Source organism: Pseudomonas sp. MIACH (assembly GCF_001269925.1).
Lineage (GTDB): Bacteria > Pseudomonadota > Gammaproteobacteria > Pseudomonadales > Pseudomonadaceae > Aquipseudomonas.
In genome coordinates, this window is record NZ_LHVO01000060.1 from 1 (window position 1) to 56,235 (window position 56,235).

Annotated in this window: 50 protein-coding genes (1 of these 50 only partly in view); 16 read left to right on the top strand and 34 right to left on the bottom strand. The window is 60.8% G+C overall.

From position 1 onward, the window contains the following. Positions 1-174: 174 nt before the first annotated feature. The 3 genes from AD670_RS25480 to AD670_RS25490 are packed head-to-tail and all read right to left on the bottom strand — an operon-like array spanning position 175 to position 4,258. The gene (locus AD670_RS25480) at positions 175-2,385 is read right to left on the bottom strand and encodes a GMC family oxidoreductase (RefSeq protein ID WP_053138915.1); all 2,211 of its coding nucleotides are present in this window, start codon (positions 2,383-2,385) and stop codon (positions 175-177) included. Continuing rightward, positions 2,382-2,894: a sorbitol dehydrogenase gene (locus AD670_RS25485; protein ID WP_053138917.1), complete on the bottom strand. Its 513-nt coding sequence runs from the start codon at positions 2,892-2,894 to the stop codon at positions 2,382-2,384. Before AD670_RS25485 ends, AD670_RS25480 begins: the two co-directional genes overlap by 4 nt. Beyond that, entirely contained in the window at positions 2,891-4,258 is a 1,368-nt protein-coding gene (locus AD670_RS25490; RefSeq protein ID WP_053138920.1) for a hypothetical protein, read from the bottom strand. Before AD670_RS25490 ends, AD670_RS25485 begins: the two co-directional genes overlap by 4 nt. 262 nt (positions 4,259-4,520) lie before the next feature. Between AD670_RS25490 and AD670_RS25495 the strand changes: the two genes are divergently transcribed. Both AD670_RS25495 and AD670_RS25500 read left to right on the top strand, forming a co-directional pair. Next, positions 4,521-6,533, top strand: a complete 2,013-nt coding sequence (locus AD670_RS25495) for an McrB family protein (protein ID WP_053138923.1) — start codon at positions 4,521-4,523, stop codon at positions 6,531-6,533. Further along, complete coding sequence (locus AD670_RS25500) at positions 6,530-7,861, top strand: McrC family protein (RefSeq protein ID WP_053138926.1); 1,332 nt, start codon at positions 6,530-6,532, stop codon at positions 7,859-7,861. The genes AD670_RS25495 and AD670_RS25500 overlap by 4 nt, the downstream gene beginning before the upstream one ends. On the opposite strand, the gene AD670_RS25505 is transcribed toward AD670_RS25500, so the two are convergent. Further along, entirely contained in the window at positions 7,825-8,352 is a 528-nt protein-coding gene (locus tag AD670_RS25505; protein WP_053138929.1) for a sterol desaturase family protein, read from the bottom strand. The two genes, AD670_RS25500 and AD670_RS25505, sit on opposite strands and share 37 nt — an antisense overlap. 116 nt (positions 8,353-8,468) lie before the next feature. Beyond that, a complete protein-coding gene (locus AD670_RS25510; protein WP_053138932.1) occupies positions 8,469-9,383 on the bottom strand; it encodes a LysR family transcriptional regulator in 915 nt (304 codons plus the stop codon). 105 nt (positions 9,384-9,488) lie between these two features. Between AD670_RS25510 and AD670_RS25515 the strand changes: the two genes are divergently transcribed. Both AD670_RS25515 and AD670_RS25520 read left to right on the top strand, forming a co-directional pair. After that, positions 9,489-10,301, top strand: coding sequence for a phytanoyl-CoA dioxygenase family protein (locus tag AD670_RS25515; RefSeq protein WP_053138937.1), 813 nt, complete (start codon positions 9,489-9,491; stop codon positions 10,299-10,301). A gap of 79 nt (positions 10,302-10,380) precedes the next feature. After that, entirely contained in the window at positions 10,381-11,349 is a 969-nt protein-coding gene (locus AD670_RS25520) for an ABC transporter substrate-binding protein (protein WP_053138940.1), read from the top strand. 113 nt (positions 11,350-11,462) lie between these two features. On the opposite strand, the gene AD670_RS25525 is transcribed toward AD670_RS25520, so the two are convergent. From AD670_RS25525 to glnH, 5 genes are read right to left on the bottom strand one after another with little or no spacing between them, the layout of a single operon-like run. After that, entirely contained in the window at positions 11,463-12,368 is a 906-nt protein-coding gene (locus AD670_RS25525) for a MurR/RpiR family transcriptional regulator (RefSeq protein WP_027605664.1), read from the bottom strand. A gap of 40 nt (positions 12,369-12,408) precedes the next feature. After that, a complete protein-coding gene (locus AD670_RS25530; RefSeq protein WP_053138943.1) occupies positions 12,409-13,470 on the bottom strand; it encodes a C45 family peptidase in 1,062 nt (353 codons plus the stop codon). A gap of 9 nt (positions 13,471-13,479) precedes the next feature. Beyond that, on the bottom strand, positions 13,480-14,202 hold the full coding sequence (gene glnQ, locus AD670_RS25535; RefSeq protein WP_053138946.1) for a glutamine ABC transporter ATP-binding protein GlnQ: 723 nt from the start codon (positions 14,200-14,202) through the stop codon (positions 13,480-13,482). After that, positions 14,199-14,855, bottom strand: coding sequence for a glutamine ABC transporter permease GlnP (glnP, locus tag AD670_RS25540; RefSeq protein WP_053138949.1), 657 nt, complete (start codon positions 14,853-14,855; stop codon positions 14,199-14,201). Before glnP ends, glnQ begins: the two co-directional genes overlap by 4 nt. 30 nt (positions 14,856-14,885) lie before the next feature. Then, on the bottom strand, positions 14,886-15,629 hold the full coding sequence (glnH, locus tag AD670_RS25545; RefSeq protein ID WP_027605668.1) for a glutamine ABC transporter substrate-binding protein GlnH: 744 nt from the start codon (positions 15,627-15,629) through the stop codon (positions 14,886-14,888). A gap of 360 nt (positions 15,630-15,989) precedes the next feature. Here glnH and AD670_RS25550 point away from each other — a divergent pair, with 360 nt between their 5' ends. Together AD670_RS25550 and AD670_RS25555 are read left to right on the top strand one after the other, a co-directional pair. Further along, positions 15,990-17,318: an aspartate aminotransferase family protein gene (locus tag AD670_RS25550; RefSeq protein ID WP_053138953.1), complete on the top strand. Its 1,329-nt coding sequence runs from the start codon at positions 15,990-15,992 to the stop codon at positions 17,316-17,318. Between the two features lie 11 nt (positions 17,319-17,329). Then, on the top strand, positions 17,330-17,893 hold the full coding sequence (locus AD670_RS25555) for a carboxymuconolactone decarboxylase family protein (protein ID WP_053138955.1): 564 nt from the start codon (positions 17,330-17,332) through the stop codon (positions 17,891-17,893). Positions 17,894-17,911: 18 nt separating this feature from the next. On the opposite strand, the gene AD670_RS25560 is transcribed toward AD670_RS25555, so the two are convergent. Genes AD670_RS25560 through AD670_RS25575 form a run of 4 tightly spaced genes read right to left on the bottom strand, consistent with a single transcriptional unit; the run spans position 17,912 to position 22,572 of the window. After that, positions 17,912-18,421 carry a response regulator gene (locus tag AD670_RS25560; protein WP_053138957.1) on the bottom strand — a complete coding sequence of 170 codons (510 nt, stop codon included), beginning with the start codon at positions 18,419-18,421 and terminating at the stop codon, positions 17,912-17,914. Next, positions 18,418-20,733 carry an ATP-binding protein gene (locus AD670_RS25565; protein ID WP_053138960.1) on the bottom strand — a complete coding sequence of 772 codons (2,316 nt, stop codon included), beginning with the start codon at positions 20,731-20,733 and terminating at the stop codon, positions 18,418-18,420. The genes AD670_RS25560 and AD670_RS25565 overlap by 4 nt, the downstream gene beginning before the upstream one ends. A gap of 10 nt (positions 20,734-20,743) precedes the next feature. Then, positions 20,744-21,397 (bottom strand): response regulator transcription factor, encoded by a 654-nt coding sequence (locus AD670_RS25570; RefSeq protein ID WP_053138962.1) that lies wholly within the window; start codon positions 21,395-21,397, stop codon positions 20,744-20,746. Next, the gene (locus tag AD670_RS25575) at positions 21,394-22,572 is read right to left on the bottom strand and encodes a sensor histidine kinase (RefSeq protein WP_053138964.1); all 1,179 of its coding nucleotides are present in this window, start codon (positions 22,570-22,572) and stop codon (positions 21,394-21,396) included. Before AD670_RS25575 ends, AD670_RS25570 begins: the two co-directional genes overlap by 4 nt. 164 nt (positions 22,573-22,736) lie before the next feature. Between AD670_RS25575 and AD670_RS25580 the strand changes: the two genes are divergently transcribed. After that, entirely contained in the window at positions 22,737-23,255 is a 519-nt protein-coding gene (locus AD670_RS25580; RefSeq protein ID WP_053138965.1) for an SgcJ/EcaC family oxidoreductase, read from the top strand. Between the two features lie 490 nt (positions 23,256-23,745). Here the strand turns inward: AD670_RS25580 and AD670_RS25585 are convergent, their stop codons facing one another. Both AD670_RS25585 and AD670_RS25590 read right to left on the bottom strand, forming a co-directional pair. Beyond that, entirely contained in the window at positions 23,746-25,833 is a 2,088-nt protein-coding gene (locus tag AD670_RS25585) for a TonB-dependent receptor (protein ID WP_156338312.1), read from the bottom strand. Between the two features lie 82 nt (positions 25,834-25,915). Then, a complete protein-coding gene (locus AD670_RS25590; protein ID WP_053138967.1) occupies positions 25,916-26,305 on the bottom strand; it encodes a DUF2946 family protein in 390 nt (129 codons plus the stop codon). Positions 26,306-26,580: 275 nt separating this feature from the next. Here AD670_RS25590 and AD670_RS25595 point away from each other — a divergent pair, with 275 nt between their 5' ends. Then, positions 26,581-27,912 (top strand): ABC transporter substrate-binding protein, encoded by a 1,332-nt coding sequence (locus tag AD670_RS25595; protein ID WP_053138969.1) that lies wholly within the window; start codon positions 26,581-26,583, stop codon positions 27,910-27,912. A gap of 3 nt (positions 27,913-27,915) precedes the next feature. On the opposite strand, the gene AD670_RS25600 is transcribed toward AD670_RS25595, so the two are convergent. The 5 genes from AD670_RS25600 to AD670_RS25620 are packed head-to-tail and all read right to left on the bottom strand — an operon-like array spanning position 27,916 to position 35,460. Beyond that, positions 27,916-29,538 (bottom strand): ABC transporter ATP-binding protein, encoded by a 1,623-nt coding sequence (locus tag AD670_RS25600; protein ID WP_053138970.1) that lies wholly within the window; start codon positions 29,536-29,538, stop codon positions 27,916-27,918. After that, the gene (locus AD670_RS25605; RefSeq protein WP_053138971.1) at positions 29,535-30,419 is read right to left on the bottom strand and encodes an ABC transporter permease; all 885 of its coding nucleotides are present in this window, start codon (positions 30,417-30,419) and stop codon (positions 29,535-29,537) included. The genes AD670_RS25600 and AD670_RS25605 overlap by 4 nt, the downstream gene beginning before the upstream one ends. Before the next feature lie 3 nt (positions 30,420-30,422). Continuing rightward, the gene (locus AD670_RS25610) at positions 30,423-31,373 is read right to left on the bottom strand and encodes an ABC transporter permease (protein ID WP_053138972.1); all 951 of its coding nucleotides are present in this window, start codon (positions 31,371-31,373) and stop codon (positions 30,423-30,425) included. Then, the gene (locus AD670_RS25615; RefSeq protein WP_053139136.1) at positions 31,370-32,983 is read right to left on the bottom strand and encodes an ABC transporter substrate-binding protein; all 1,614 of its coding nucleotides are present in this window, start codon (positions 32,981-32,983) and stop codon (positions 31,370-31,372) included. The genes AD670_RS25610 and AD670_RS25615 overlap by 4 nt, the downstream gene beginning before the upstream one ends. Positions 32,984-33,027: 44 nt before the next feature. After that, positions 33,028-35,460, bottom strand: a complete 2,433-nt coding sequence (locus AD670_RS25620) for a TonB-dependent siderophore receptor (RefSeq protein ID WP_082341048.1) — start codon at positions 35,458-35,460, stop codon at positions 33,028-33,030. Between the two features lie 533 nt (positions 35,461-35,993). On the opposite strand from AD670_RS25620, the gene AD670_RS25625 reads away from it, so the two are divergent. Then, positions 35,994-37,349, top strand: coding sequence for an aromatic acid/H+ symport family MFS transporter (locus tag AD670_RS25625; protein WP_053138974.1), 1,356 nt, complete (start codon positions 35,994-35,996; stop codon positions 37,347-37,349). An 80-nt stretch (positions 37,350-37,429) separates the two neighbouring features. On the opposite strand, the gene AD670_RS25630 is transcribed toward AD670_RS25625, so the two are convergent. Then, positions 37,430-38,470, bottom strand: a complete 1,041-nt coding sequence (locus AD670_RS25630) for a zinc-dependent alcohol dehydrogenase family protein (protein WP_053138976.1) — start codon at positions 38,468-38,470, stop codon at positions 37,430-37,432. Between the two features lie 188 nt (positions 38,471-38,658). Between AD670_RS25630 and AD670_RS25635 the strand changes: the two genes are divergently transcribed. Together AD670_RS25635 and AD670_RS25640 are read left to right on the top strand one after the other, a co-directional pair. Continuing rightward, positions 38,659-39,141 (top strand): Lrp/AsnC family transcriptional regulator, encoded by a 483-nt coding sequence (locus AD670_RS25635; RefSeq protein WP_053138978.1) that lies wholly within the window; start codon positions 38,659-38,661, stop codon positions 39,139-39,141. Positions 39,142-39,268: 127 nt separating this feature from the next. Beyond that, complete coding sequence (locus AD670_RS25640; RefSeq protein ID WP_053138980.1) at positions 39,269-40,462, top strand: GGDEF domain-containing protein; 1,194 nt, start codon at positions 39,269-39,271, stop codon at positions 40,460-40,462. A gap of 151 nt (positions 40,463-40,613) precedes the next feature. Here AD670_RS25640 and AD670_RS31240 read toward each other — a convergent pair whose 3' ends face one another. Next, positions 40,614-41,192, bottom strand: a complete 579-nt coding sequence (locus AD670_RS31240) for a DUF1349 domain-containing protein (RefSeq protein ID WP_218187640.1) — start codon at positions 41,190-41,192, stop codon at positions 40,614-40,616. Between the two features lie 271 nt (positions 41,193-41,463). Then, positions 41,464-42,312, bottom strand: a complete 849-nt coding sequence (locus AD670_RS25645) for an SDR family oxidoreductase (protein WP_053138982.1) — start codon at positions 42,310-42,312, stop codon at positions 41,464-41,466. A gap of 88 nt (positions 42,313-42,400) precedes the next feature. Here AD670_RS25645 and AD670_RS25650 point away from each other — a divergent pair, with 88 nt between their 5' ends. After that, positions 42,401-42,811 carry a helix-turn-helix domain-containing protein gene (locus AD670_RS25650; protein WP_053138985.1) on the top strand — a complete coding sequence of 137 codons (411 nt, stop codon included), beginning with the start codon at positions 42,401-42,403 and terminating at the stop codon, positions 42,809-42,811. Positions 42,812-42,907: 96 nt separating this feature from the next. Here the strand turns inward: AD670_RS25650 and AD670_RS25655 are convergent, their stop codons facing one another. After that, a complete protein-coding gene (locus AD670_RS25655; protein ID WP_172681526.1) occupies positions 42,908-43,618 on the bottom strand; it encodes a hypothetical protein in 711 nt (236 codons plus the stop codon). A gap of 178 nt (positions 43,619-43,796) precedes the next feature. Continuing rightward, a complete protein-coding gene (locus AD670_RS25660) occupies positions 43,797-44,975 on the bottom strand; it encodes an aldo/keto reductase (protein ID WP_053138987.1) in 1,179 nt (392 codons plus the stop codon). Between the two features lie 188 nt (positions 44,976-45,163). Here AD670_RS25660 and AD670_RS25665 point away from each other — a divergent pair, with 188 nt between their 5' ends. After that, the gene (locus AD670_RS25665) at positions 45,164-46,144 is read left to right on the top strand and encodes an AraC family transcriptional regulator (RefSeq protein WP_053138989.1); all 981 of its coding nucleotides are present in this window, start codon (positions 45,164-45,166) and stop codon (positions 46,142-46,144) included. A 7-nt stretch (positions 46,145-46,151) separates the two neighbouring features. On the opposite strand, the gene AD670_RS25670 is transcribed toward AD670_RS25665, so the two are convergent. After that, positions 46,152-46,661, bottom strand: a complete 510-nt coding sequence (locus AD670_RS25670; RefSeq protein WP_053138991.1) for an Lrp/AsnC family transcriptional regulator — start codon at positions 46,659-46,661, stop codon at positions 46,152-46,154. 198 nt (positions 46,662-46,859) lie between these two features. On the opposite strand from AD670_RS25670, the gene AD670_RS25675 reads away from it, so the two are divergent. From AD670_RS25675 to AD670_RS25685, 3 genes are all read left to right on the top strand, one after another. Continuing rightward, positions 46,860-47,876, top strand: a complete 1,017-nt coding sequence (locus AD670_RS25675; protein WP_027603421.1) for a 1-aminocyclopropane-1-carboxylate deaminase — start codon at positions 46,860-46,862, stop codon at positions 47,874-47,876. 127 nt (positions 47,877-48,003) lie between these two features. Beyond that, a complete protein-coding gene (locus AD670_RS25680; RefSeq protein WP_053138993.1) occupies positions 48,004-48,468 on the top strand; it encodes a hypothetical protein in 465 nt (154 codons plus the stop codon). Between the two features lie 47 nt (positions 48,469-48,515). Next, entirely contained in the window at positions 48,516-48,938 is a 423-nt protein-coding gene (locus tag AD670_RS25685) for a hypothetical protein (protein ID WP_082341050.1), read from the top strand. 46 nt (positions 48,939-48,984) lie between these two features. Here the strand turns inward: AD670_RS25685 and AD670_RS25690 are convergent, their stop codons facing one another. The 7 genes from AD670_RS25690 to AD670_RS25720 form a co-directional block, all read right to left on the bottom strand. Continuing rightward, positions 48,985-50,139, bottom strand: coding sequence for a M20 family metallopeptidase (locus AD670_RS25690; RefSeq protein WP_053138996.1), 1,155 nt, complete (start codon positions 50,137-50,139; stop codon positions 48,985-48,987). After that, on the bottom strand, positions 50,136-51,560 hold the full coding sequence (locus tag AD670_RS25695; RefSeq protein ID WP_053138998.1) for a M20 family metallopeptidase: 1,425 nt from the start codon (positions 51,558-51,560) through the stop codon (positions 50,136-50,138). Before AD670_RS25695 ends, AD670_RS25690 begins: the two co-directional genes overlap by 4 nt. Continuing rightward, positions 51,557-52,546 carry an ABC transporter ATP-binding protein gene (locus AD670_RS25700; RefSeq protein ID WP_053139000.1) on the bottom strand — a complete coding sequence of 330 codons (990 nt, stop codon included), beginning with the start codon at positions 52,544-52,546 and terminating at the stop codon, positions 51,557-51,559. Before AD670_RS25700 ends, AD670_RS25695 begins: the two co-directional genes overlap by 4 nt. Then, entirely contained in the window at positions 52,543-53,553 is a 1,011-nt protein-coding gene (locus AD670_RS25705) for an ABC transporter ATP-binding protein (RefSeq protein ID WP_053139001.1), read from the bottom strand. Before AD670_RS25705 ends, AD670_RS25700 begins: the two co-directional genes overlap by 4 nt. Before the next feature lie 32 nt (positions 53,554-53,585). Further along, positions 53,586-54,488 carry an ABC transporter permease gene (locus tag AD670_RS25710; RefSeq protein ID WP_053139004.1) on the bottom strand — a complete coding sequence of 301 codons (903 nt, stop codon included), beginning with the start codon at positions 54,486-54,488 and terminating at the stop codon, positions 53,586-53,588. A gap of 9 nt (positions 54,489-54,497) precedes the next feature. Further along, positions 54,498-55,415, bottom strand: coding sequence for an ABC transporter permease (locus AD670_RS25715; RefSeq protein WP_024077467.1), 918 nt, complete (start codon positions 55,413-55,415; stop codon positions 54,498-54,500). An 81-nt stretch (positions 55,416-55,496) separates the two neighbouring features. Then, positions 55,497-56,235, bottom strand: partial view of an ABC transporter substrate-binding protein gene (locus tag AD670_RS25720; RefSeq protein ID WP_053139006.1) — the 3' end only. It continues 782 nt past the right edge of the window; the window shows 739 of its 1,521 coding nt (coding positions 783-1,521); the start codon falls outside the window, past its right edge; it ends in the stop codon at positions 55,497-55,499.

Consider the following 56,235-nt stretch of genomic DNA (forward strand, 5'->3'; position numbering starts at 1 on the left):
CCAAAACATAGGCCCGGACCTGCCTGGCACACTTGCAGCGCTCTTATTGGGGCTGCTGCGCAGCCCAACGCGGGACAAGCCCGCTCGCCACAACAGCCCTATCTGCCGGGCGTTCAGCGTTGAGCCGAAGTTGTGCAGATACCTATGCTGAGATGGCGGCGGCCCTTTGAAGGCTCACACGGTACCGAACCCCACCTGCACCGTCAGCGCCCCCTGGTTATCCCCCAAACCAATGCCATAGCGCCCCTCCAGATCATCGTTGATGCACAGTTGCAGCTCGCCGGTCTGTCCCGCCGGAATTTGCGCCAGGTCACCCACCAGAAACGGTGTCCCGCTGCTGCTCACACGGCCAATCAGCGCCCCCTCATTCGCCCCCGGCAAGGTGTAGCCTGCCTTGGCGATCAACCCTGGGCTGCCATTACCATCGACCATGCCGCCCACCGGGCTGGCCAGCCACTGACCGCTGACATAACGCACCAGGCGCGGGCTCGGGCCGCTGATCTGCACGCCGGTGCCTTGCCATGGCTGGTTGGCCTGCACCTGTAGCGTCGCGGCTTTAAGCTCGTTGCACAGGGTGTCGCCGGCCTGGATCGACAGCGCGGCGATGGTCAGGCTCGGGTTGGAGGTGCCGGTGGTGGGGAACACGCCATCGCCCACCAGGAACAGATTCTTGTGGTCCCAACTGCGTTGGGTCTTGTCCACCACCGAGGTCTTCGGGTCGTCCCCCATGCGGTAGGTGCCCATCAAATGCCCGGCACCCTGGAACGAATAGGATTGCCCTTGGTAGGTGAACACCCCAGGCGGGATGTCGGCAGTCAGTTCGGTGGCCCCGAGCAGTTCGGTGATGATATGGCTGGCCAGGATCTGCGCCTGTTTGAAGCCCTCCTTGGTGTAGTCGGACAGGTCGTAGTGGATTTCCGGGCGGGGTATGCCCAGGCGGTCCTTGTACTGGCTGGACGGCACGATGTAGCAGTTGGCGTTATTGGGATCTTCCTCCACTTGCTCCACCAGGAAACCTATCCGAAATTGCCGCGTGAGCAGGTTGTTCAGCTGTTGCACCAGCGCCGTGCCGAACAGCACCTGGGGCGCGCCCGGGGCGTTTGGCAGCGGGTTGGTCTTGCTCACGTTGGTGCCATCAATCAGGTCGGCGACGGTGGTGTAGGGATCGCCGATCGGCCAGTTGAAGCCCTCGTTGCCGATCTCGATCCGCCAGGCCGCGCGCTGGCTGCGGAACGCGCCGTCGCGCAGGCTTTCGATGCCGGAGGTGGACACCGGGCCGCGATACGGGAACACCGTCTTGCCTTCGGGCATCAGGCCCCAGGCCAGGTAGATCGGATGGTCCGCCAGGCTGCGCCCGACTTGGCCGCTGCTGTTGGCCACGCCGTTGGGCCAGGCGCTGCTGGTGGAGTTGAGCAGCAACTTGGGCGTCTCGATGGCATGGGCGGCGATCACGTAACGTTGCCCCACGGCAACGCCGGTGCCGGTCGGTGGTCCATCGCCGAGCTGATACTGGATGAACTCGATACCGCTGATGCTGTTGTCCGCCGCCACAGTGACCTTGCTCGCCACGGTCTTGTACAGCACCCGCACATTGCCGGTGTTGAGCGCGTTGTTCATGGTCACCGTGGCATCGTACTTGGCCTGGATCGGGCAGATCGGCGTGCAGTTGGTGTTACCCGCGCACACTCGTCGCCCGGCATACGGTTGCGAGTTGCGTCCGGCCGGCGTCGGGCTGACCACCAGGGGCAGGCCCTGGAACGCCTGGCCCTGCACCGCGCTGACGAAGCTGCCATCGACCAGCGACAGCGGGATGCTGGTCATCGGGTATTCGTAGTTGGCCGGGAAGGTAATGCCCAGGTACGCCTGGTCGGCCACGTTCGCCGCCACTCCGATTTCCGCCTCGGCACGGCAATACGCGCTTTGCAGGTCGTTGTAGCTGATCGGCCAGTCCACCCCCACGCCATACAGCGTCTTCATCTTGAAGTCATTCGGCAACATACGCAGGCAGGTGGCGACCCAATGCCAGGTGGTGCCGCCGCCCACGCGCTCATAGGTACTGGTGAACGGCAGCGGGCCTTTTTGCACCAGGTAGCTGATATCGGGGTTGTTCCAGCCGTTGATCAGGTCGGCGATGGTCGCGCGCGGTGCGTTCTGTTCAGCCGGGCTGCGCGCCGGGCTCAGGGTGCTCACCGGCGGGTAGGGCGATTCGGGCGTCTTCAGTGTGGCGGTGTAGAAACGCTCCAGGTACTGGTTGCGATTGGGCGGGATCTCCGGGCCGGACTCCAGCACCAGCACTTGCACCCCGGCCAGGCCCAGTTGATAGGCAATGATGCTGCCTGCAAGGCCCGCACCGACAATCACCACATCTGCTTGTTCGCTACTCATGACGACGCTCCTGGCTGAGTGCTGGCGGTGACCCCGGTGAAGTCTTCCAGGCTGGGCGGCGGGCTGTTCCAGTAGCCAAAGAAGAACTCGCTGTAGCCCATGGGGTGGGCCTGGGCGATACTCCACGCCCAGCTCTGGGTGTAGGCCTCGTCACTGACCACGGTTTGCTCGCCGACCGGAAATGCACCCTGGGTATACGGCTGGTACCACACGCCCAGCAGCCAGAGCTTCATGATCGCGCGTGCCACCTGGGCGGTTTGCGTCGGTGCCGGTTGGCCGTTCTGCATCAGGATCGCTGTGCCGATTTGCTGCGGTGTCGCCTGCTCGGCCGCCAGCGTGGCGTATTGCGCGAGCAGGGCGCTGAGCACGCTTTGGCCGACACGCGGACCGATGAACGCGAGAAAGGTCGTGGGCAGGCCGATGGGGTCCACCGACGGCGCCAGCAGTTCCTGATTGATGCCGGTGAGCACCACGCTCAGGCCGGTGAAATTGTCCAGGTCGGTACTCATGGCTGACTCCTTGTCACACCGGTGGATTGGGCGCGCTCGAGCAGGTAGGTGAAGTCCGCGAAGCTGGTGCGCGGCGACTGGGTCACGTGGGTGGCGGCATTGCCGTGACAGGCAATGCAACTGGACGACGCCTGGGGCACGGTGCCCTGGATATAGGTCTCCAGCGTGGCATTGGCGAGGAACGACGGTGCCGGGTTACCCAAAGGCTTGGTTGCGGAGATCTGGCACGGCGGTTGGCCGCTGAGTGTCGGCCACTGGGTGCTGATCAACTGGTAGTTGGCCCATACGCTGTCGGGGTTAACCGTGCGCAGCAGGGTCTGGTAGGTGGTGTTGAGGGCCTTGGTTTCATTGGTCAACGGTATCTCGCGCACGATCTGCGAGGGCGTGGCCTTCACCGCCGGGTTCCACGGCCTGGGCGGCGGCTGATTGACCTCGGCCTGGCTGCTGGCGTTGTAGAACAGGTACGGGCCTTTGCGCTCGGCGGGCGGCGTGGTTTTTTCCGGCACATTGTCGACGTGCTCAAAGGTCGACCACACCCACTGCGGCGCGCTGGTGGTCTTGTGCACGATATGCAGGCCCACCAGCCCGACCGGCTCGGCCACGCAGGACTCGGCCACCACCGGCCCTTTGCTCGGGTCGCTGTTGCCTGGCGTATACACCAGCGCGTCAACGCTATGGAAGCTGCCGGGCTTGTCGTTGCCGTCCAGCACTTTCCATGATGCCTTGACCATCAGCGAGCCCACCTCACTGGTGTTCGGGTTACCGCAACTGAACGCCACTGCATTGGTCGGGCTGGCGGCAAAAAACGCCTGTTGGCCCTGGATGCTGTAGAGACCGTTGTTGACGATGCCGTCGAACATCGATTGGTTGACCACGATTTCATTGCGCGTGTACACGCCGCTCTGGTCCACCAGTGGGCCGCTTTCAAACGGCTGGATAAACTCGTCGAGCACATCCGGAACCTTGCCCATCTGTTGCAGCAAGCGCCCGGAGCCCTTGCCTTCACAGGCTTTCGGTACGCTGGCGGGGGCGTGAAAAGGCAGCGGCTTCTGCCCTTGGGCCAGGAATATCTGATAGCTCTCCTTATAGCTTTCCCACACGGTGGCCGCGTCCTGCTGGCCGATCTGCACACCGCTATTGGGTTGACCCGTATCCAGGGCCGGCCAGTTCAACGCAATGAACGTCTGCCACGACATTTCATCGAAGTTGGCTTGCAGGCTGTCGAGAGAGAAGGGCGGGGTCGCCGTGACATCGAAGGGTATTTGCGTAGACAACGTGGGGGCCGCGACGACCAGGGGGCTCAGCAACGCGCCAAACAGCGCACAGCCGAACCCGGGCCGGGGGCGATGGGTTTCCATTCTCATCGGTATCTCCTAGGCATCAGGCGCCAGGAGACAGTGGGTCCGTCATGGACTCTTAAATGCGCCTCCTGGCACGGGCTAGAGCGTAGATAAGGTTGGCGACGCAGGTGTATGGGCGGCTAGATTTGTTCGTAATAAAAATAATCGCCAAGCACGCTGTGGAGCAGACGCTCGACTTTCTGTAAACATTTTGACCTCGCTACTATCCAAGCCTTAAGCGCTGGTGGCAGTATGAAATCACTTTCAAGGGAAGGAATTTCAGCACGTGGTACCCACCAACTTCACCCGTGACCAATTCGCATGCCTGAGCGAATGGCACGAAAAGGTATTCGACAAGACCGATACCACCCATCGCGACGCTTACAGCCAACTGCGCAACGCCTATGACATCACCAAGCGGTGGGCTGAGACTTTACAGGAACGTCTCTTCCCCCAAGGCTCCACTAAAACCATTCGCCGACCCATAGACCAGTGGAACAGAAAGTTCGTGGCCTACAACTGGTCGCGTATCTATCCGTACGCGGATGCTCCCCTGGAACTGGCCTACACCGTAGGCATCGACGCCGTTGACGGTTTCTTCGTCAAGATCGATCTGGTCGACGCCAAACTCGACGATGCCTCCCTGCGCAGGCGCTACGACGAAATCCGTGGGCCTTACCACGACTCGCCGATTGTTGCGCTCATGTCGGCCGAAGAAGGCCTGGCGATAGGCCTCTCGGGAATCATCGAGTGGAGCGCACACGCCATCAACCATTTCCCAATCGGGTACAACCAAGTGGCCGAACAACTGGGTTTGATTACAACGCCGAACGCGGCGCAACTGTTGCAACATTTTCAGTGCTGCAAGGATTTCAGAGAACGGCAGCCAAAGTGGAGCAGCGAAATGACGCAGTTGTTTGTGCGTCTTGCCATCGCAGTTCATGGGTTGGGTTTTGACTGGTGGGCCACGAAAGCCACCAACACGCAGTTGGTATTCGGCGGGAAAGAAAAAAGCGCCATTCGGGGATCGACGATGGGTGCATTGTTTGTGCGCTTTGATTGTGTCGAAGTCCGATGGTTGGCGTTTGACGGCCTGGATGCCGTGCCGCTGAACCAGAAGTTGAGCCCTGAACTGGTGGCATTGGTTGAAGCGGCCAATGCGCAGAAACAGGGCGTTTCGGCAAAACGAGGCCAGCGTTCCAGCCGCATTGGCTATTGGCCGGATCAGTACGGCATCGAAGAGGTTGTCGACATGGAAGAGGACGTATTGCTGGGTGGCGGTGCGCTGTCTGAGGCCAATATCATCACCCGCAATCAAATCTACTTCGGCCCGCCCGGCACGGGCAAAACCTGGACCTTGCAACGTCTGCTCGAGGTCGACTACCCCTCGCAACGCTTCGAATTCGTCACCTTCCACCAGTCATACGGCTACGAAGAATTTGTCGAAGGGCTGCGTCCGGTGATTTTCAACAGCACCGGTGATCACGCGGGTGCGGTCACCACCGGCGACGTTCGTTATGAGATTAAGCCGGGTGCTTTCTTGCGCCTGTGCGAGCGGGCCAGGAAGGACCCTGCGCATCAGTACGCGATGGTGATCGACGAAATCAACCGAGGCAACATCAGCAAGATTTTCGGCGAACTGATCACCTTGATCGAACTCGACAAGCGTGAAGGTGAGGTCAATTCGGTGACACTGACGCTGCCCTACTCAGGCAACCCGTTCAGCGTGCCTTTGAACGTCGACGTGATCGGCACGATGAACACCGCCGACCGTTCGTTGGCGCTGGTCGATACCGCATTGCGCCGCCGCTTCGAGTTCATCGAACTGATGCCGGATCCCCGTGTATTGAAGGGTGTCACGGTGTTCAAGGGCGATCACCAGATTGACCTGGAACAGCTGTTGACCGCCCTGAACATGCGCATCGAAGCGTTGTATGACCGTGAGCACACCATCGGGCATGCCTATTTCACGCCATTGAAAGGCGTGCCCTCGGAGCAGCGTTTCGGGGCGTTGGCCACGCTCTTCAAAACCCGGATCATCCCGCTGCTGGAGGAGTACTTTTTCGACGATTGGCAGAAAATCAGGCTGGTATTGGGCGACAACCAAAAGAAAGCGCCTGAACTCCAGTTTGTACGCGCCGTTGAATCGAGCAGAGGTGCCACGAACCTGTTTGGTTCGAGTGAAGAGTGGGACGAGTATGCGCTGCGGCCACGCTATACCCTGAATGCTGACACCTTCAACACACCGCAAGCGTACATCGGTATCTATTCGACGCTATCCAAGCCTGTCGCTGAATGAGTGCCGTACAGATCTTTGAGTACGGCAGGCTGGTCGAGTCTGGCGACGGGGTGAGCGCAACGGTAATCCCCAGGCGCGTATTTGCCTGGCTGGAGGAGCAATGCCTGAAAGCCGACGAGCACGCACCTACCTGGCTCAGGCTGACCAGTCGCCGAGGGCAGCGCGTAATCCAGGTGACCAGTTACGTGGGGGTACTGCGTGCGCCTTGCGGTTTCCAGATCGAGATCCTGCCCAAGATCGGACGCGAAACGTCAGCGTCCCTGGCGCGCCGGAAGCTGATCGAGATGCTCAAGTGCCTACGCGGTTTTCGTCACCTCAAAACGCTGAATGCCGATCTTCAGGCTGACCGAATGCCGCTACTCGAGGTGTTCCTGCAACAGTTTCTGGAGACGGTCAGGCATGTCGTCAGGAAAGGGCTGCGAAGTGATTACACCGCCCGGCAAGCCAACTTATCCAGCCTGCGCGGCAAGCTGGTGATGGCGCGTCACCTCTCGGAGAATCTGGTGCGGCGCGACCGGTTCTTTACCGAGCACGATGAGTTCACTCCGGACCGTGCTGAAAATCGCTTGATTCATGCGGCTCTGCGCAAAGCACTGGGTATGTGCAGCGCACCCGCCAATCAGCGTTTGGCGCGCGAGTTGTGTTTTGTTTTCGCTGATGTGCCCCTGCCCACCGATGTGGCGCAGGACTTCAAACGCATCCGGCTGGACCGGGGCATGGCGTACTACGAACCGGCCCTTGAGTGGACGCGACTCATCTTGCAGGGCAACAGCCCCGTACCGGGCACCGGCCAGCATCATGTGCCGTCGTTGTTGTTTCCAATGGAGGCGGTCTTTGAAGCCTATGTGGCGAAGCATCTGGCGCGCCAGTTGGAGGACGGCTTTGGCCTGAAAACCCAGGTCTGCCGCGAGCACCTGGTGGTGCACAAGGACGAGAACTGGTTCCGCCTGAAGCCCGACCTGCTGGTTCAGGAGGGTACGCAGCCGCGAATGGTGCTCGACACTAAATGGAAATTATTGGACAGCACCAAAGGCAACCGTTTCGAGAAGTACAAGCTCAGTCAGGCCGACTTCTACCAGCTCCATGCGTACGCCCACCTCTACTTGAAGGGCGCAGGGCACGCCGTACTGATCTATCCATGGACAGAGTCGTTCCGCGAACCCTTGCCCGTTTTCGATTTCAAGAGCGCCGAGGGCTTGAAACTCTGGATCCTGCCGTTTTGCCTTGAGCGCAGTAAATTGCTGCTCCCCGAGGTATCCCCCCTGGGGAGGTTTATCAGCACTGAGGGGGCTCAGGCTGGCTCTGCATCCGCCTCAACCCGAATATAAGTGCGAAACACATGGTCCCACAGCGGCGAAGAAACCCCGAAGTTCTTCTCGATGCCTTTGCGGTGATGCAGATCGTGATTGGCCACCAGCCCCGGAATAAAAGCGTAGGCCCAATGCTGCGGGCGGTGCATCACGTAGTGCAGCGAGATGTAGACGAAATAGCCGGCTACGGCGCCGATAAAGGCCGAGGTGAGGCCGGTGAACCAGGCGAGCAGCAACAGCAGGGCAAAGGTCGAGCTGGTTTTCCAGCTGGACACGCCGATGTAGGCCAGCACGTCGATATGGTGGGTCCAATGCTCGCGGCGATACAGCGAGTGGAACAGGAAACGGTGCGCCGAATACTCCACCAACGTCCAGGCCAGCAAGCCTGCAAGGGCGAGGGCCAGGTCAAACGGTGCGAGGTAAAGGGCCAGGACGACGAACAGCGGAACGGTAAAAAAATCGAGGTAATAAGCGACTGACGACATCAGCCATTTATTGGAAGCAGCCATGTGCGGAATATCCCTGTAGTGCTCAATGGATGGGCGCGCGATTTTCAGCTGTTGCGCTGTTACACACAACTGTTCACAGCGGGTACAGGTGGCAGGATGAGTGTTGCGTCACATCGTCAAAACGTCGCAAACGGTTGTCGCTGTGAGAACCATGCCAACGCGTGTGCCTTGAATGCCTCGGCGGGCGGAGTCAGCGGGTAGCGCTGATCGTAGGCCAGCACGATACGTTGCGCAGGCAACTGCTGTTTGATCGGCCGGCACACCAGCGGCTGGCCGTCGTAGCTGTGGTCGCCGAAGGGGCGGGTGTAGGTGAGCGCCACGCCGAAACCATTGGCGACCAGGCTGCGCTGGAATTCGAAACTATGGGTGGGCTGCACGCTGGCGGGCACCAGGCCAAAAGCGTTGAACAGGTCGAGGATATGCTGCCAGCTGTGGATCTGGTCCATCACCACCAGGTTGCAGGCACTGAGCGCGACCATGTCCACCTGCTTTTCTGCTGCGAGCGGATGATCTGCCGCCAGCAGGGCGTGAGCGGTCAGTTGGCAGAGTTCGACGCGCTCCATGTTGGCCGGCAAGCCCAGGTCGTAGGTCAAGGCCAGTTCCAGGGTCCCTTCACCAAGCCGTTTGCCCAAGTATTCAAACCCGCCTTCGCGCATATCCACCCTGACCCGTGGCGAGGCCTGCTGCAGGCGCTTGAGGATTTGCGGCAAGCAATACGGCGCGAGGTCCGCGTAACAGCCCAGCACCAGGTCCCCGGCAAAGTCATCGGCTTGGCTGCCGATGTCCGCGAACGTTCGCGCCTCGGCGAGCACGCGCTTGGCCTGGGCCATGACGGTGCGCCCGAACGGCGTCAATGACACGCCCAGCCCGCGCTGGCGAACGAACAGCGGTTGCCCGTAGAGGCCTTCCAGCTCGGTGATCGCCGTGGAGATGGACGGTTGGGAAACGTGCAACTCTTCAGCCGCCAGGGTGAGGTTGCCGTGCTTGGCCGCCGCCAGGGCATAGCGCAATTGTCGCAAAGTGAAGTTCATAGGTTTTTCTTGGGTGATACATCAAGACTTATTATTTTATCTTATTTGGTCGTCATGGAATATTGGCCCTGCATAACTTTCATCTTGTTAAGGGAGTACCCGGCCATGACCCACAGCTCATACACCGTTGACCAAAAAGACATCGACGCCTTCCAGCGCGATGGCGCGGTGTGCCTGCGAGGCATCTTCAGCGATTGGACCGCGCAGATCGCTGCGGGCATCGAGCGCAACCTCGCGGAGCCTGGCGTGTACGCAAGCCGCTACATCGAGCAGGGCGGGCAGTCCGGCGGTTTTTTCGACGACTATTGCAACTGGCAACGCATCCCCGAATTTCGCGCGATCATCGAGCAGTCGCCCGCCGCCGCGATTGCCGCGCAGGTGATGCAGTCGCGCACCGCGCAGTTTTTTCATGACCATGTGCTGGTCAAGGAACCCGGCACGCAAAAAGCCACGCCTTGGCACCAGGACATCCCGTACTACTTCGTCGAGGGCAGCCAGTCCGTGAGTTTTTGGATTCCCGTGGACCCGGTGCGCGAATCAACCCTGCGGCTGCTGCCCGGTTCCCATCGCTGGGATAAAGGCATCCGGCCGGTGCGCTGGGCCGACCAGAGCGACTTCTACCAAGGCTCGGATGACTACCGCGACGCACCGGACCCGGACGCGGAGGAGGGCATGCCGGTGTTGGAATGGGAAATGCAACCGGGTGACGCGGTGCTGTTCGACTTTCGCACGGTGCATGGTGCCCGGGGCAATGGCTCCGCGCAGCGTCGACGGGTACTTTCGTTGCGCTGGGTCGGGGATGATGTGCGCTACCTCGAACGTCCGGGGCGTACGTCCCCACCTTACCCAGGTCACGCCATGCAAACCGGCCAGCGCTTGCGCGAAGACTGGTTTCCAACGATCCATACAGCTGGCTGACGCATAACTTTTAGAGCGTAATTTCGCTGACATCTGCCCATCCCTGATCTGACCCTTTCACTGCATAGGTGCATCAATGATGAAGCTGAGTAAAAACCTGATGGCATGGCTGCTTTCTTGCGGGCTGTTAGCGGGCAGCGCCACGACCCAGGCTGCCGGATGGTGCGAATCCGGCAAACCGGTGAAGTTCGCCGGCCTGAACTGGGAAAGCGCGATGCTGCTGACCGATGTGCTGCAAACCCTGCTCAAGGATGGCTATGGCTGCGCGGTCGACACCTTGCCGGGTAACTCCATCACCATGGAGAGCGCGTTGGGCAGCAACGACATCCAGGTGCTGGCCGAGGAGTGGATCGGGCGCAGTGAGGTGTGGAACAAGGCGGCGGCCAGCGGCAAGGTGGTGGGCGTCGGCGCCCCCATCGTGGGTGCCACCGAAGGCTGGTACGTGCCGCGTTACCTGGTGGAGGGGGATGCCAAGCGCGGGCTGAAAGCCAAGGCCCCCGAGCTGAAGAAGATTGCCGATCTGGCGCAGTACGCCCAACTGTTCAAGGACCCGGAAGAGCCCGGCAAGGGCCGCTTCTACAACTGCCCGGCGGGCTGGACGTGCGAGCTGGAAAACAGCGAGATGCTCAAGAGCTATGGTCTTGAAGCCAGCTACACCAACTTTCGCCCAGGCACCGGCCCGGCGTTGGATGCGGCGGTGTTGTCGAGCTACAAGCGCGGTGAACCGATCCTGTTCTACTACTGGACACCGACGCCGCTGATGGGGCAGGTCGACCTGGTCAAGCTGGAAGAAAAACCGGGCGTGGACAAGAAGATCAGCATTCAGGTCGGCTTGTCCAAAGCGTTTCACGAACAGGCACCGGAGCTGGTTGCGGTGCTGGAAAAGGTCAACCTGCCGATTGACCTGCTCAACCAGAACCTGGCGCGGATGACCAAGGAGCACATCGACTCTCCCAAGCTGGCCAAGCTGTTCTTCCAGCAGCACCCGGAGATCTGGCATGGCTGGGTGAGTGAAGCGGCGGCGAAGAAGATCGAAGCGACGTTGTAGGTCGTTCCAGGGCAAGGATGCCTTGCTTCACGAGTAAAAGAGATTAATCAGCACGTCCGCGGCGATTAACGCCACGGCGAGGATAAACAGTACTCGAAGGCTCATGAGCGCGCTTACAGCGATGCGTTAAGTTCGTCGATCAGCGTCTCTCGGTACTTCAGCGCCGATATCGACAGCTCACCGAGCTTGCTGGCAACCGCGCTTAACAAACCCTGCGCGAGCAACATAAAGGCACACATGCTGTTGCTGAAGAACAAGCTGTGATTGGGGACATAGAAGCTGTGCAAGGCCACCTTCGCCAGTGGCGAGCTGGCAGAGTCGGTCAGTGCGATGACCTTGATCCCATGGCGAGCGGCGACCTCGGCAGTCGCGAGGACGCTGGGGGTGTAGGGAAAGCAGCTGGACACCACCAGTACGTCACCCTTGTCCAGTTGTGCGAGGGCATCCGCCACACCTTGGCGACTGGAATCCAGGGCCGCCACATCCGGACGCAACATCCCCAAGCCGTAGGACATGAACAGCGCCAGTGAATTGAACTGGCGCATGCCATGGATCCGAACCCGGCGGGCACTGGCCAGCAGTTCCACCGTCTGTACAAACACATCGGGATCGACCTGCTCGATCATGCTGGCGATGTTGGCGTTTTCCTGGCGGCCCAGGCGCGTCAGCTGATTGAGGATGTCCTTGTCTTCATGATTGATGACCAGCCGTGAGGCCTGATCACTATAGAAATGCTTGCCCTCGGTAATCTCTCGGCGAAACACATCCTGCAATTTGCTGAAACCGCCATAACCCAGCCGTTGCGCGAGCCGGGACAGGGTCGAGGCGTTGACATCCAGTTGCTGTGCCAGCTCGCTGATCGAACACACTGCCGTGCGTTGGGGGGATTCGATCAGCGCCATCAGCACGCGCCTGGAGCTGCTGCCCAAGGCAATATCGACCTCACGCCGCTCGATGGCCGCGAGCAGTTGCTTGAGGCCGTCCAACGTGTCGGGAAGTGCTGCCGGGACTTTATTCATTAACGGTATCCATTATTCAGTGAGCGCCTGCGCTCCACCCTCAACGACCCGAACAAGCGTCAATCAATGAGCGGTGGACCACACCTTCAGCATCAGGCTGGTCAGGGTTCGGTTGCGTATAGACGCGCCACTCTACAGTGTTGGCGCTGATCAGAAAAACACCGGTTGCCAGGGTGTTTTCGTTGTCCGAATCATCCGCTGCGCAGCGGTAGACAGGCAGGTCCTGCCCCGAAGTGTCGCGCAGGATACTCAGCGCTACGCTGGCGTCCAGATCGCCAGGAAGCTGATGCAGGCGCTGGTCGATACACTGCTGTCGGGCACCTGAGCTGGCGGTGATGCGCTGTTTCACCTGGCTCAACGACAGCGACACCAGGTGGTTTGAATGCCCCGCCGGCCATTGGATTTCACTGACATTGCTGCCCTCGGCGCTGGCCTCGACACTGACGACTCGGGCACTCCCTACCTGGCCGAAGGTGTGGTGAAACGCCCCGGCGCGATCCGTGCGGGTCACCACGGCAATGGCTTCGTCGATACTGCCGGCGTCAAGGGTCGCGCGCGCCAGGATCTGTCGAGGAATGCCGACAGGAATGCGTGCCGGGCGAATGTTGTTGACGGTCGCCACCAGGCCGCGCTCATTGATCGCCAGTGTGTGCCCTGGCAAGGATCCTGGATAGATAAAGCTGCTGAACGCCAGCCCCGATTCGGGCGTGGCATGCAAGAGCGCGCAATGCCCCTTGAGCTGCGGCAGGCCGTCTTCGTTATGGGCGATCAGCGTACCGGCGCGGGTTGGACCGAACACTGTCGTGCAGCCGTCCACGCTCTGTTCATGTACGTAGTCACCTCGGCAATTCCACATGAACACTTCGTCAAGTGGCAGTTGCAATCCGTCGGCCAGTCCCTCGATTTCCTGCCAGTAACGGGGGAACTCGGTCCGCACCTGTTGACGCATCTGCAACGCCGCAGGGGTTTGAGCCTGCAAGGCCAGGTATTGCCAGAGTGCAAGAGGGCGTAAGTGCCCATGCACGGCGTCCCGACCGAAGACACCCAGCCCGCGACCAATCGCGTAAGCGCTTCCATCAAGGTGAATAGAGGGCAGTGTCATGGCATCTCCTCAGGATACGTGTTGCAGGAATTCCCGCAGGCGGGCACTGGGTGGGTTGGCGATCAGTTCAGCGGGGGCACCGTCCTCGGCGATGCGGCCCTTGTCGATGAAGATCAGGCGCGTGGCGACCTTGCGGGCGAAGTCCACTTCGTGGGTGACGATGACCATCGTCATGCCCTCATCCGCCAGCGACTTCATGACGGTCAGCACCTCGTGGCGCAACTCCGGGTCGAGGGCGGAAGTCGGCTCGTCGAACAGCATCAACTTGGGTTTTACTGCCAGCGCCCTGGCGATCGCCACGCGTTGCTGCTGGCCGCCCGACAGCTCGGAAGGGTAGTGATCGGCACGGTCGGCCAGGCCGACTTTGGCCAAGAGTTCGGCGGCGAGTTTCTCCGCCTCCTTGCGGCTGGCGCCGCGCACGCGCACCGGGCCAAAAGCGACGTTCTGCAGCGCGGTCATCTGTGGGAACAGATGGAACTGCTGGAACACCATGCCCGCTTCCTGGCGAATCAGGCGTTCGTCGACCTTTGGGTTATTGACCTCCAGGCCATCGACCATCAGTTGGCCGTCGGTGACTTCCTCCAGTTTGTTGATGCAGCGCAGCAGCGTCGACTTTCCCGAACCCGAAGGGCCAATGATCACCACCACTTCGCCGCTGGCGATCTTGAGGTTGATGTCGTGCAACACTTGGGTGCTGCCGAAGTGCTTGGAAACACCTTTGAACTCAATCATAGGATTTTCAGCCTCGATTCCATGCGCCGCAGGACATAGCTCAGCACCAGGGTAATGATCAGATAGATGACGGCAACTGCAGACCAGATCTCCATGGCGCGGAAATTACCGGCGATGACTTCCTGGCCCTGGCGCGTCAGTTCGGCGACGCCGATGACAATGAACAGCGACGTATCCTTGATGCTGACAATCCACTGGTTGCCCAGCGCCGGGATCATGCGTCGAAACGCCAACGGTGCGATGACGTAGCGCAGCGTGTCGCGCTTGGACAAACCCAGCGCCAGCCCCGCTTCGCGAAAGCCACGGTGGATCGACAGCACCGCACCACGGGTGATCTCGGCGATGTAGGCCCCGGAGTTGAGCATGATGGTCACCACGGCTGCGGTGAAAGGGTCGATGCGCACAGGAACCATCATGGGCAAGGCGAAGTAGATAAACATCACCTGCACCATGATCGGCGTGCCACGGATCAGTTCAATAAACACAAGCGCAACGCGGCTGCTGAAAAAACCGCCGTAGGCGCGGGCAAAGCCCGCGACCACGCCGATCACGGCACCACCGATAAGACCCAGGATCGAAATCCACAAGGTCAGCTTGGCGCCTTCGAGCAGTACCGGCAGCGCATCCCAAATGGCGCTCCATTGGAAATGCATGCTGAATTCTCTATTGATGAAGGGCGGGAGTTATTTCGGGTCAGTGCCGAACCATTTGCGGTAGATCTGCGCATAGGTACCGTTTTCACGGATCTTTTTCAGCGCGGCGTTGACCGGTTCACGCAGTTCGCTGCCTTTTGGGAAGCCGATGCCGTACTGCTGGGCGAGCATCTGCTGGCCGACCGCTTTTACCTGGCCTTCGCCGGCTGTCTTGATGTAGTACAGGACGTTCGGCGTATCGTGCATGGCGGCGTCGACACGGCCAGTGCGCAATTCAAGGTAGGCATTGTCGATATTGGGGAACTGACGCAGGTCGCTGGCCTTCAGGTTGGCCTTGGCATAATCCGCCGCCGACGTACCGCTTTTCACCGCCAGGGTCTTGCCGGCGATGTCCGCCTCACCTTTGATCGTGTCGTTGTCGCTCTTGACCATTAGGAGAAAGCCGCTGTCGTAGTAGCCGTCGGAAAAATCGATGGCTTGCTTGCGCTCTTCCTTAATGGTGATACCGGCCAACGCCACGTCGACATTGCGGGTTTGCAGGGCAGGGATGATGCCATTGAAATCCATGGGTTTGAGCTGGTAGGTCACGCCCATTTCTTTCGCGATCGCCGCCCACAGGTCGATATCGAAACCCACGTATTCGTTGCCCTGCTTGAACTCGAAAGGCACGAATGCCGTATCGGTGGCCACCAGCAATTCCTTGCCGGCAGCGAACGAGCTTGAGGTGGTGAGCAGTGCCATTACCGCCAGTGAGGCCTTCAGAAAGTTCTTCATGCGTGTTTTCTCTTCAGGGGGATACAAGCCCCAAGGCAAGCCTGGGACGGTGGGGATAGCGGCAGTTTAATTTTTGAGTGATGCATCACGACCCACTCCATTTTTTTATTGTTGGCCCGGCTAGCCATCCGAGAAAGGAGGCGCACGAAACATTTGCTCTTTCGCAAAATATACATGCATTTAATTTGCATGCAACTATATTTTGCTTGTTGAGATTCAGTCCGATAGGTTGGTTTTATCCAGTAAATACTGGGTTTTATAGTGTTTTAGCCGGGTTTCCTGGTCTCGAACGTCTTGCAAAAATTAATTGCATTTAAAATCTATGCATCTATTATTTGCAAAAATATCGGGAGCGTCACCATGAGCCACGTCTTTCATCGCAGCCTTACACAGAGCTACCCAATGGCCGTCCGGGGCGAAGGGCCTTATCTGATCGACAGCGACAACCGTCGCTACCTGGATGCCAGCGGTGGGGCGGCGGTGTCATGCCTGGGCCATAGCGACCCCCAGGTGATCGAAGCCGTGCGTCAACAGGTGGGGCAGTTGGCCTACGCACACACTTCGTTCTTCACCACCCAGGTCATGGAAGAACTGGCGGATTTCCTGGTTGCCCGCGCACCCGAAGGTATTGCCTCGGTGTACTTCGTCTCGGGTGGGTCCGAAGCGATAGAAGCGGCATTGAAATTGGCCCGCCAGTATTTCATCGAGGTGGGCCAGCCTCAGCGCAAGCACTTGATCGCCCGTCGCCAGAGCTACCACGGCAATACCCTCGGGGCATTGGCAACCGGTGGCAATGAGTGGCGGCGCAGGCAGTTTGAACCGCTGCTGATTGGCGTGAGCCATGTCAGCCCGTGCTATGCCTACCGCGAGCAACAACCGGGCGAAACCGTTGAGGCCATGGGTGTGCGCCTGGCGGCAGAGTTGGAGGCGGAGATCCTGCGGCTGGGGGCTGAAAATGTCATGGCGTTTGTGGCCGAGCCCGTCGTAGGGGCGACGCTGGGTGCCGTGGTCGCAGTGCCAGGCTACTTCAAGCGCATTCGCGAGGTGTGCGACCGCTACGGGGTGTTGCTGATCCTTGATGAGGTCATGTGCGGCATGGGCCGTACCGGAACCCTGTTTGCCGCCGAGCAGGAGGGCATCACCGCTGACCTGATCACCATCGCCAAAGGCCTGGGCGCGGGCTACCAGCCGATAGGTGCAACGTTGGTGAGTCAGAGAATCCGTGACGCCATTGCGGCGGGCTCAGGGTTTTTCCAGCATGGTCACACCTATATCGGCCACGCCACCGCCTGCGCGGCCGCACTGGCGGTGCAGAAAGCCATCGAGTCCCGCGGCTTGCTGGACCGGGTCAACCACTTGGGCGCAGGTCTGCGTGAACGTCTGCTGGCGCAGTTGGGCGAGCATCCGCATGTGGGTGAGATTCGCGGGCGCGGGTTATTCCAGGGCATTGAGTTGGTTGCCGACCGAGCCAGCAAGACCCCGTTCGACCCCGCGCTCAAGCTGCACGCCAAACTCAAGCAGTCCGCCATGGCGGCAGGCCTGATGTGCTACCCGATGGGGGGCACGGTGGATGGGTTGCGGGGCGATCATATCCTGCTGGCGCCGCCGTTCATTCTCGAGGATTGTCACTTGGATGAGATAACCGACAAACTCCTGAGTGCGGTGAACAGCACATTGAAAAGCCTCTGAGGAAATAGCGCATGACGATTCAATCGCGGCTCAGCGAATTGACTGAAGCGACCATGGACGACGCTCAGCGCGCAGTGCTCAAGGACATTCTCGCGGGACCACGCGGGAACCTGGACGGCCCATTCCTGGCGTGGATTCAAAGCCCGGAACTGGCCAATCATGCGCAGCGCCTGGGGGCGTTCTGTCGGTATGGCACTCGGCTCGAACTGCGCCTGAGCGAACTTGCGATCCTGTTCACTGCCGCGTGGTGGCAGTCCCAGGCGGAGTGGCAGATTCATGAGCCTATCGCACGTTCGGCGGGGGTGGCTGATGCGGTGATCGAGGCGTTGCGTGAGCGGGCAGTTCCGGTCTTTACGCGTGAGGACGAACAACTGGTCTATCGGTTAGGCAAGACGTTGTACGAGACGCGTCGAATCGACGACGCGCTGTATGCGCAGGCGATCCAAGTGTTCGGGGAGCCCGCCGTGGTCGAATTGGTCGGGGTCTTCGGTTATTACGCCCTGGTGGCGATGACCCTGAATGTGTTTGCCGTTCGCCGTGATACCGATACACCGCTGCCATTTGTTGAACCTTGAAAGCTGAGCTCGCGGGCGCTAGCAGCGTCGTATCGCGGTTGACGCCGGCGCCGCCTCGACGTTGCCGGGCGTGGGGGTAGCACCGCGCCGCTGCAACAACTCAATCTGATCCGCCGGCACCAGCGTCCGCAAGGTCTTGTACAGCACCCGGGTTTCCAGCAGGTTCCACACCCGCAGCATGGTTTCCAGCGCGTCGAGGGGTTTGCTGATGAAGTCCCGGGCGCCCAGGGCCAGGGCGCGCAGGCGCGTGTCGCGGGTGGCGTCGGCGGTGAGCACCAGGATCGGCAGGTATTCACCCTGGGGGATGCGTCGGTGAAGCTGTTCCAGCACCGCAAAGCCGTCGAGCTCCGGCATGTGCAGGTCAAGGATCACCAGGTCAGGTTCGAAGCTGTTGAACAACTCCAGGGTGCGCAGCGGCTGGGTGCTGCTCAGCACGTTGGTCAGGCCTTCGCGCGCCAGCAGTTGCTCCACCAGGTCGAGGTTCGGGCGTTGGTCGTCGATGATCAGAATACGCAGGTCGAGGTTCACGCGGGCTCCGGAAAAGCTTGGTCGAGGTGGGCGAGAAAGGCGGGCACGTTGATCGGTTTGTTCAATACGGCAGTGGCGCCTGCTTCCTGCAACGCCTGGCGGGTAAGGTCGCTGGCGTCGGCGGTGATCATCAGCACCGGCGTGTCGCGGGTGATCGGTGACTGACGCAAGCGTTGCAGCACCTTCAAGCCATTGATGTCCGGCAACGACACATCCAGCAGAATCAACTGGGGTGCGTGCTGCGCGGCGAGGTCCAGGCCCAGTTGGCCTTGCATGCTCGACAGCAGTCGTATGCCGGGCCGGCGTTGCAGCAGGGTTTCGATCAGCGCCAGGCTGGAGAGGTTGTCTTCGATGCACAACACCTTGCCCTGGAAGGGGCTGGCGACGGGGGCAGGGCGCTTCAATTCGGTGTCGATGACGGGGGTGGCAATCGGCTGGGATTGCGCCACGCGTGCGAATGGCAATTGCACCGTGAAACGTGAGCCGATGCCGGGTTGGCTCTGCACGTCGAGTTGACCGTCCATGTTTTCCAGCAGGCTTTTACTCAAAGCCAGGCCCAGGCCGCTGCCTTCCACATTCGGGTCGGCCCCCAGGCGCTCGAACGGTTTGAACAGTTGCCCCATATGATCGGCGGCGATGCCTTTGCCGGTGTCGCAGACCGACACGCTGATCCGCTGGTCGTGGATATCGACCTCAATGCTCACCTGGCCATCGCGCCGGTTGTATTTGATCGCATTGGACAGCAGGTTCAGCAGCACCTGGGTCAGACGCTGGCGGTCGGCAACGATGCCCGTATCCGCCGCCAGCGTCGGCAGTGGCTGCAACTGCACGCCCGCGTCGGTGGCCATGGGCGATACCAGCGTCAACGCTTCCTGCAATGCGCTCGCCAGCGGGATCGGGCCGATATTCAACGCCAGGCTTCCGGCCTCGATCTTGGCGATATCCAACACTTCGTTGATCAGCGTGAGCAGGTGCTGGCCGGCGCGCAGAATGTGACCGACATCGGCCTTTTGCGCCTTGGGCGCGTCCATGTCCAACAACTGCGCAAAGCCCAGGATCGAGTTGAGCGGGGTGCGCAGTTCGTGGCTCATGCGCGACAGAAACTCGCTTTTGGCGCGGCTGGCGCGTTCGGCTTCCTCGCGGGCGGTGCGCAGGGCAATCTCCGCCGCACGGCGGTCGGTGATGTCGCGGGTGATCTTGGAAAAACCGCGCAGGGCGCCGGTGCCGTCGTATTGCGCCGTGATCACCACGCTGGCCCAGAACCGCGTGCCGTCCTTGCGGCAGCGCCAGCCTTCTTCGGTGTAATCGCCGTTGCGGGTGGCTTCGCGCAACGCCATGTCCGGGTGCTGCGGGCATTCCTGGGGCAGGTAGAACAGTGAGAAATGCTGGCCGATGATCTCCTGCTCGGTATAGCCCTTGATCCGCTCGGCGCCGTTGTTCCAACTGGTGACATGGCCCGCCGTGTCGAGGGCGAAGATCCCGTAGTCCTTGACCCCATCGATGATCAGTCGCAAACGTTCTTCGTTGTCGCGCAAGGCGCGTTCGCGTTCGGCCAGCAATAACCCGGCCTCCACCAGGCTGGTGCCCAACTGGCCGATCTCGTCTTTTTCCGGTGGCTGCGGCAGCAGCGGCGAGCCCAGGGCCAGGCGCTGGGCATTGCGCTGCACATTCTGCACCCGGGCGACAATGCCCTTGGACAGAAACAGCACCGCGACAATCGCGCCGAACAACCCGCAGATCGCCGCCAGCCAGGTGGACAGCAACAAGCGTTGGCGGGTTTCGGAGGCGGCGGCGCTGCGCTCGGCCAGCAACGACTCCTCAAGGGTGAGCATGGTGCTGATGTGTTGGCGCAGCGCATCGAGGATGTGCTTGTTGCTGATCAGGATGGCACTGATGGACTCCGGTGTGGCGTCCCTGTCCTTGAGCATTTCCTCCAGCCCGTCGACCTTGCCGTCGATCAACGGCTTGATCGCGCTGAGCTGCTCGCGCACCCGTTGATCGCGCACGTTGCGGTCCAGTCTGCGCAGGGCTGACTCGATCTGGGGCTTGGCGTTGAGGTAGCTGGGCAGGAAGTCTTCGCGGCGGGTGAGCAGGTAACCGCGCACACTGGCGGCGGCTTCCGCGAGCAGGGTATGCACGGCCTGAATATCGCTTTGCACGCGTAAAACACGGCGCACATCTTCTTCGGCGCGGGCGGTCTGGCGTTCCGTGGTGTAGATCAGCACCAGGGACAACAACAGCACCACCAGTGGCAGCGAAATCACCACCAGCGCCTTGCCGCGCAGCGGCAGGTCAGCCCAGCGCCTTCTCATTTGGGCCGCCTCATGCTGGCGTCACCAGGCCCAAGGCGATGCCCCGCACGGCGGCCTGGGTGCGGTCGGCCGCGCCGAGCTTGCCGATTACGCGCTCGACATGGGCCTTGGCCGTGCCTGTGGTAATGCCCAGGTGTTCGCCGATGGCCCGGTTGCTCATACCGTTGGCGACCAAACCGAGGACCTGGCGTTCCCGTGGGGTGAGCGGTTCGCTGGGGGCGGCACCGCTGGCCTGGCGTTCGGTCATGCGCCGCAACAGCCGCGCGCTGACCGCCGTGTTGAGCGCCTCGCCGCCAGCGGCCACTTGTTGCAGCGCCTGGATCACCTCGGCGCGGCTGGCATCTTTAAGCAGATAGCCCACCGCACCGGCATTCATGGCCGCCTCCAGGTACTCGGGGCTGTCGTCCATGGTGAACATCACCACCTTCACCGCTGGCAGGCGTTGTTGCAGCAAGCGTGCGGCGCCCAAACCGTTGAGCCCGGGCATGCGGATGTCGAGGATGACGATGTCGGGCAGAAGCTGTTCGCACAGTTCCACCGCCTGCAGGCCATCACTGGCTTGACCGACCACTTCGAACTGCGGATGGCCGGCCAGCAGGGAGACGAAACCGGTGCGCGTGACTTCATGATCGTCCGCCAGCACCAGGCGCAAGACGTGGGTCATTGGGGTACTCCAATCAAGTGGGCTGGCACGCGCGCGTGCAGTTGGGTACCGCCGTCGACTGCGCTGACGCAGGTGAAGCTGCCGCCCAGCAGGCTGGCGCGCTCCTGCATGGTGGCGAGGCCCAGATGCTGGGCGTCATCGAGGGATGGCGCCGAGGTGAAGCCTTTGCCGTTGTCGTCCAGCCGCAGGGACGCCTGGCCGTCGTGCAGCGCCAGGGTCAGCTGCACCCGACTGGCGCGCGCATGCTTGAGCACATTGTTGATGGCTTCCTGGCCAATGCGGAACAAGGCGATTTCCACCTGGCTGGGTAAGCGCGTCTCACAGTGCGCCTGCCACACCACGTTGATTCCGGCGTCACGCAGGCGGTCGGCTTCTTTATCGAGAGCTTTGAACAAGCCGAAATCATCCAGCACCGTGGGACGCAGGCCGGCGATCAGTTGCCGGCCCTCGCCAACCGAGTGTTGGGCCAGGGTAAGAATCGCCTGCAGGTCGGCGGCCAATGCCTCCGGCAGCGGCGGGCAGCGCCCGGCAAAGCCTTGCAGCCGTTGATGCAGGCCCGCCAGGGTTTGCGCCAGGCCATCGTGCAGGTCGTAGGCGACGCGCTTGCGTTCGTCCTCCTGGGCGCGGAGCAAGCGGTTGACCAGGTCGGACAGGGTTTTGTCGCGCAGCTTGAGGGTGGTCAGCAGCCGATCGTTTTCCAGGTGGGCCGCCAGCAAGGTAGCGAGCAGTTGCAGGGATTCGCTGTCTTCGTGTTCCGGCGCCCGCAGGCTGACGCTATTGCCCAGCACCAGTACGCCAAACGCATCGCCGTCACCGGCGCGCAACGGCACTTGCAAGACGCTGGGCAAGTCCTCTGATGGGCGTTCCTGCCAACACGGTGTGCGCAGGCTGCGGTCGGCGAGGGCGGCCAGGCTGTTCAATCGCGCAGGGTTGCCGTGGCGGGCGCTGGTGTAGGCGACGCCCTCGGCGTCCCACTCCTGCAGCAGCCCGTGGTCCATCGCCAGAAACGCGCAGGCCCGGGCGAGCACGCGTTCGCGCATGGCGTCGGGGGCCAACTGGCGCAGTTGCTGGCCGGTATCCACCAACAGGCGCAGGCGCGCCGTACGACTTTCCGATTGGCGGAAATGCGCGCGCATGGCCAAGGCGCTGCCGGGGTCATGGGGCGTGTCATGCATAGGTGATGCTCCATTGCTGCGGGCGCGAGGGGTAGCTATTAAACATGGTCGGACCCCTCGGGCGCTATCTGCCAAATGGCATAGGTAAATACCTCCGGTTGGCCGATGGCGGCCGGCGGGCAGGTTGGCAAAGTGGCCTCAACGACGACCACTGGAGTAACGCCATGAAATTCAAGATCGCCCCAATCGCCCTGATGTTTGCCCTGAGCGTACCGTTTGTTCACGCCGCCGAGACGGCCCCGTATGTCTACCGTGAAGTGGCCCAGGCGCCGGCCAATGTGAAAGACCGCGAGATTGCCGGTTTATTCGACCGCTGGAACAGCGCCTTGCAGACCGGCAACGTGAAATCCGTGGTCGACCTGTACGCGCCGGGTGCGGTGTTGCAGCCGACCGTGTCCAACCAGGTGCGTACGACGCCGGAGCAGATCACCGACTATTTCGACCACTTCCTGGCGCTCAAGCCGGTGGGCCAGATCAACTACCGCGAGATCCGCCAACTGGGCAGTAACGTGGCCATGGACAGTGGTGTCTACACCTTCACCCTGACCGAGTCGGACGGCAAGGTGCGCCATGTGCAGGCACGCTACACCTTCGTCTATGAGCAGGTGGGTGGCCAGTGGAAAATTCTTAACCATCACTCTTCGGCGATGCCTGAGGTACAGGCCAAGCACGCTAAGCAGTAATGGTTGGAGGAAAAATGCCCATCCCTTGGCCGGGGGTGGGCATTTTTTTGTTGTGGCTGGGAGATTGTTGCTGTGACGGATCCACAGCCTGGCGACATTTGACTGATTGTCTCCGATCCAAATGCGGGAGGGGGGCACCACCTCTTCGACGCAGCGCTGTCGCCCAGTAAACTGGAACCTCTGTGGCGAGCGGGCTTGCCCCGCGTTGGGGTGCGAAGCGCCCCTGATGAATACGAATGCGGTGTGTCAAGCACGCCTCTGCGCCTGGTTTTGGGGCTGCTGCGCAGCCCAACGCGGGACAAGCCCGCTCGCCACAACAGCGCTGTCTGTCGGGCATTCAGCGTTGAGCCAAAGTTGTGTAGATACCCGTGCCCCGATGGCGGCTTTACAGCCGACCAGGATATTGGATCAGACCGAATACATATCCGTTGCTGCGGTAACGGCGGTTATTGGTTCCGCACTTACAGCGGGCTTGTGTGCTCTCACCCATTCAGAAGTCCAGCGTCACCCCGCTATACAGCGCACGTCCGTCACCCGGGGAGTGCAGCGACGCTTTGGCACCGTCCGGGTCATACCAGGCGTACTCGTAGTAGCGGTTGGTGAGGTTTTTCAGTTGCAGGTCGACACTGAGCGACTCCGTCACCTGATAGGTCGCGCCCAGGTTCATCAATACGTAGCCGCCGTAAGCTCCCTGAATGTTCTCGCGTTCCAGGTAGTAGGAGGTCTGGCCGTTCATCCAGGCGGTCAGTTGCAGGGCTGGCGTGGCCTTGAAGCTGATGCCGGCGTTGTACAGGTGATGGGGGATGTGGTCGATTTCCTGGCCTTTGCTGTTGGGCAGCGTCGCGCTGGGTTGGAGGATTTTCGAGTATTGCCAGGCATAGGCCAGCCAGATCTCGGTGCGCTCATTCGGGTGCAGGTTCAGCTGCGCGTCGTAACCCCAACGGCGGGTTTCGCCGACGTTGTCCGACTCGCCGCTGGGGTCGTTGAGTCGGCGGCTGACTTCGCCACTGGCCTGCTGTTGCCAGTACGCCACACGCCCGTCGATCCAATCGGCGGGGGTGAATTTGATCCCGGTTTCCCAACCGTCGTTGATGGACGGCGCCAGGTCGGTGTCCCTGGGCGGAATCTTGTAGGCCGCCGCGCCGCTGCCGACCTGGAACGTGCGCCCCCAGTTGGCGTACACGCTGGCCACGTCCCAGGGTGAGTACACCACGCTGAGTTTGGGTTGCTTGATCAGCCCGTAGTCGTTGATGTCGTAGTCCTGGCCGGTCATTTCGTTGGTGAAGCTGCCCTGGATCTTGTCGACGCGATACGCCGGGATGATCTTCAACGACTCGAACGGCTTGATCTCGGCCTGCACATAGGCGCCGTAGGTGTCGAAGTCGAACTGCTGGTCGCGGGTTTGTGCCAGGCGCGCGCGGTCGAGGGTGCGGTAGCGCTCGCTTTTGTTCTGTTGCTGTTGGGTATCGGCGCCGCCTTCCAGGGCGAAGTCATACAGCCAACTGACGTGCGGGCGCCAGGTCAGGGACGTGAGGGCGCCGTACTGGGTTTCGTAGGCGTCGCGCTCCTGTTGGGCACTGGTGCGCCAGTACTGGGTCCAGCGTCGGTCATCGAACGTGTTGACGTAGGTTTTCGCCGACCAGGCAAGGGTGTCGGCCAGGTCGGTGTCGAAGTGCACACTGACTTGGTTCATCCGGCGGGTGCCTTTGTCGGTGGCGTTGTAGCGGTTGGTCATTTTTGGATGCTGGCGGGCATCCTCTTCAGTCAAATAGCCCGGCTCCTGGGCATCGGTTTCATAGTGACGGGCGATCAGTCCGAGGCGGTAGCTGTTGTCGTCCGGGGTGTAGAACCACTTGCCGGACATCGAGAATTTGTCCGCCTCGGCATGGTCGCGGTAGCCGTCAGACTTCTGGTAGGCGAAGAAGTAATTCTGCGTCCAATTGCTGCCCTGGATGCCTTTGGCGAACTGCGTTTCCTGGGTGTTGAAGCTGCCATAGCGCAGGCGCGCCTTGGTGTAGTCTCCGCCCGTGCGGGTGAGCATATTGACGTTGCCGGCGATGTTGTTCAGGCCATAGCGCGCATCGCTGGTGCCGCGCACCACTTCGATACTGTCCAGCTCCATCGGGAAAATCATGTCCATAAACGGCATGTTGCCGTCGTTGCTGTTGCTCGGAATACCATCGATCAGCAGCTTCACCGCATTCACTTCGCCTTCGCCGTTGAAGCCGCGAAAGGAGATCTTGCCGGAGGTGGTGCCCTGATTGAACTCGGTGAGCATCACCCCCGGCGCACGGCTGAACAGCTCCCAGCTGTAGTTGACCGGCATTTTTTCGAGGATATCGGCGCCGAGAATATCCACCGAGCTGAGCACGCTGGCGGTACTCAACGGGCCGCTGGCGCCGCTTGCGCCCTGGACAGTGACGGTGCCGAGGGTCAGGGCCGAGTCTTCGCTTTTGCTGGCTTGGGCAAGTGCCGAAGATAACGGGTTGAGGGCGAACAGGCCGGCTGAAATCAGCGGCCACAGGCGACGGGACACGGAGTGACGCTGCGCACGAGGCGCAGTAAAGGGAGCAGGCATGGAACACTTCCTGATGACCAAAAACTTCAAGGACGTTTCAGCCATCCCCGGGAGGTGGCCGAACACGTAAGGTTTGGGGCGATCAGGCGATAGGAGAGGCGCGCGGGTTCAGGTTCGGCCAACGCACCTTGGGTTGCAGCGTCGGTAGCAACGGGTTGTCGAGGGCGATATCGGGTGTATAGCGCGGCAGCAGATGACGGTAGTGGCTGGAGGGCAGGGCGGCCAGCCCGGCATGGCCACAGCAGCAATCGCCGTGCTTCATGGCGGTGGGTGCCGGGGCCGACTGCGACGGGTCGATCAGCTTGGCAAAGCCTGGCGGCAGGGCTTGCGAGGCGCCGCCGGTGCAGAACCCACCCCACAGCATCAGGCCGATGTCCGGCGTTTGCAGGGCACGGCTCAGCGGCATGGCCAGCATGTTGAGCAACAGGGCCAGGCAGGCGATCCAGGGGCTGATCCGTTTGAACATAGCCATCGACGCAATCGACGCAAAAGGGCGGGTATTTAGCCGCAGTTCTGGCACGAAGTAAAACGCGCTATTTTGCCGCAGGCCGGGCGACCGAGCGCGGTGTTGGTGGCGCAACAGCGGTTCAATAAAGTGTTCGATTCTCCTGGCGGTGAAGGGTCACTGGTACAGCGCCAACCCTCGAAGTGAGGGGCTTATAGGCTTGGCATGAATTGTGTTGTGACCCGATTGGCGCTGACCCGACAACGGGAGGGAAACCTCACCTTTCATAAGAAACCACACCCATGCACAACGTCTTGCAACGCACAGTCATCGCCAGCCTGCTGGCACTCGGCGTCTTCGGCGGGCCTGTTGCCCAGGCCGCCAACGATCAACAGTTCATCCCGCTTGCCACCTACCGGGTCGGCGCCTACGCTTCCAGCGGCATTCCGTGGTGGGCGGGGGAGATTGATTACTTTCGCTACATCAACGAGGTCGAAGGCGGCGTGAACGGCGTCAAGCTGGTCTGGCAGGAATGCGAGACGGAGTGGAAGACCGACCGCATCATTGAATGCTACGAGCGCTACAAAGGCGGCCTGGACGGCGCGCCCACCGGGTTCTTCTTCACCCACAGCACCCCGGCTTCCTACGCGCTGATGGACCGTGCCGCCGTTGACCACATCCCGCTGATCGATGGCGCCGGTGGGCGTACCGAATCCACCGATGGCCGCGTGTTCCCTTACGCGTTCCCGCTGTTGCTCAACTACTACGGCCAGGCGTCGGTGGGCATCAACTACATCGCCCAGCGCGAAGGCGGCCTGGACAAGCTCAAGGGCAAGAAGATCGTCACCGTCTACCACGACTCCGCCTACGGCCGCGAAACCCAGGCGGCCATGCAGTTGCTCGCGCAAAAGTACGGCTTCGAGAACATCCAGATCCCCGTGGCCGATCCCGGCAACGAGCAGTCGACCCAATGGCGCCAGGTACGCCAGATCAACCCGGACTGGGTGTTCCTGCGCACGTGGGGCGTGTCCACCCCGGTCGGCATCAAGACCGCCGTGCGTTTTGGCATCCCCGTGGACCGCCTGATCGGGGATGTGTGGGCCGGCTCCGAAGCCGACGTGATACCCGCCGGCACCGCCGCCAAGGGCTACCAGGCGCTGGCGCCGTTCCCCGGTGGCGACAGCTTCGAGATCCATAAAAAGCTCAAGCAGTTCATCCTCGATCCCGGCAAGAGCAACCTCAAGGACCCCAGCTACTTCGGCAAGGTCTACTACAACATCGGCCTGATCAACGCCGCGATTGCTGTCGAAGCGCTGCGCACCGGCCAGGCCAAATTCGGCAACCGCGCGCTGAACGGCGAGGAAACCCGCTGGGCGTTCGAACACCTGAATATCGACGCTGCACGCCTCAAGGCCATGGGCTTCGAAGGGCTGTTGGCGCCGTTGACATTGTCCTGCGCCGACCATGAAGGCGGCGGGGCCGCCCGGGTGCAGCAGTGGGATGGGCAAAAGTGGGTGCTGGTGACCGACTGGCTGCAAGCCGACCGCGCCACGTTGCGCCCATTGATCGAAGCCAAGTCCGCCGCGTATGCCCAGGAGAAGGGCATCGTGGCGCGGGACTGCTCGGCGCAGTAAATCTCAGGCGGCGCTTGCCGTAAGTTGCCGGCCAGGGATGGCGGCAATCAGTTCGCGGGTGTAGTCGCTGGCCGGCTGGTTGAAGATCTGCGCCACCGAGCCTTGCTCAACCACGCGGCCATTGCGCAGCACCAGCACCTCATGGGCGAAGTTGGCCACCACTGACAAGTCGTGGGACACCAGCACGTAGGCGATGCCCATCTCCCGTTGCAGCTCTTGCAGCAAGTCGAGAATACGCGCCTGCACCGACACATCCAGGGCGCTGACCGGTTCATCCAGCAACAGCAGGTCGGGTTTCAACGCCAAGGCCCTGGCGATGGCGACCCGTTGGCACTGCCCACCCGACAGTTCACGGGGCAGACGATCCAGAAAGCTCACCGGCAGGTGCACGCGGCCGATCAACTCCCGCGCTGCCTGCTCCAGGGCGGCGCCCTTGAGCAAGCCGAACGAGACCAGCGGCTCCACAATGCTGTCGAATACCGTGAAGCGCGGGTCCAGCGCTGCGAAGGGGTTTTGTTGCACCAGTTGCAGGCGTTGGCGCAGTGGGCGGAAGTCGCGCCAACTGAGGTCGGTGACGTCCTGTTGTTCGAACCAGACCCGTCCCTGGCTGGGTTTGTCCAGGCCCAGGGCGATGCGCAGCGCCGTGCTCTTGCCCGAGCCGGATTCGCCGACGATGGCCAGGGTCTGGCCGGGGTACACCTCCAGGCTCAGATCTTCCAAGGCCACGAACGTAGAAGCTTCGCCCTTGACCTTGGGCAGGGCAAAGGTCTTGCCGACGTTGTGCAGGCGCAGGATCGGCTGGTGCCCGATGTCGAGGTTGATCAATGGCTCACGCCGCTTGGCGAAGGCGGGAGCGGCGGCAATCAGCGCGCGGGTGTAATCGTGGCTGGGGCGCGCGAGGATCTGCCGTGGCGGTCCTTGTTCGACCACTTCGCCCTGTTGCATCACCAGGACGCGGTCGGCACGGTCGAGGGCTACGCCCAGGTCATGGGTGATGATCAGCAGGGAAATGCCACGCTCACTGACCAAACGCTGCAAGTGGTCGAGGATCTTGCGCTGCACCGTCACATCGAGGGCGCTGGTGGGCTCGTCGGCGATGATCAGGCGCGGGTTGCCAGCCAGGGCGATGGCGATCAGCACGCGCTGGCGCATGCCGCCGGAAAGCTCATGGGGATACTGGCGTGCGCGCAGTACCGGCTTGTCGATGCCCACCTGTTGCAGCAGCTCGACAATGTCGGCGTCGACAGCCGGGTAGCGTTTGCCCTTGGCGAGTACCAGCGCCTCGGCGATTTGCTGGCCGATGCGCAGGGTCGGATTGAGGCTGACCATCGGGTCTTGGGGCACCAGGCCGATGGTGCGGCCACGCAAGGTGCGTTTCTGGCGTTCGCTGGCGTGGGTCAGGTCGGTGCCGTCGACCCACAGCTCGCCGGCGCTGATCTGCGCGTTAACGGGCAGCAGGCCGAGAATGGCGTTGGCCAGGGTTGTCTTGCCGGAGCCGGATTCACCGACAATCGCCAGCGTCTCGCCTTGGGCGAGGGTCAGTGACAGGCGATTGACCGCCGTATGGCCGTGTCCATAGCTGACACTGAGGTGGCGAACATCGACTAATGGGGGCAGGGCGCTCATCGCTGGATCTCCTCGAACGTGCGGGCAATATGGTTAAGGCTGAACACCACGGCGACCAGGAACAGGCCAGGCAATAACGAGACCCACGGCGCAGTGATCAGAAAGTGCCGGCCGTTGGCAATCAACGTGCCCCATTCCGCCGCCGGTGGTGCTGCGCCGAAACCGAGAAAACTCAGGCCGGCGGTGGCAAGGATCGCCGCGCCGAAATCCAGGGTGGCCAACACCGCCACCGGGCCCCAGGCGTTGGGCAGAATGTGCCGCAACAAGGTGCGGCCCCAACTGGCACCGCCCAGGCGAGCGGCTTCGACATAGGGCAGGGTTTTCACCCGTAGCACTTCGGCGCGGGTGGTGCGGGCAAAGCCCGGAATGATGCCCATGCCCACGGCAATCGCCACGGGCACCGTACCGAAGCCGATGGCCGTGACAATCGCCAGGGCCAGCAGCAGGCCGGGCAGGGCGAGCAGCACATCGACAAAGCGCATGATCACCGCATCGATACGGCCACCGGCAAACCCGGACAAAATGCCCAGCCCCAGCCCGCCCACCAGTGCGATGCCGACGGCCAGGGAGGCGGCCAGCACTGACAGGCTGGCGCCGTACACCACGCGGGTGAACAGGTCGCGGCCCAGCTCATCGGTGCCGAACCAGTGGGTCAGGTTGGGGGCGCTGAGTTTGGCGGCGGGCGCGGTGGCGTAAGGGTCGAAGCTGCTCAGCAACTGCGGCGTCACGGCGGCGACCAGCGAGAACAGCACCACCAGCACCGCCAGGCTGAACCCTGGCCGGCGCAGCAATGGCAAGAGTGTCGCCGTCGCGCGTTGCCAGGGGCTGCGGCAGCGCCAGAGTGTTTCGCTGCGGATCAGTTTCCGGGTAAGCGTCGTCATGGTCTAGGACACCTTGGGCGTGTGGGAGATGCGCGGGTCGAGCCACGGATACAACAGGTCCACCAGCAGGTTCACCAGGACAAATGCCGCCGCCGAAACTGCGACGATGGCCAGCACCACCGGAATGTCCTGGCGCAACACCGCCTCCTGGGCCAGGCGGCCGATGCCGGAGCGGGCGAAGATGGTTTCCACCAGCACCGCACCCGACACGGTGTTACCCACCTGCAGGCCGATCAGGGTGAGGATCGGCAGCGCCGCGTTCCTGAAGGCGTGGCGGGCTTGCACCTGGCCCCGGCTCAGGCCCTTGGCGTAGGCGGTGACGATATAGGACTCCTTCCACACGCCCTGGAAGCTGCGTTGCAGCACCTGGGCGTACACCGCGGCGCTCGGAATCGCCAGGGTGACTGCCGGCAGCACCAGACTTTCGAAGCCCTTGCTGCCGGTGGCGGGAAACCAGCCCAGGCCAAATGCAAACACCTGGATCAGCAGCAAGCCCATCCAGAACACCGGCACCGAAAAGCCCAGGGACGGCAAGCGCGCCAGGGCTTTTTTCAACGGTTGCCAGCGGATGTACGCGGTGAGGTAAGCCAGGCCGATACCGCCGAGCAGCGACAGCACAATCGCCAGGCCGGCCAGGGACAGCGTCTGGGGCAGGCGTTCGGCGAGTAACTCGGCCACCGGGCGATTGAGCGACAGTGACTGCCCGAAATCACCGTGCAGTGCACCCAGGAGCAGGTCGATATATTGCTCGAACAGGCCTTTATCCAGCCCGTAGTAGGCGCGCGCCTTGGCCAGGTCTTCCACCGACAGGGCGTCGGCTTCCATGCCGGACGCACTGAGCATGATCGACAAGGTATCGCCCGGCAGCAGATAGAGAATGAAGTAGGTGATGCTATAGGCCCCCCATAGCACCAGCAGCGCCTGGCCGACCCGGCCGATCAGGTAGCGGCTCATGGCGTGCCGACCTCAATGTCACCCAACAGGGCAAAGCCTTCGGCGGTCCAGCGGAAGTTTTTCACTTTGGGCGACGTCGCGGCCTGCCACACGCGCTCATACACCGGGAACGCCGAGCCTTCGTCGATCAGCAGGTCTTGCAGGTCGCCGTAGGCTGCCGCCCTTTGAGCGCTTTGGGTCGCGGTGATGCCGGCGTCAAACAAGCCCTTGGCGCGCTCAAGCACGTGTGGCTCAAAGATGTTCGTCGCTACGGTTGAGCTGTTGGCGGTACGTGGATCAAGGATGGTTTGCAGGATGATCGGATCGGCGCGGGTCATGTAGCTGATCGTCAGGTCGTAGTTGCCGGCGGAGTTGTTGGCGACCCATTCGGCACGCGTTACCACGCTGAGTTTTACTTCAATGCCGACCTTGCGCAGTTGGTCCTGCAGCAGCACGTCGCCTGCGGTCTCGGCCTGCATGACGTTGTAGTTCAGGCTCAGGCGCTTACCGTCCTTCTGTCGGTAGCCGTCTGCCCCTTTGGCCCAGCCGGCATTGTCCAACAGGCGCTCGGCGCCCGCCGGGTCGTAGGCGAGCTTGGCGCCCTGGCTCTTGAAGTAAGGCGTGGTCACATCAAAGATGCCGTCTACCACCGCGAACTCGTCGTTGTAGACGGTACTCGCGTAGCTCTTGCGGTCGATGGCTTTCTGCACGGCGAGACGCACCTGTTTATCGGCCAATACGCGACCGCCACGGGTGTTGGGAAACAGGTTCAGGGAGGGGCCTGGCAGCGAGCGGCTCTGGATAGTCGCGCCCTTGGATTGGAACAGTTTCAGGTCGAGTTCCGAGAATGGGTTGCGTGGCCACAGAATGTCGGCCTTGCCTTGCAGGAACAGGCCGTTACGCACGCTTTCCTCGGGGATGTAGGTGACGTCCACCGCATCCAGGTGCGCTTCGCCCTGGTTTTTCATATTCGCCGACGCCCAGGCGTAACCCTTGCGCTTGGTCAGGTGCGCGCCGACTTCCGGGGTGTAGCTGGCCAATACGAACGGGCCGGTACCGATGATCTTGCCGAGCGAACGCTCCTTGACGCTCAGCGCGTAGGAGGCCGGTGCGAGGATGGCCAGATTGGTCGTGGAGGTCGCCTGCAGGAAGCCCGCATTGGGCTTGGCGAGCACCAGCTTGACGGTGAAGTCGTCGACCATTTCGGCGTGATCAAAGCCCGCCAGGTACGTCGCGCCGAAGGTGGCCGGCAGTTCGGTAGCCAGCGCCTTATTGCTGTCGAACGCGGTTTTCACGGCCTTGGCATCGAAGCGTTCGCCGTTGCTGAAGGTGACGTTGTCGCGCAGGTGGAAGGTGTAGGTCAACGCGTCGTCACTGACTTCCCAGCTTTTCGCCAGCCAGGGAATGATCTTGCCGGTTTCCGGGTCCTGGTCGGTGAGGGATTCGGCGATATTGCGCAGCAGCACCCGGTGTTCGAGCCAATAGACCTGGAACGGGTCAACGCTGACCAAGATGGTGTTGTCGCCAAAGAAGGCGATGTTCAGGGTCTTGCCGGCCTGGCTGTCACTGCCCGCAGGCGAGCAGGCGGCCAGGCTTAACGCCAGGACGCAAGGGGCCAATAGACGGCTCATCAAGTTGGAGGTGTTCAATGGGATGCCCTCGTATGGCGATTGGCTTAGAAGTCGTAGGCCAGCTTGGTGTACCAGTAGCCGCCGCCGGGGTAGAACGGCGGGTTACCGTAGGGCGCCAGGCCCAGGTTGCTGTAGACGGCGTGCCGGTCGGGGCGCACGTCGAAGATGTTGGTGCCGCCGATGCTGACGGTGATCTGGTCGACGAAGGTGTAGCTGACGTCCAGGTCGGTGATCCATTTCGCGCCGAAACTGCGGTCGCCGGTGGGGTTGACCGCCAGGGTCTTGACCGCGCCATAGCGACTGGTCTGCAGGTTCACGGCGAGGTCCTCGACCTTCCAGTTGGCGCCCAGGATCCATTTGGTCTTGGGCGAGGCTTGCGTGAGATCGCCTTCGCGGTCGCGGCCCACCAGGGTGACGCCGGAGTTGGCCAGCGCACTCGGGGTGTCCCGGGTGCCTTCGATAGTGGTCTTGTTCCAGTTGAAGCCCAGGCTCCAGCGCACATCGCCCCAGGCATCCAGCGGCGTGGTGTGGTCGGCGACCACGTCCAGGCCACGGGTGCGGGTATCGAACGCGTTGGTGTAGTAGTTGACCCAGGTCCCCGAGGGCACGCCTTGGGCGGTGAGGATGCCGTTGATCACGCCGTTGCCCTGATCGTAGATATTGCTGGTCAGGGCGATGCGGTCGTCGATGTCGATCAGGTAAGCGTCGGCGGTGATGCTGGTGCGCGGTGCCGGCTGCCAGGTCAAACCCAGCCCGAGGTTGCGTGACTTTTCCGGCTTGAGGTCATCGCCGCCCAAGGCCTTGGCCAGGTTGCTGCCCGACGGGGTCAGGCGGGTCACGGCAGGCACCACGTTGCCGTTCACGTCGACGGCCACCCGGTTGTCGGCCACGGTGTAGCCGATCTGGGTCAGTGACGGTGCACGGAAGCCGGTGCCGACGGTGCCGCGCACGGCCACGCTGTCGGTCAATTCGTAGCGCGAATTCACTTTGAGGCCGAAGGTGTTGCCCGAGTCGTCATCGTAATGTTCGATGCGCCCGGCGACGTCGAGAAACCAGCGTTCGGTCAGGTCGAAGCCCAGGTCCAGGTAGCCGGCGTAGTTGTTGCGGATCAAGCTGACTTCATCCTCCGGGCGAATCGTCACCGCCGCCTGTGCGCCCGATGCCGCCGGGTAGGTGCCGGTGATATAGGCCTCGGGGTCACCGGCGAAGGTGCTGAAATGTTCCCAGCGATGCTCCAGGCCTGCCGACACCTGCACCGGCGAGGTCAGGTTGAACAGGCTGTCGTAACGGCGGGTGATGTCCAGGTTGTTCACCCACTGCTCGAAGCGGAAGGTCGCCAGGTTGTCGAACTTGGTCGGCGAGGCGGTGCCCAGGGACGGGTTGATATTCAGGTCGCTGGAATGGTGGACGTTGTTGCGTCCGTAGGTGGTGCTCAGGTCCCAGTTCCACTCGGCCGCTTGGCCCTTGCCGCCGAACAGCAGTTGGTAGTCGCGGTCCTTGATGTTGTTCAGTGGGTAGTAACCGTCGGGGAACACCTCGGGCACGGCGGCCCGGCCGGTCGGCAGGCGGAAGTAGTTGGCGGCCTCGGCATCGCGCTCGCCGTAGGTGGAGAACGAGTAGAGCGTCAGGTCTTCCAGGGGCAGTTCGGCGTTGTAGGCGAGGTTGAAGGCCTTCAGGTCCGGGTCGCCGTTCTTGATGGCCACGCGGTCCCAGGCCGCTTCCTTGGCGGGGTCGTTGAAGGCGCGCACGCTGCTGTCGGCCTTGTCGTTCCACGCTGCTTCGCCGCGTTTGCGTGCGTCTGCAGAGAGGTGGAAAAAGCCGCCGTCGCCGAGCTTGAAACCCTGGTCGCCGGCCACCTTGATCGTTTCCCCCTGGCCGGAAAACAACTGCCCATAACTGGTTTCCAGGTGCCCGCCGCTGTTGCCGGTCTTGAGGATGATATTGATCACCCCGGCCACGGCGTCAGAACCGTACTGGGCCGCCGCGCTGTCTTTGAGCACCTCGATATGGTCCACCGAACTGACCGGAATCAGGTCGATGTCCACCGCATTGGCGCCGCTGTTGTCGATCGAGCCGCGCTGACCTGTGGCGCCGTTGTGCCGGCGTTTGCCGTTGACCAGCACCAGGGTGTAGGCCGGACCAAGGCTGCGGTTGCTCAGCGGGCGGGTCACCGAGTTGTAGCCGGCGATATTGGTGCCGAAGTTGAACGATGGCAGCAGCTTGGCAATCGCCTCGGACAACTCGGCACGCCCGGTCTTGAGCAACTGCTCGCTGTTGATCACATCAATCGGCGCCGGGCTGTCGGCCACTGTGCGCTGCTGGCCACGCAGGCCGGTGGAGATCACGGTGACGGTGCCAAGCTGGGCATCCTCGGTGGCGGCCTCGGCGAAGGAGGGCGCGCCTGCCAGCAACAGTGAGCTGGTCAGCAGTGACAGGTGGAATTTTCTGAGGGGCAGTGGGGAGGTGAGGTCTGGCATGTCGGAAAGGGTCCATGTAAGCCTGCTGAAGGCTCCTGGTGGTCGGGGGACGTCCTCCGCCAGGCATGGGGTCGGTCTGTGAAATGAAGATATCTCTATAAAAAACCTTGGGGAAAGTCTTTTTTGGAATAAGCTAATTATTATAAATTGTTATCTTGTGAATTTATAAGATCATCTATTTTTATTATGTGGCGATGCCTTGCCGTGGCGGGAACGTTCGGCTCACAAAACAGCGGATCGACGAACGCGTATCAAGACATTTCGCCGCCCAAGGCACTGGCAAACCGCCCGCCGCGGCGTATCGCGCTGCGTCGTATCAGCATACCTCCAGGGTATTCATGCAGACCTTATCCATATTGGACGGTCGCAACCCCAGGCATCAGCCTGAGCCCGATAACTGACAGAGGCGCAACCCTGAGCGTGCTTTTAAGTGAGCACATCCAGGTTCACGCCCTGGCGAGCATCGTGACCTCGGCTCACGCGCACTCCACCTGCAGACATTGACTCACAACAACAAAAAAGAGAGCACTGCCATGCGTACCCATGATGTCCATTCGATTATTGATAATGCGCCGTTCAATCGTTTTCACTGGTTGGTCCTGAGCCTGTGTGCGCTGCTGTTGATCTTTGACGGCTATGACCTGTTCATCTACGGCGTGGTCCTGCCGTCGATCATGCGCGAGTGGGGGCTGACACCCATGGAAGCCGGCGTCCTGGGCAGCTATGCGCTGTTCGGCATGATGTTCGGCGCGCTGGTATTCGGCACCCTGGCGGACCGTTGGGGCCGCAAGAAGGGCATCGTGTTCTGTTTTGTGTTGTTCAGCATTGCCACCGTGGTCAACGGCTTTGCCAGCAGCCCCACCGAGTTCGGCATCTGCCGCTTTATCGCCGGGCTCGGCTGTGGCGGATTGATGCCCAACGCTGCGGCCCTGATCAACGAATATGCGCCGAAGAAAGTGCGTAGCACCCTGATGGCGGTCATGTTCGGCGGTTATTCCCTAGGGGGCATGCTGGCGGCCAGCGTGGGGATTTTCATGCTGCCGAGCTTCGGTTGGTCGTCGATGTTTTTCGTCGCGGTGATCCCGCTGCTGCTGTTGCCGCTGATTATGTACTGGTTGCCTGAATCCATCGCTTTCCTGATCCGCCAGGGCCGCGTGGAACAGGCACGGGTGCTGCTTAATCGCTTGTCGCCGGGTACCCCGATCAATGCGGGGGACGAGTTGCTCATCACCGACGGCAAAGGCCAGGGCGCCTCGGTGATGGCGCTGTTTCGCGAAGGTTTGGCGGTGCGCACGGCGATGATCTGGACGGCGTTTTTCTGCTGCCTGCTGATGGTCTATGCCTTGAGCTCGTGGCTGCCCAAGCTGATGGCCGGCGCCGGCTACAGCCTGGGCTCAAGCCTGTCGTTCCTGATTGCGCTGAACCTGGGCGGGATGGCAGGCGCACTCATCGGCGGTTGGTTGGGGGATCGGCTGAACCTGGTGAAGGTGGTGATCGGCTTTTTTATCGCTGCGGTGCTATCGATCAGCCTCTTGGGCATCAACAGTCCGATGCCGGTCCTGTACCTGCTGATCTTTATCGCGGGCGCTACCACCATCGGCACGCAAATCCTGCTGTACGCGGGGGCGGCGCAACTCTATGGCCTTTCCATGCGTGCCACGGGCCTGGGCTGGGCGTCCGGCATCGGTCGCAATGGCGCCATCGTCGGCCCGCTGCTGGGCGGTGCGCTGATGGCAATCGAACTGCCCCTGCAATTGAACTTCATGGCCTTTGCCATTCCCGGTGCCATTGCGGCGCTGGCGATGACTGTGTTCGCCTTGAATGAGCGGCGCAGCGCTGTCGCGTTGCCGGCTGCCCAGCTCACTTCAACGCCGGATCTCCAGCGTTAAGTCGCTTCCACAACTGCATCACCACCTGCGCCTGACGAGCCGGGCAATCTGCTGCATGCCGCGACTCATGGAGGCGTGGGTTAAAACTCGGTGATGACGGTCACACCTGCCGTCTCGAAGCGGTCCATATTCATCAACGCGTCGATGGACTGCTCAAGGCTGATGGTTTTACCCACGAGTTTTTCAGGCGTCAGCTTGCCTGAGGTGATCATCTCGATCATGGCGTCATAGCGATGCGCTTGCATCCCGTGGCTACCGTAGATCTCAAGCTCGTGCGCGATGACCTTGCTCATGGGCACCGCTGGCGTGGCGTGATCGGCGAGCATCAGCCCCACCTGGATGTGTTTGCCGCGACGGCGCAGGTTGTTGATGGAGTTGAAACAGGTGGTCGGGTGGCCCAATGCGTCCAGCGATACGTGGGCGCCGCCTTGAGTGATTTCCAGCACGGCTTCGCTGACGTCCGCGACGCAATGGGCATTAATGGTCGCGACGGCGCCGAGTGCGCGTGCCAGTTCGAGTTTTTCCTGGGAAATATCGATGGCGATCACGTTCGCGCCGATGGCTTGGGCGATCATCACGGCAGACAGGCCTACGCCTCCGCAGCCGTGGACCGCTACCCACTGACCGGCGCTGACTTTGCCTTGGTCAACGACTGCACGGAACGAGGTGGCGAAGCGACAACCCAGGCTGGCAGCGGTAGCGAAGTCCATGCTCTCAGGCAACGCGACCAAGTTCAGGTCGGCCTGATGGATGCCGACGTATTCGGCAAAAGAACCCCAATGGGTGAAGCCGGGTTGGAACTGCGTGTGGCACACCTGCTGATTGCCGCTGTTGCACTCTGCGCAGGCACCACACCCGCCCACGAACGGCACAGTCACACGGTCGCCGACCTTCCACCGCGTGACGTCGTTGCCCACCTCGGCCACGATGCCCGCCAGCTCATGACCCGGTACATGCGGCAGTTCAATGTCGGGGTCATGACCTTTCCAGCCATGCCAGTCGCTGCGGCACACCCCGGTGCCAAGGACCTGGATCACCACACCATGACGCTCCGGGGACGGATCTGCCACGTTCATCAGGCGCGGTGGCTTGGAAAAGGCTTCGTAGACGACTGCTTTCATTCAAATTACCTATGTTTGGATGGGCGATGCGACCTGTCTCCAGCACCCTCGGCTCGCTTCCAAGCAGCACGATCCAGGCATTTCCATTATGAATGAACGCCTTGAAATTACTCTTCAAGTTGCAATTGACGGAGCGCAAGAATTGAAATTAACCTTCATTTTTAAGCCTGAATATGAGGAATTATTTCATGATTGACCAGCTTGATAAGGCCGATATTGCGATATCAGAGCGTCTGCAGCGGGACGGCAAGCTGTCGAATGTCAAGCTGGCCGAGCAGCTCTCGCTCAGCGAAGCGTCCTGTTGGCGCAAGCAAAGACGGCTTGAAGAATGCGGCGTTATCGAGGGATACCAAGCCATTCTCAATCGAAAGAAACTCGGGCTGGGCCTGAAGGCTTTTGTCCAGATCTCGTGCACTGATCACAGCGAAGAAGCCACGGCGACGTTTGAAAGGATTATCCGGGCGGCCCCACAGGTACTGAGTTGCCATAACACAACGGGGGAGGCGGACTTTCTGCTTGAGGTGGTTGCACGGGATTTGGACAGCTATAGCGGCTTTGTTGAAAAAGTCCTCAGGAAGCTGCCTGGCGTTTCAAGCATTCGGTCGAACCTCTCCTTGCGAGAGCTGAAGACCACCAATCGACTGCCCGTCACCGAGCTCTTGAGTATCTGAGTGTTGTCGGGCCGGGCGCGAAGCTGCTTATCCTGGCCCTGGCTTGCAGGCGAATTGACGATATGAGGGACTGTCTACTCGACTAAACTCCACCCGAGCTGCTCCTGACAGCGCCTGGTGAGACTTGATGATTGCCCATACCCCCACGCTTTTTGCCTGCGTCGCCTTAGTGGCGACGATCATGGCGTTTTGTCTGATATTGGTCGGCCAGTTCAACCAGCGTGACGGCTTGCTGACCATTGGCTTTGGTTTGTTAGCGCATGCCCTGGCATACGTGGGATATACCCTATACGGCCACGCCCCGTTGTGGTTGACCTACGGGGCGGCGAACACATTGCTGGCGGTTGCGCTGGCCTTTTACGGGGCCAGCATCTTTCGGATCGTTGAATTGCCCGTCTCCTGGTGGCGGATATTTGCGCCTGCTGCATTGATGCTCGCATTGATGGTCAGCCTGATCGACACGCTGGAGCCGCGAATGCTGGCCGCCACGCTTGTGTTGATGGTGCAGTGCGCCTTGATCATTTACTGGACGCGCCGCTACATCCCCGCTCAGGGGCGTGCGCGCATGCTATTGATCATCGGATCGAGTATCAGCCTGATCGGTTTGGGCATGCGGGTGGTCGCTATCATCGGCGGCGGGGCTGCCGAGATGCGCTATGACGTCAGTAACCTCAAGCAAACCATTTCGGTCAGTATCGGCACGTTCACCGCAATGATGATTTCCCTCGGACTGGTGCTGCTCGCCAAGGAACGCAGTGAGTCGCTATTCCAGCGCCTGGCGCTAAGGGATGTGCTGACCGGGATTCTTAATCGCAGGGCTGTACTCGAACAGTTTTCCAAAGAGATGGAGCGCGCGCGTCGAGACGCTTCCTACCTGGCGGTGGCGATGGTCGACATCGACCATTTCAAGCAAATCAACGATGTGTATGGACACCTGGCGGGTGATGAGGTGATTTGCCACTGCGTCAACCATCTCACCCAGCGACTTCGTGAATCCGACAGCATTGGTCGTTATGGGGGCGAGGAGTTTCTGGTGTTGCTTCCCCGCACCAGCCCCGAAGACGCCGTGGCGGTCCTGGACGCGTTGCGCGCGTCGGTGGCTGAGTCACCGGCTCGGTTTGGCGAGGCAATCATCTCACTGCGCATCAGTATCGGTGTTTGCTGCGTGGTGCCAGACGACGTCGACACCACGGCCAGCCTGCTTGCCCGTGCGGATGCCGCTCTTTATGAAGCCAAGGGGCTGGGACGCAACACCTTGTGTCTGGCACCGCCGCACGAGCAGCGCGGTAAAACTAACCCCGTTTGTGTCATTGAGCAGTGAGCGGGGACGGTCTGGTGGTCTTGTTTCACAAGCCTGAAGGTGAGCGTTGCCCGTGGCTGTTCGAACACTTCTCCCGGATGTTGAATGGAGACCCTACAAAAGCTTTACTTCATGCTTATCGGTGCATCGGCTGCACGAATCAGGATGATCATTAGCTTAAATCATGTAAATCTCGGCCCAAGGGAGGCGTCAAAGACCATTCAGAAAATCTTACCTTCAACCCTTGGCGCTGGGGTGTGCAGCAAATAGGGCCCACCTGGTAACTTTCCGCCTCTGGAAAGGGTGCAAGTCTGAGCAGTGGCCAACTCACTCCATCTGTTGAATATTGCAAGCGCAGCACACCATCGGAAACGGTCACACGAAGCCAAAAATTGCCTGGGTCTCCAGGAAAGCAGCCTGGCGCCCAGTCTGACCGGCCTTGGGTGAGCACGCTGCTGATCATTGGGTTTCCATCGTTAAACTCTATTCCGGCCTTGACCCAGGTCTGCTCATTGAGCCTGACCATAATCCCCGCTTGATCATAAAGCTCGCGGAACTCGGCGCTGACTCTCACTTGAGCGGTGAAGCCACCCGTTGTTTTAAACCCTAGAAAATGCCCGCTATCTCGTATGAATCCATAGTGAGTTTCACGCCAAAAATCGGTCTGGAGATCCGTAATCACTTCCAATGAGTCATCTGAATAGGCGAGGCAATGGCTCGGCTCATTCAGCCAGTTGGCAGTTCGCCAAATTGACTCTTCAAAACGCTGACTGATCGCTGCAATCCGTTTTTTACCCACCGAACTTGCCTCCGTAATTTGATCGCTGAATATTGGTATATCTCTTATTCGTCCGAAATATCAGTCAAGGGTTTGCTGGGATTTTTTCCATTTGAGCCCTCACTTCGCGTGGCGTACTTCCAGTCCACGCTTGAAAGGCGCGAGCAAAAGAGTTGGAGTCCTCGAACCCCTCAAGCTCGAAGGTCACTCCTAACCTTCGAGGCGGCGTCATGGCCCTCTCTGATCATTGCCCTTTGAGAGCAATTGCCACTGCCGCTGAAAGGGACGTCGTGGCTCTGCCGATCAGCGTCGAAAGCTGATGGCTGTCGTCGAAAAGTGCGCCTTTGGATGCGCTGACATCGCAGCCCGCCAGGGCATGTGCGAGCGGCTCCGGGAGGCCGAAATTGATTAACGCAGAGGCGTAGTCACTTTCAGGCAAGTTCTTGTAGGGAATGTTCCTACCCGTTTGCCGAGAAACCTCGGCTGCGAGTTCCGATAACGTCCAGGCGCTGTCACCCGCCAACTCGTAAACCTTCCCCTCTTGATCGCCGCGGGTCAGCACGACGGCAGCGGCCTGGGCGAAATCTTCCCGTGTCGCCGCGGCAATCTTTCCGTCACCGGCACTGCCGATAAATACACCGGCCGATAACGCGCCAGCGATAAAGCCGGTGTAGTTCTCGGTATACCAACCATGACGCAATATCGTGAATGCCAACCCCGACGCTTTGAGCTCGGCTTCCGTTTGCCGATGCTCTTCGGCGAGGCTCAATGAAGAGGTATCCGCGTGCAGTAAACTTGTATAAACAACGCGATTCACACCGGCTTGCTTTGCGGCGTTGATGACATTTCGATGCTGTGAGAGTCGCTTGCCTATTTCGCTCGAGGAAATAAGTAGAAGCGTGTCGACTCCGTTGAGCGCCGCGACCAGCGTTGTCGGATTGTCGTAGTCGGCAGCACGTGCGTCCACGCCTAGATCACTGGCCTTGTCAGGGCTGCGCACCAGCGCGACCAGGTTGGACGCGGGGACTTTTTGCTTGAGTTGCTGGACAACGAGGCGACCCAGTTGGCCGGTGGCTCCGGTGACGGCGATCATGAGCGGTTCCTTTTACAAAAAGTGATAGAGCAGGCAGAGTAGGGCCTTAACTAACTTTTCGTAAGTACGTACCTAAAGGTAAGTAAGCATGTCAGATTCCGAGCCCTCGGGAGCAACCCGTCCCGCAACAGTGGCCAACCGGCTGCGCAGCGGTGAATTATTCGACCCGGATTGTCCTTCAAGGATCGTGCTCCAGCACGTCAGCAGCCGCTGGGGAGTATTGGTATTGGTGGCCTTGCTCGCGGGTACGCATCGCTTCAGCGATCTGCGTCGCAAGATTGGCGGCGTCAGCGAAAAGATGCTCGCGCAGACCCTCCAGTTTTTGGAACTCGATGGCTTCGTCCTGCGCAAATCCTATCCGGTTGTGCCACCTCACGTTGAGTACAGCCTCACCCCTATGGGAACTGAAGTAGCCCGCCATGTTGAAGGCCTGGTTGACTGGATCGAAGGCAATCTGCCAAAGATTTTGGATGAACAACGTTCTCGCCAGATTTCATAAGGACCTCGTGAGCTCTGGCACGTTGACCCGCGAACAGTGTGGTCGCGTGTTCGGCAAGCGTTGCAGTTACGCGCAATGCCCAGCGGGTCTATGTCTTCACGTCGGATGACTGAGCGACGGAGGTTTTCTGGCTCCCGCTGCAGAGTTTAACCAGAGCAGCATGGCGGCGAGAGAGGCGGCGACTATCAGCGTAAGCCACATGATGACCAGCAGGGTGAAGGTGACACTGTTGTTTAACTCGCGAAAAATGCCGAAGGCAAAAGCCGTGTACCAAGACACCCCTGAAACTGCACCGGATGCGAGAAATAAGGCCGCTCTTTTGCGGGATACGCCAAAGAGCAGGGGGCGACTCAGGTCGCGTAGGGCTTCTGGCAGCACAAGCGCGTGGATGATTATTCCATTGAGGGTCAGCACGATCACCACAATGACCTTCGCCCAGAGCTTGGGGTTTTCAAACTTTTCCGGCGACTCCATCGCGTAAAGGGCAAGGAAACCAAGGCCTGAAAGCCACAGAAGACAGAGTCCAATAGTGACCGCATCGCTGATGAAGTGAAAGGTGCGTCCGATTTCAACCGGCAGGCTACCCCTGCGCATCCAACGCAAGATCCAGAGGTCCAGCATCGTCGCCCCACCAAGACCGAAGCACATGCCGAGCAGGTGTATACCTATAAGGAGTGTCAGCACTTTTAGCTGTGGGAGTGGAGCCGGCAATGGAACGCTCAGCGTGAGTGTGTCGGCGAGTAAGTAGCCACTGCCGGACAGCGCAAGCAGGCCGCCTAAAATCATGAAAGACGTGCGTATCTTCATTTATTGCGGCCTTGGACGAGTGTTTTTAGTTGGACGCGTGCGCAGTTTATTGACTGGAACAGGCTGATAAAGCGGCTGCTATTTGCAGCGTTGCTGCAACCAGGAAGATAGGTTTCGGGTTAAATGAGGCCAGCGACGATAGCGCCCCATCAGCAGGTTGCACGGGCGTAGACCCTGCTCAGGAAGGGACCGGTGCTTGGGCATCGATCAGGTTCCGGCTCTTGAGCTCCTCCCAAAAGGCTGCTGGGATACCGACCTTCATCGCCTGCACATTGGAAACGATCTGCCCCGGCGTGCGGGCACCCGGAATGATCGCTGACACTTGCGGATGCGCTGCCGCGAACTGCAGGGCGGCAGTATGAATGTCGATGCCATGTCGTTTGGCAACCGCCATGATTCGTGCGCGCTTTTCCACCGCCCCGGCAGGCAGATCCAGGCTGAAGTTATACCGGCTGCGCCCTCCCAGGAATCCATCGTTCAGTGGTGTTCCAACCACAACGCTGGTGCCCTTCCTGCTCAACGCCGGAAAGGTGTTGCGTAACGCATCGCCGTGCTCAAGGAGCGAATACTGGCAGGCAAGCAACACGATGTCGGGAGTCGGGTCATCACCGGCCATTGCCTGGACCACAGCATTCGGCGTGTTGACGCCGAAGCCCCATGCCTTGATGAGGCCCTCATCACGCATCTTTTCAAGCTCAACCATCGCCCCCGTGCGCGCAATGCGATACGCCGCTTCCCAACCGCCTTCCAGTTCGCTGTTATCGGGCGAGATGTCGTGGATAAAGACGATATCGATACGCGGCAGCCCCAGCCGCTGCAGGCTGTCTTCCACGGAACGCCGTGCTCCTGCTGCGGTGTAGTCATACCGGTAGTTGAAGGGCGCGGGTGCCTTCCAGATGGCATGGTCTGCGCGCGGGCCACCCGCGGCCGTCAATACGCGACCGACTTTGGTGGACACCACATAGTCGTCTGGATTTTTGCCGCGCAGGAAGCGGCCTAGACGATATTCAATCAGGCCAAACCCGTAGAACGGCGAAGTGTCGTAAAGCCTTACACCTGCCTCCCAAGCAGCTTGCAGAACCGAGCCCGCCTGCTCGTCGCTGAGCGGCGCAAAGATATTGCCGATCTGCGTCCCGCCCATGCCAAAGCGTTGAGGCGTCATGTATCGCAGGGTAGGCGAGGGCGAATTGGAGGGCAGGTCTGTGCGCACCGGCCGGCCTTCAGTCCGCATCACGCTCCCGCGCTCTGTCAGTAAAGCGGGCGCTGGGGCTGCCGAACTTGCGATACTCGAGGCTGGCAGCAAAGCGGCTGCAACAGTACCCACTGCCGAGTAAGTAAGAAAATCTCGTCTGTCCATCCAACGTTCCTTTCGCGACCGAGGTTTCACGGGATCATCGAAGCCGGTATTCGTACTGGAAGTTAGAACAACGAGGGTTGGCCGGGTGACCCTAATACGCCATATTTTTTGCACAATCCTGCCGATGCGCTTGTGTTGGTCACGCACTCTCAGCAGACTCGAACATTCCGTAAACAGGGGCGCATGTAATGACGAGCGGTTCCTTCTCGCAGTTCGGTTCCGGCCATCTGCATTCTCTGGCGTTGCGTGATCCCATACAGCCCAACGAGCGTCTCCAGGCACTCAGGCGGCTGATCGAAAAAGTCACCCGGCAGATTGGTTTGAACGAGGTCTGCAAAACATCCATTCCAGGTTTGGCCTTTTATCGAATGGCTGACCTGGGTACGCCCACTTACTGCATTTATGAGCCTTGCGTGGCCATCATTCTGCAGGGCGCGAAGGAGATCACGTTCGGTGAGGAGGCCTGTGAGTTCGGGCAGGGGGCGTTCTTCGTCACGTCGGTCGACATCCCCACACTGGCCCGTGTTACCGCTGCCAGTGAGGAAACCCCCTATTTATCCGTCGTGTTGAAGCTCAACCTTTCCATGCTCAACGAGGTGATCCAGACCTTGGAACCACCCGCGCAGGAAATAGCTACAGAAGCGCGGGGCTTCGTATCCGGTGCGGCGTCGAGTGAGATGCTCGATGCATTCGCTCGACTCGCTACGCTGATCGAACGGCCGCTTGAAGCAGGCTTGATGTCGGATCTGATCAAGCGGGAAATATGCGTTCGGCTATTGCTAAGTAGTGCAGGGCAGTGGCTGCGCAGCGTCACGCGCGACGGTTATCGAGACAAGGGCATCGTGAGAGCCATTGAATGGCTGAAACATCACTACGACAAACCGCTGCACGTGGCCGATCTTGCCGAACGATCAGGAATGGCCAGCTCTACGCTGCATCACAGTTTTCGCAAGCTGACAGGCACCAGCCCTGTTCAGTATCAAAAAGCGTTACGGCTGCAAGCCGCACGCAGCCTGATGTTGACCGATCGGATAGACGTGAACACCGCCGCGTTGCGCGTCGGCTATGAAAGTGTCGCTCAATTCAGCCGTGAATATGCCCGGCGTTTCGGAGCCCCGCCCTCGAGAGACATCAAGCACGTACGGGAGCAGGGTGGAATGCTCGACTAGCGGCGCTTCAAAGGGGAATGTGGGTGGTCGACAAGACCTGACGCAAGCCCATGAACGATCGAATCTGGCGAACCCCTGGCAGGTACAGCAATTGTTCCGCGTGGAGCCGGTTGAAACTGTTGCTGTCCTTGGTTCGTATCAACATGAAGTAGTCGAATTCCCCCGTCACCACATGGCACTCCATGCAGCCGGACACTTTTTGTGCGGCTGCCTCGAATGCGGCGAAGGATTCCGGTGTGGAGCGGTCCAGCACCACACCGATCAACACCACCATTCCCGCATCCAGCGCGACAGTGTCCAGCAGTGCGACGATGCCTTTGATCAGGCCGACTTGCTTGAGCCGCTCGACGCGCCTGAGGCACGCCGGTGCACTCAATTTCACCTTCTCTGCCAGCGCCACATTGGAGATGGAAGCATCTCGCTGCAGGGCCTTGAGAATGGCGCGGTCGGTTCGATCCAGCGGCTGCGGCACCGGGGCTGATACGTTTGGCTTCTTGCGAGTGTTTATTGCGTTCATAACTGTTTATTCGCAATTAAAGTATGTTTGATATTTATAGTGAGAAATTATAGTTCTTCAAGTGATAAAAGTTTGCAACACATCTTTTTGGAAAACTTCTTAATATTGAACTCATCGAAGCCCGTCTGAAAGAACCTGGAAGGCAACCTTTGCCTTTCGGTCTGGCGCTTTGATGTCCAGTAATCAAGGAGCAGCGTCATGAACCTGAATCGTTTTAAACGTTATCCGTTGACCTTCGGTCCTTCTCCCATCACGCCCTTGAAGCGCCTCAGTGAACACCTGGGTGGCAAGGTCGAGCTGTATGCCAAACGTGAAGACTGCAACAGTGGCCTGGCCTTTGGCGGGAACAAAACGCGCAAGCTCGAATACTTGATTCCCGAAGCGCTCGAGCAAGGCTGCGATACCTTGGTTTCCATTGGCGGTATCCAGTCGAACCAGACCCGCCAGGTGGCCGCCGTTGCCGCTCACCTGGGCATGAAGTGTGTGCTGGTGCAGGAAAACTGGGTGAACTACTCCGATGCGGTGTATGACCGCGTTGGCAATATCGAGATGTCGCGCATCATGGGCGCCGACGTACGACTGGACGCCGCCGGGTTCGACATTGGCATCCGGCCCAGTTGGCAGAAGGCCATGGACGATGTAGTGGAGCGGGGTGGCAAACCGTTTCCGATCCCTGCCGGGTGTTCCGAACATCCCTACGGCGGCCTTGGGTTCGTCGGCTTTGCCGAAGAAGTGCGAGAGCAGGAAAAACAACTGGGGTTCACGTTCGACTACATCGTGGTCTGCTCTGTGACCGGCAGTACCCAGGCCGGTATGGTCGTCGGTTTCGCCGCGGACGGCCGTTCGAAGAACGTTATCGGCATTGATGCCTCGGCCAAGCCGGAGCAAACCAAGGCACAGATCCTGCGTATCGCCAGGCACACCGCAGAGTTGGTGGAACTGGGCCGTGAGATCACCGAAGACGATGTGGTGCTCGATACACGTTTTGCCTACCCGGAATACGGTTTGCCCAACGAAGGCACGCTGGAAGCCATTCGTTTGTGCGGGAGCCTGGAAGGTGTGCTGACCGATCCGGTGTACGAGGGCAAATCCATGCACGGGATGATTGAAATGGTTCGCCGTGGTGAGTTCCCCGAAGGCTCGAAAGTGCTGTATGCGCACTTGGGTGGGGCGCCTGCGCTGAATGCCTACAGCTTCTTGTTTCGCAATGGCTGATTAACGCCAATAACCAGGGAGCTCACAAAGCGATGGGTGAGTCGGCACCAATATTGAATGTCACGACCCCATCGTCGAATCGCCACCCGGAGCACGTTGCTCCTATCCAACCGCCGGGAGTACCGCCATGCATGCGATAACGCAATCCGCAGTCTGGATCAAGGAGCCTTCGGCGGATGCCGGAGTGGTGATCGTTACCAGCGCCGCGTTGCCTCAATACATGATCGACAAGCTGCATGTGGCGATAGATGAGTGGGACCAGGTGGCTTATCTAGCCGTCAAACAGTCCGAGGCGTTGATGCTCGACTGGTTGCAGGTCGGGTCCAGCCCGGAGCCGTCTGCCGGGGGCTACGCGTGCCATGCCAGCCAACTGTTGCGCGGCGTCTCCCACGGCAGCTTTTTACTGGATGTCGAAACTGGCACGAATTGCGGCATGACGTGGCTGGGGTCCGTCTTTGGTCATCAACTGCGCGTGGTCGAACTTGGAAAAATAGCCTCCTCCACTGCACAGATGGATCAACAGGTGGAGGCGGTGTTAGCGGCGACCCGAAGCCTGGCGAAAAGCGTGTTGCAGGCACGCGGCGTCATTTAACCAAGGACTTGGTCCATTCGCCTGTTGGAACAATAAAGGCCTCGCTTATGAGCCGAACCGTCGAGTGTCGCACCCACGCAATGAAGTGGATGCGCGAGCCTTCAAGTGGCACGCGTATCGTGGTCATCGTGTGTGGACTTGATAGCGCTCATATTGACTTGATCCATCAGGGGTTCAGCTGTTTTGACAATGTTGCGCTGATCCATGTCGATACGGTGAACACCGTGCCTGGCAAGCGCGTTGATGTGCAAGGGGTCAAGAGTGACTGTTCTTTTGTCGTGCTCGGTGAACTGGATGAGCGTTTATTGCATAGCCTGTCCGTTGGCAAACGATGCATCTACTCCATAGCGCCAGACGGGTCGGCCGAATGTTCGGTCATTGCGGCAGTAGAACAGGTCAAAAGCTTCGCCCGGGTGAGCCATTCGCACCACGTTGAAGTGATACCCGACAGCGCCAGGAGCTGCCTGTGAACCTGTCGGATACCCTCACCTCGGCGACGCGTAGAAGCCCACGACCTCAAACGCTGTCGCCGACCGCCAGAATGGTCGCCACCAAGGCCAGGGCGCGAGGCACCAGGGTGTCCAGTTCCAGGTATTCGCGATCAGTGTGAACCTTGCCACCCACCGGACCGAGCCCGCACAGGGTTGGAACGCCCAGGCTGGCGGTGAAGCCGGAGTCGGCGCAACCGCCGGTGAATTCGCCTTCGACGCTGAAACCCAGCGCCAGTGCTTTTTGTTGGTAGAGGCTTAGCAGTCGTGCGCTGTGGCGTGCTTCCATCGGTAGAAAGGTCGTCGCTTCCTTGAGGACAGCGCGGGTGCCGATCACTTCTTCTTCGGCGATGATGGCCTGGATTGCGCTGAAGATCTGGTCCCAGTGCTTGAGTTCAATGAAGCGCACGTCCAGCCGGGCGCAGGCGCTGGGCGCGACGGTGTTGCTCGACGTACCACCGGATATCAGCCCAACGTTAGTGGTGATGCCTGCCGGGTAATCGGTCAAGGCATGCAGCTTGACGATCTTGCGTGCCAGGGCCTCGATGGCGCTGGCCCCGTCGGCATGGTTGACCCCGGCATGCGCCGCGCGGCCGCTGACTTCGATGATCAGCGTGGCCCCGCCTTTGCGTGCGCTGACCACGTTGCCGCTGGCCCTGCCGGGTTCGGTATTGAGCACGGCGCGGGCGGCACGGGCGGCGTTTTCGATATGGGGTCTGGCGCTGCCGGAGCCGATTTCTTCGTCGCCGGTGTACAGGACCTGCACCGGATAGGGCAACCGGCCGGCGCGCTTGAGGGCCATGAGGGCGAAGCAATTGAGCACCAGGCCGCCTTTCATGTCGGCGACGCCGGGGCCATAGGCGAGGTTGGCGTCGCGGCTGTAGCCGCGAGTCGTGGTGGTGCCTTTGGGGAAGACCGTGTCGCGATGGCCCAGCAACAGCACCGGTTTTCCAGAATCGCCTGGCACTTCGGCGAGCAGCACGTCACCAAAACCCTCGACCGGTATGCGCTTGAGCAATATGCCGTCGGCCTCCAGTTCAGCCGCGAGCAGCGCGCCCACAGCGTCGACACCCGCCTTGTCATAGCTGTTGGAGTCGGTGTCGACGATACGCCGCAGCAGCGCTTCCATGGCTTGGCGCTGGTCGGCAAGCCAGTCCAAGGCCTGTTGTGGCGTGGTGCTCATTGCGCCTGCTCCCGTAACTGATGTTCCCGCGTCAGGCGTGCCGCGTCGTTGCCCAGGTCCCAGAACAGCCCGGCCATGATTTGCAGGCTTTCCTTGACCACCGGCGCCAGCAAGTGTTCGTTCGGCGCATGCTGTGAACAGGCCGGGTACGAGTGCGGCACCCACAATGTTGGCAGGCCCAGCACGTCCGCGAACACGTCGTTGGGCAGCGAGCCACCGAGGTTTGGCAGCAGCGCAGGTTTTTTGCCGGTGGTCTGTGCCAGGGAACTGAGCGCCCAATCGACCCAAGGGCTCTGCGGGTCCAGCCGAGTGGCATGCATCACATCGATGCGGCTTTGCTTGACCTCGACATTGCTGAAGCCATGCGCATCCAGGTGGGTGCGTACCGCCGGGATAAAGGTCGTGTAGTCGCTGTCGACCACGAAGCGGATATGGCAGTGGGCGTTAGCCTTGCCGGGAATCGCATGTACCGGGGCGTCTGGGTTGCCGGTCTTGAAGGCGATGACGTCGAGGGTGTTCCAACCGAACACCTTTTCGCTCAGCGAAAGCGCCGGGTTACCCCAGTTGGCGTCGATGTCCGGATCGCCCGGTCCGCCACCCACGGCAATATCGGCCAGTGCCTGTCGAACCGGCTCCGGCAGTGTCTCGGGCATCAGTCCCGCCACTTTCACTCGACCGTGTTCATCGACCATGCTCGCGATGGCATTGGCCAGGATGATGCCGGGATTGGCCAGCAACCCGCCCCAGTTGCCGGAGTGATGGGCGCCCTCACGTAAATTGACCACCAGCTCGAAGTTGAATACCCCGCGTGAGCCGAGAAAAATCGTCGGGCGTGATGCCGCCAGGCGCGGGCCGTCCGAGGCGATGAAAATATCCGCCGCAAGCTCTTTGCTGTGCGCGGCACAGAATGCGTTCAAGCCCGGCGAGCCTTCTTCTTCGCCCATTTCCAGCAGCAGCTTGACGTTGAAACCCAGCTGGCCATCGCGCGCCTTGAGCGTTTGTTCCAGCGCAGTCAGGTTGATCAGGTGCTGGCCTTTGTTATCCGCCGTGCCGCGGCCGTACCAGCGATCGCCTTCGGCAATGACTTGCCACGGCGACAGGCCTTCGCGCCATTGCGCCTCATAGCCGCGCACCACATCACCGTGGCCGTAGCTGAGCACAGTCGGCAGGTCCGGGTGTTCAATGCGCGTGGCGATCATGAATGGGCCGCGCTCGGCCACCGGGTTGTCATAGATCTTGACGCTGAAACCCATCGCCTCGACATGCGGGGTGATGAAGTCATTGAGGTAGCGATACAGCTCGGGCTGGCTGTCCGCGGCCTGGCTTTCGGTGTGCAGGGCGACGCTACGTTCGAGCAGATTGAAAAACTCGCCGTTGTCGAATTGCGCTGTGGTGTTGCTGATAGCCAGTGAACGACTCATGAGTGGACAAGCTCCAGTGTTTGGGCAGAAGTGTCGTGAAGGTGGCAACGCACGTTGCCGCCGATAAGCGGACCATTGGCCGGGAAGGCCGTTTTGCAGGGGGCGAAGCAGCTCGGGCAGCGCGGATGGAAGGCGCAACCGGACGGCGGTGACATGGGGTTGGGGAAGGTGCCGTGCAGGCCGATGTCGGGAATGCCCAGGCGCGGATCGGGCGTGAGCACCGAATCCAGCAAGGCGCGGGTATAAGGGTGACCGGGTTGAGCGAACAACGATTCGCGCGTGCGTTCTTCGACGATGCGCCCCAGGTACATCACGGCGACCCGGTCGGCGAGGTGTTCGATGACCGCCAGGTTATGGCTGATCAGCAGATAGGTCAGGCCGAATTCGCGCTTGAGGTCCTGCAGCAGATTGAGAATCTGCGCCTGCACCGACACGTCCAGTGCTGAGGTGGGCTCGTCGCAGATCAACACGTCAGGGCGCATGATCAGCGCCCGGGCAATCGCCACCCGCTGGCGTTGCCCGCCGGACAGCTGGCTCGGGTAGCTGTCGATCACCCGCTTGGGCAGGCCGACCACATCAAGCATCGCTTCGGTCTTCCTGCGGCGCTCGGCGGTACTGCCGATGTCATGCACGATCAGCGGTAGGGTAACGATTTCGCGCAGGGTCTTGCGTGGATTCAGCGAGGAATACGGGTCCTGGAAAATCGGCTGGATATGCCGGGACATTTCCTTGCGATCAGTCGCCGCCAGGTGTTTGCCATTGACCAACACGTCGCCGCTGGTGGGCGGCAACAGACCGAGCAACATCTTGGCCAGGGTACTTTTGCCGCAACCGGACTCGCCCACCAGACCGAGGGTCTCGCCACGCATCAGGCGCAGGGAAACACCATCCACGGCCTTCAGGGTGGCGGCGGGTTTGAAAAAGCCCTGGTTGATCCGAAACTCACGGCGGATGTCACACAGCTCCAAAGCGATGTCTTTTTTCATGACCTTGCACGCTCCTGAAGGCGAATCGGGGCCGGGGCGGCGAACAGGCAGCGCGCCATGTGCCCGTCCTGTTCGACTTCGGGGATGTTTTGCGCGCAGGCCGGGATCGCCTGTCCGCAACGATTGCGGAACGCACACCCTTGCTGTTCGCCGACCAGACTCGGCACCAGGCCTGGAATCGAACCCAGCGCCTCACCCGGTTTGGTCCGGCCAGGGATTGGAATACTCGCCAGCAGACCCCGGGTGTACGGATGCTGCGGGTTCTCGAACAGTTGCAGGGCAGGGGCGGTTTCGACGATTTCCCCGGCATACATCACGGCGACCCGGTCGGCGATCCGTGCCACCAGCCCAAGGTCGTGGGTGATGAAGATCACCGCCAGGCCGAGTTCTTTCTGAATGTCGCGGATCAAGCGCAGGATCTGCGCTTGAATGGTCACGTCCAGCGCCGTGGTGGGCTCATCAGCGATGATCAGGTCCGGTTCGCACATCAACGCCATGGCGATGATCACCCGCTGGCGCAGGCCGCCGGAAAGCTGATGCGGATACTGACGCAAGCGCTCGGTGGCATTGCTGATCCCGACCTTCTCCAGCATCTGCGCGGCGCGCGCCAGGGCCTCCTTGCGTGAGACCTTGCGATGCTGGGTCAGTACCTCGCTGAGTTGATCGCCAATGCTGTAGGCCGGGTTCAGCGAGGTCATTGGCTCCTGGAAGATCATCGCCAGGCGGTTGCCGCGCAGGTCGCACATGCGGCGCTCGCTCTGGCCGAGCATGTCGATGCCGTCCAGCGTCAGCCGGGACGCGGTGCGTTTTGCCTTGCGTGGCAACAGGTCCATCAACGCCAGCGAGGTCAGGGATTTGCCGCAGCCGGATTCCCCGACGATGCACAGCATTTCACCGCGCTCGACTTCAAAATTCAGGCCGCGTACGGCATGCAGCATGTCATCCGGCGTCGGGCTGTTGCCCATGGGGATGTCCACGCGCAGGTTTTCTACATGGAGTAGTGCCATGTTCGGTTCCCTCTATCAGTTACGGCGGTCTATCAGTTACGGCCGTCGGGCAGGATCAGATCGCGCAGGCCATCGCCGACGAGGTTGATGCCCAGCACCAGAATCATCAGGGCGACGCCGGGAATGGCGATGACCCACGGGGAAAAGAACATGTAGGGTTTGCCTTCCGCGATCATCAGGCCCCAGGACGGCGTCGGTGGCTGCACGCCAACCCCGAGAAACGACAGTGCTGACTCCAGCAGGATCGCGTGGGCCATTTCCAGCGTCGCGACAACGATCAGTGCGCCGACCAGATTGGGCAGGATTTCACTGGCCAGAATGCGCAGGGTCGAGCAGCCAAGCGCCTGGGCCGACGCTACATATTCAGCATCGCGAATCTGTTGCACCGAGGCCCTGACCACCACCGCGAAGCGATCCCATAACAGGCAGCCGAGCAGCACGATCACCACTTTCAGTGAGCCGCCCATCAGCGAGGCCGAGGCCAGCGCGACCATCACCACCGGCATCGCCAGCCGGGTGGTGATCAGGTAGCTGATAAACCCATCGACCTTGCCGCCGTAGTAGCCTGCCAACAGCCCCATGACCGTGCCGATAAAGCCGGAAATCAGCGCCGCTGCAATGCCGATGAACAGCGAAATACGTGCGCCGTAGAGCAGCCTCGACAAGTAGTCACGGCCCAGCTTGTCGGTGCCGAGCACGTATTCCCAGGTGCCGTTGGCCATCCATACCGGCGGTTTCATGCGCAGCATCACGTCTTGCGCATAGGGGTCGTAAGGTGCCAGCCACGGCGCGAACAGTGCACCCGCGAAGATAATCAGCAACAACACTGCGCCGATGGCGAAACCACGATGACGCAAGCTCTTGCCAAGTACTCGGCTCAGGCTGCTCGGTGGTGGCAGGTAGTCATTGATCGCGAGGGTAGTGGGGGTGCTCATGTAAGCCTCCTAGCGCACGCGAATACGCGGGTCGAGCAGTGCGTTGAGCACATCGGCCAGCAACGTGAGGATGATGTAGATCACTGCAATCAGCAGGACCACGGCCTGTACCACCGGAAAGTCGTCACGGGCGATGGCGTCCCAGGCGAGTTGCCCGATGCCCTGCAGGGAGAACACGGTTTCGATCACCACCGAGCCGCCGAGCATGAAGCCGAACTCCACCGCCGCCAGCGCGACGACCGGAATCAGGGCGTTGCGCAGTGCATGCTTGAACAACACGCGGGCAGGGCGCAGGCCCTTGGCGCGGGCGGTGCGGATGTAGTCGGAACTGAGCACATCAAGCATGCCGGCGCGGGTCAGGCGCATGATTGCCGGCGTCGCGTAGTAGCCCAGGGCAATGGCCGGCATGACGAAGTGCAGCAGGGTCGAGTTGCCGGACACCGGCAGCCACTTGAGCGTCACCGCGAACACCACGATCAACATCAGCGCAAACCAGAAGCTTGGCATCGCCTGACCCAGCACCGCGATGCTCAAGGCCAACCGGTCAACCCAGGTGTCGCGTTTGACTGCGGCCAAAACGCCCAGTGGAATGGCCACCAGCAAGGCGATTCCCAGCGCCATGGCACCCAGCCCCAGGGTAATCGGCAAGCGGCTGGCGACGAGGTTGTAGACCGATTCCTGAAAGAAAAACGAGTTGCCCAGGTCCAGCCGCAGCAAATCGCCCAGCCAGTTGAAGTACTGGGTCGGCAGCGGTTTGTTCAAGCCGTACTGCACGCGAATCTGTTCGATCTGTTCGCTGGTGGCTTCCGGTCCGCCAATGGCGGTGGCGAGGTCGCCGGACAGGTGCAAAAGAGAAAAGCTGATCACCGACACGGTAATGGCAACGCAAATGGCGATGCCCAGGCGGCGCAGAAGGAATCCAAGCATGGCAAGTTTCCTCATATCCAATGGATGACAAGTGTCAGGACGTGTCCGTGGCGCACGAGAGTCCGTGCGCCCGGTGACGTATTACTTCCACGTGGACTCGACGAAACGCGGCAGCTCATCCGGGTACGGTGTGAACGCGAGTTCCGAGGTGTAGGCGTAGTTCATCGAGTAGTTGAACAGCGGCGCCCAGTAGGCCTGCTCGCTGATGCGTTGCAAGGCCTTGCGGTAGTTGTCCTTGCGCACTTGGGGGTCGAGGGCATTGTCGGCGGTCTGCAACCAGCCCTGGACTTGTGGGTCCTTGATGTTGTCGTCCGGATTGCCCTTGAACCAGGTACCGGCCGACGCCGAGGTGTCGAGGATCGAGAACGAGCCCCAGGCCTGAAACGACATGGGCACCTTGCCGCCACGTTGCTGATCGCGCAGGGCGGCGTACTTCAAGTAGCGCAGCTTGGCGTTGATGCCCACCGCGCGCAGGTTGCCGATGATGGCTTCGACGTAATCACGGTCGCGATAAGCGAAGATTTCTGTCTCGAAGCCATTTGGGTAACCGGCTTCGGCGAGCAGCGCCTTGGCCTTGGCGGGGTCATAGTTGTAGACCGTGGCCGCGGTGGTGTCGCAACCGAACTGGCCTGGATAACAGGCAACCTGCAAGGGCTTGGCTTCGCCACCCACCAATTGCGTGGCCAGCGCATTGCGGTTGATCGCATGGTTGATGGCCTGGCGCACCTTGAGGTTCTTCATCGGTGAGTTTTCAGTGGAGGTGCCGCGTGCATCAAGAATCAGGAAACCGATGCGCATGGTTTCGCCACTGGTCACGGTC

What these genes read in the sequence shown, in the direction of transcription:
- AD670_RS25480 (WP_053138915.1), bottom strand. Translation starts at nt 2,385, where the DNA reads ATGAGTAGCGAACAAGCAGATGTGGTGATTGTCGGTGCGGGCCTTGCA.
- AD670_RS25485 (WP_053138917.1), bottom strand. Translation starts at nt 2,894, where the DNA reads ATGAGTACCGACCTGGACAATTTCACCGGCCTGAGCGTGGTGCTCACC.
- AD670_RS25490 (WP_053138920.1), bottom strand. Translation starts at nt 4,258, where the DNA reads ATGAGAATGGAAACCCATCGCCCCCGGCCCGGGTTCGGCTGTGCGCTG.
- AD670_RS25500 (WP_053138926.1), top strand. Translation starts at nt 6,530, where the DNA reads ATGAGTGCCGTACAGATCTTTGAGTACGGCAGGCTGGTCGAGTCTGGC.
- AD670_RS25505 (WP_053138929.1), bottom strand. Translation starts at nt 8,352, where the DNA reads ATGGCTGCTTCCAATAAATGGCTGATGTCGTCAGTCGCTTATTACCTC.
- AD670_RS25510 (WP_053138932.1), bottom strand. Translation starts at nt 9,383, where the DNA reads ATGAACTTCACTTTGCGACAATTGCGCTATGCCCTGGCGGCGGCCAAG.
- AD670_RS25515 (WP_053138937.1), top strand. Translation starts at nt 9,489, where the DNA reads ATGACCCACAGCTCATACACCGTTGACCAAAAAGACATCGACGCCTTC.
- AD670_RS25520 (WP_053138940.1), top strand. Translation starts at nt 10,381, where the DNA reads ATGAAGCTGAGTAAAAACCTGATGGCATGGCTGCTTTCTTGCGGGCTG.
- AD670_RS25525 (WP_027605664.1), bottom strand. Translation starts at nt 12,368, where the DNA reads ATGAATAAAGTCCCGGCAGCACTTCCCGACACGTTGGACGGCCTCAAG.
- AD670_RS25530 (WP_053138943.1), bottom strand. Translation starts at nt 13,470, where the DNA reads ATGACACTGCCCTCTATTCACCTTGATGGAAGCGCTTACGCGATTGGT.
- glnQ (WP_053138946.1), bottom strand. Translation starts at nt 14,202, where the DNA reads ATGATTGAGTTCAAAGGTGTTTCCAAGCACTTCGGCAGCACCCAAGTG.
- glnP (WP_053138949.1), bottom strand. Translation starts at nt 14,855, where the DNA reads ATGCATTTCCAATGGAGCGCCATTTGGGATGCGCTGCCGGTACTGCTC.
- glnH (WP_027605668.1), bottom strand. Translation starts at nt 15,629, where the DNA reads ATGAAGAACTTTCTGAAGGCCTCACTGGCGGTAATGGCACTGCTCACC.
- AD670_RS25550 (WP_053138953.1), top strand. Translation starts at nt 15,990, where the DNA reads ATGAGCCACGTCTTTCATCGCAGCCTTACACAGAGCTACCCAATGGCC.
- AD670_RS25555 (WP_053138955.1), top strand. Translation starts at nt 17,330, where the DNA reads ATGACGATTCAATCGCGGCTCAGCGAATTGACTGAAGCGACCATGGAC.
- AD670_RS25565 (WP_053138960.1), bottom strand. Translation starts at nt 20,733, where the DNA reads ATGAGAAGGCGCTGGGCTGACCTGCCGCTGCGCGGCAAGGCGCTGGTG.
- AD670_RS25570 (WP_053138962.1), bottom strand. Translation starts at nt 21,397, where the DNA reads ATGACCCACGTCTTGCGCCTGGTGCTGGCGGACGATCATGAAGTCACG.
- AD670_RS25575 (WP_053138964.1), bottom strand. Translation starts at nt 22,572, where the DNA reads ATGCATGACACGCCCCATGACCCCGGCAGCGCCTTGGCCATGCGCGCG.
- AD670_RS25580 (WP_053138965.1), top strand. Translation starts at nt 22,737, where the DNA reads ATGAAATTCAAGATCGCCCCAATCGCCCTGATGTTTGCCCTGAGCGTA.
- AD670_RS25585 (WP_156338312.1), bottom strand. Translation starts at nt 25,833, where the DNA reads ATGCCTGCTCCCTTTACTGCGCCTCGTGCGCAGCGTCACTCCGTGTCC.
- AD670_RS25590 (WP_053138967.1), bottom strand. Translation starts at nt 26,305, where the DNA reads ATGGCTATGTTCAAACGGATCAGCCCCTGGATCGCCTGCCTGGCCCTG.
- AD670_RS25595 (WP_053138969.1), top strand. Translation starts at nt 26,581, where the DNA reads ATGCACAACGTCTTGCAACGCACAGTCATCGCCAGCCTGCTGGCACTC.
- AD670_RS25600 (WP_053138970.1), bottom strand. Translation starts at nt 29,538, where the DNA reads ATGAGCGCCCTGCCCCCATTAGTCGATGTTCGCCACCTCAGTGTCAGC.
- AD670_RS25605 (WP_053138971.1), bottom strand. Translation starts at nt 30,419, where the DNA reads ATGACGACGCTTACCCGGAAACTGATCCGCAGCGAAACACTCTGGCGC.
- AD670_RS25610 (WP_053138972.1), bottom strand. Translation starts at nt 31,373, where the DNA reads ATGAGCCGCTACCTGATCGGCCGGGTCGGCCAGGCGCTGCTGGTGCTA.
- AD670_RS25615 (WP_053139136.1), bottom strand. Translation starts at nt 32,983, where the DNA reads ATGAGCCGTCTATTGGCCCCTTGCGTCCTGGCGTTAAGCCTGGCCGCC.
- AD670_RS25620 (WP_082341048.1), bottom strand. Translation starts at nt 35,460, where the DNA reads ATGCCAGACCTCACCTCCCCACTGCCCCTCAGAAAATTCCACCTGTCA.
- AD670_RS25625 (WP_053138974.1), top strand. Translation starts at nt 35,994, where the DNA reads ATGCGTACCCATGATGTCCATTCGATTATTGATAATGCGCCGTTCAAT.
- AD670_RS25630 (WP_053138976.1), bottom strand. Translation starts at nt 38,470, where the DNA reads ATGAAAGCAGTCGTCTACGAAGCCTTTTCCAAGCCACCGCGCCTGATG.
- AD670_RS25635 (WP_053138978.1), top strand. Translation starts at nt 38,659, where the DNA reads ATGATTGACCAGCTTGATAAGGCCGATATTGCGATATCAGAGCGTCTG.
- AD670_RS25640 (WP_053138980.1), top strand. Translation starts at nt 39,269, where the DNA reads ATGATTGCCCATACCCCCACGCTTTTTGCCTGCGTCGCCTTAGTGGCG.
- AD670_RS25645 (WP_053138982.1), bottom strand. Translation starts at nt 42,312, where the DNA reads ATGATCGCCGTCACCGGAGCCACCGGCCAACTGGGTCGCCTCGTTGTC.
- AD670_RS25650 (WP_053138985.1), top strand. Translation starts at nt 42,401, where the DNA reads ATGTCAGATTCCGAGCCCTCGGGAGCAACCCGTCCCGCAACAGTGGCC.
- AD670_RS25655 (WP_172681526.1), bottom strand. Translation starts at nt 43,618, where the DNA reads ATGAAGATACGCACGTCTTTCATGATTTTAGGCGGCCTGCTTGCGCTG.
- AD670_RS25660 (WP_053138987.1), bottom strand. Translation starts at nt 44,975, where the DNA reads ATGGACAGACGAGATTTTCTTACTTACTCGGCAGTGGGTACTGTTGCA.
- AD670_RS25665 (WP_053138989.1), top strand. Translation starts at nt 45,164, where the DNA reads ATGACGAGCGGTTCCTTCTCGCAGTTCGGTTCCGGCCATCTGCATTCT.
- AD670_RS25670 (WP_053138991.1), bottom strand. Translation starts at nt 46,661, where the DNA reads ATGAACGCAATAAACACTCGCAAGAAGCCAAACGTATCAGCCCCGGTG.
- AD670_RS25675 (WP_027603421.1), top strand. Translation starts at nt 46,860, where the DNA reads ATGAACCTGAATCGTTTTAAACGTTATCCGTTGACCTTCGGTCCTTCT.
- AD670_RS25680 (WP_053138993.1), top strand. Translation starts at nt 48,004, where the DNA reads ATGCATGCGATAACGCAATCCGCAGTCTGGATCAAGGAGCCTTCGGCG.
- AD670_RS25685 (WP_082341050.1), top strand. Translation starts at nt 48,516, where the DNA reads ATGAGCCGAACCGTCGAGTGTCGCACCCACGCAATGAAGTGGATGCGC.
- AD670_RS25690 (WP_053138996.1), bottom strand. Translation starts at nt 50,139, where the DNA reads ATGAGCACCACGCCACAACAGGCCTTGGACTGGCTTGCCGACCAGCGC.
- AD670_RS25695 (WP_053138998.1), bottom strand. Translation starts at nt 51,560, where the DNA reads ATGAGTCGTTCACTGGCTATCAGCAACACCACAGCGCAATTCGACAAC.
- AD670_RS25700 (WP_053139000.1), bottom strand. Translation starts at nt 52,546, where the DNA reads ATGAAAAAAGACATCGCTTTGGAGCTGTGTGACATCCGCCGTGAGTTT.
- AD670_RS25705 (WP_053139001.1), bottom strand. Translation starts at nt 53,553, where the DNA reads ATGGCACTACTCCATGTAGAAAACCTGCGCGTGGACATCCCCATGGGC.
- AD670_RS25710 (WP_053139004.1), bottom strand. Translation starts at nt 54,488, where the DNA reads ATGAGCACCCCCACTACCCTCGCGATCAATGACTACCTGCCACCACCG.
- AD670_RS25715 (WP_024077467.1), bottom strand. Translation starts at nt 55,415, where the DNA reads ATGCTTGGATTCCTTCTGCGCCGCCTGGGCATCGCCATTTGCGTTGCC.